The 57,671-nt window shown below is 39.2% G+C and carries 37 protein-coding genes (1 of these 37 running past the window's edge); 14 read left to right on the top strand and 23 right to left on the bottom strand.

Translation table 11 applies throughout. The features are described 5' to 3' along the window. On the top strand, window positions 1–2,030 hold the 3' portion of the coding sequence (locus SOM16_RS19095) for a glycosyl hydrolase 115 family protein (protein WP_320465596.1). Its footprint begins 343 nt before the window's first position; the window shows 2,030 of its 2,373 coding nt (coding positions 344–2,373); its start codon lies beyond the left edge, outside the window; it ends in the stop codon at window positions 2,028–2,030. Window positions 2,031–4,572: 2,542 nt separating this feature from the next. On the opposite strand, the gene SOM16_RS19090 is transcribed toward SOM16_RS19095, so the two are convergent. The 9 genes from SOM16_RS19090 to SOM16_RS19050 form a co-directional block, all read right to left on the bottom strand. After that, window positions 4,573–5,826: a glycoside hydrolase family 28 protein gene (locus SOM16_RS19090; RefSeq protein WP_320465595.1), complete on the bottom strand. Its 1,254-nt coding sequence runs from the start codon at window positions 5,824–5,826 to the stop codon at window positions 4,573–4,575. 200 nt (window positions 5,827–6,026) lie between these two features. Continuing rightward, a complete protein-coding gene (locus SOM16_RS19085) occupies window positions 6,027–6,485 on the bottom strand; it encodes a hypothetical protein (RefSeq protein ID WP_320465594.1) in 459 nt (152 codons plus the stop codon). Between the two features lie 101 nt (window positions 6,486–6,586). Then, the gene (locus SOM16_RS19080) at window positions 6,587–8,332 is read right to left on the bottom strand and encodes a RagB/SusD family nutrient uptake outer membrane protein (RefSeq protein WP_320465593.1); all 1,746 of its coding nucleotides are present in this window, start codon (window positions 8,330–8,332) and stop codon (window positions 6,587–6,589) included. A 24-nt stretch (window positions 8,333–8,356) separates the two neighbouring features. After that, window positions 8,357–11,617, bottom strand: coding sequence for a SusC/RagA family TonB-linked outer membrane protein (locus SOM16_RS19075; RefSeq protein WP_320465592.1), 3,261 nt, complete (start codon window positions 11,615–11,617; stop codon window positions 8,357–8,359). A gap of 27 nt (window positions 11,618–11,644) precedes the next feature. After that, window positions 11,645–13,087, bottom strand: a complete 1,443-nt coding sequence (locus tag SOM16_RS19070) for a fasciclin domain-containing protein (RefSeq protein ID WP_320465591.1) — start codon at window positions 13,085–13,087, stop codon at window positions 11,645–11,647. 58 nt (window positions 13,088–13,145) lie between these two features. Then, window positions 13,146–14,954, bottom strand: a complete 1,809-nt coding sequence (locus SOM16_RS19065; RefSeq protein WP_320465590.1) for a fasciclin domain-containing protein — start codon at window positions 14,952–14,954, stop codon at window positions 13,146–13,148. Window positions 14,955–14,959: 5 nt separating this feature from the next. Further along, window positions 14,960–16,435: a RagB/SusD family nutrient uptake outer membrane protein gene (locus SOM16_RS19060; protein WP_320465589.1), complete on the bottom strand. Its 1,476-nt coding sequence runs from the start codon at window positions 16,433–16,435 to the stop codon at window positions 14,960–14,962. Window positions 16,436–16,444: 9 nt separating this feature from the next. Next, the gene (locus tag SOM16_RS19055) at window positions 16,445–19,738 is read right to left on the bottom strand and encodes a SusC/RagA family TonB-linked outer membrane protein (RefSeq protein ID WP_320465588.1); all 3,294 of its coding nucleotides are present in this window, start codon (window positions 19,736–19,738) and stop codon (window positions 16,445–16,447) included. Window positions 19,739–19,744: 6 nt separating this feature from the next. Further along, window positions 19,745–21,967, bottom strand: coding sequence for a fasciclin domain-containing protein (locus SOM16_RS19050; RefSeq protein ID WP_320465587.1), 2,223 nt, complete (start codon window positions 21,965–21,967; stop codon window positions 19,745–19,747). A gap of 858 nt (window positions 21,968–22,825) precedes the next feature. Here SOM16_RS19050 and purL point away from each other — a divergent pair. Further along, window positions 22,826–26,488, top strand: coding sequence for a phosphoribosylformylglycinamidine synthase (purL, locus tag SOM16_RS19045; protein WP_414692275.1), 3,663 nt, complete (start codon window positions 22,826–22,828; stop codon window positions 26,486–26,488). 215 nt (window positions 26,489–26,703) lie between these two features. Continuing rightward, entirely contained in the window at window positions 26,704–28,176 is a 1,473-nt protein-coding gene (locus SOM16_RS19040; protein ID WP_320465586.1) for a TlpA family protein disulfide reductase, read from the top strand. A 325-nt stretch (window positions 28,177–28,501) separates the two neighbouring features. On the opposite strand, the gene SOM16_RS19035 is transcribed toward SOM16_RS19040, so the two are convergent. Further along, window positions 28,502–29,338, bottom strand: coding sequence for an energy transducer TonB (locus SOM16_RS19035; protein WP_320465585.1), 837 nt, complete (start codon window positions 29,336–29,338; stop codon window positions 28,502–28,504). 202 nt (window positions 29,339–29,540) lie between these two features. Here SOM16_RS19035 and SOM16_RS19030 point away from each other — a divergent pair, with 202 nt between their 5' ends. Then, window positions 29,541–31,715, top strand: coding sequence for a glutamine synthetase III (locus tag SOM16_RS19030; protein ID WP_320465584.1), 2,175 nt, complete (start codon window positions 29,541–29,543; stop codon window positions 31,713–31,715). 356 nt (window positions 31,716–32,071) lie between these two features. Then, window positions 32,072–33,253, top strand: a complete 1,182-nt coding sequence (locus SOM16_RS19025) for an AIR synthase related protein (RefSeq protein ID WP_320465583.1) — start codon at window positions 32,072–32,074, stop codon at window positions 33,251–33,253. A gap of 5 nt (window positions 33,254–33,258) precedes the next feature. Here SOM16_RS19025 and SOM16_RS19020 read toward each other — a convergent pair whose 3' ends face one another. Both SOM16_RS19020 and SOM16_RS19015 read right to left on the bottom strand, forming a co-directional pair. Next, on the bottom strand, window positions 33,259–33,522 hold the full coding sequence (locus tag SOM16_RS19020) for a Txe/YoeB family addiction module toxin (protein ID WP_320465582.1): 264 nt from the start codon (window positions 33,520–33,522) through the stop codon (window positions 33,259–33,261). Further along, entirely contained in the window at window positions 33,513–33,716 is a 204-nt protein-coding gene (locus SOM16_RS19015; RefSeq protein WP_320465581.1) for a DUF2683 family protein, read from the bottom strand. Before SOM16_RS19015 ends, SOM16_RS19020 begins: the two co-directional genes overlap by 10 nt. A gap of 383 nt (window positions 33,717–34,099) precedes the next feature. Between SOM16_RS19015 and SOM16_RS19010 the strand changes: the two genes are divergently transcribed. After that, window positions 34,100–34,894 (top strand): S1/P1 nuclease, encoded by a 795-nt coding sequence (locus SOM16_RS19010; RefSeq protein ID WP_320465580.1) that lies wholly within the window; start codon window positions 34,100–34,102, stop codon window positions 34,892–34,894. A gap of 51 nt (window positions 34,895–34,945) precedes the next feature. Here the strand turns inward: SOM16_RS19010 and SOM16_RS19005 are convergent, their stop codons facing one another. Next, the gene (locus tag SOM16_RS19005) at window positions 34,946–35,227 is read right to left on the bottom strand and encodes a hypothetical protein (protein WP_320465579.1); all 282 of its coding nucleotides are present in this window, start codon (window positions 35,225–35,227) and stop codon (window positions 34,946–34,948) included. A 131-nt stretch (window positions 35,228–35,358) separates the two neighbouring features. Next, a complete protein-coding gene (locus SOM16_RS19000) occupies window positions 35,359–38,724 on the bottom strand; it encodes a TonB-dependent receptor (RefSeq protein ID WP_320465578.1) in 3,366 nt (1,121 codons plus the stop codon). A gap of 808 nt (window positions 38,725–39,532) precedes the next feature. Between SOM16_RS19000 and lpdA the strand changes: the two genes are divergently transcribed. The 3 genes from lpdA to SOM16_RS18985 all read left to right on the top strand — a co-directional run bounded on the left by lpdA (window position 39,533) and on the right by SOM16_RS18985 (window position 42,554). Beyond that, window positions 39,533–40,921 carry a dihydrolipoyl dehydrogenase gene (lpdA, locus tag SOM16_RS18995; protein WP_320465577.1) on the top strand — a complete coding sequence of 463 codons (1,389 nt, stop codon included), beginning with the start codon at window positions 39,533–39,535 and terminating at the stop codon, window positions 40,919–40,921. A 232-nt stretch (window positions 40,922–41,153) separates the two neighbouring features. After that, complete coding sequence (locus tag SOM16_RS18990; protein WP_320465576.1) at window positions 41,154–41,993, top strand: MBL fold metallo-hydrolase; 840 nt, start codon at window positions 41,154–41,156, stop codon at window positions 41,991–41,993. After that, window positions 41,994–42,554 (top strand): GNAT family N-acetyltransferase, encoded by a 561-nt coding sequence (locus SOM16_RS18985; protein WP_320465575.1) that lies wholly within the window; start codon window positions 41,994–41,996, stop codon window positions 42,552–42,554. A 98-nt stretch (window positions 42,555–42,652) separates the two neighbouring features. On the opposite strand, the gene SOM16_RS18980 is transcribed toward SOM16_RS18985, so the two are convergent. The 8 genes from SOM16_RS18980 to SOM16_RS18945 form a co-directional block, all read right to left on the bottom strand. Then, on the bottom strand, window positions 42,653–43,225 hold the full coding sequence (locus tag SOM16_RS18980) for a biliverdin-producing heme oxygenase (protein ID WP_320465574.1): 573 nt from the start codon (window positions 43,223–43,225) through the stop codon (window positions 42,653–42,655). 36 nt (window positions 43,226–43,261) lie between these two features. Beyond that, window positions 43,262–45,625 (bottom strand): TonB-dependent receptor, encoded by a 2,364-nt coding sequence (locus SOM16_RS18975; protein WP_320465573.1) that lies wholly within the window; start codon window positions 45,623–45,625, stop codon window positions 43,262–43,264. 54 nt (window positions 45,626–45,679) lie between these two features. Further along, window positions 45,680–46,966 carry a S41 family peptidase gene (locus SOM16_RS18970; RefSeq protein ID WP_320465572.1) on the bottom strand — a complete coding sequence of 429 codons (1,287 nt, stop codon included), beginning with the start codon at window positions 46,964–46,966 and terminating at the stop codon, window positions 45,680–45,682. A gap of 4 nt (window positions 46,967–46,970) precedes the next feature. Then, window positions 46,971–47,966, bottom strand: coding sequence for a hypothetical protein (locus SOM16_RS18965; RefSeq protein ID WP_320465571.1), 996 nt, complete (start codon window positions 47,964–47,966; stop codon window positions 46,971–46,973). Window positions 47,967–48,148: 182 nt separating this feature from the next. Further along, a complete protein-coding gene (locus SOM16_RS18960; RefSeq protein ID WP_320465570.1) occupies window positions 48,149–48,760 on the bottom strand; it encodes a hypothetical protein in 612 nt (203 codons plus the stop codon). 264 nt (window positions 48,761–49,024) lie between these two features. Further along, window positions 49,025–49,978 (bottom strand): hypothetical protein, encoded by a 954-nt coding sequence (locus tag SOM16_RS18955; protein ID WP_320465569.1) that lies wholly within the window; start codon window positions 49,976–49,978, stop codon window positions 49,025–49,027. A gap of 9 nt (window positions 49,979–49,987) precedes the next feature. Further along, on the bottom strand, window positions 49,988–50,779 hold the full coding sequence (locus tag SOM16_RS18950; protein ID WP_320465568.1) for a hypothetical protein: 792 nt from the start codon (window positions 50,777–50,779) through the stop codon (window positions 49,988–49,990). A 7-nt stretch (window positions 50,780–50,786) separates the two neighbouring features. Beyond that, on the bottom strand, window positions 50,787–51,506 hold the full coding sequence (locus SOM16_RS18945; protein ID WP_320465567.1) for an HmuY family protein: 720 nt from the start codon (window positions 51,504–51,506) through the stop codon (window positions 50,787–50,789). Window positions 51,507–51,909: 403 nt separating this feature from the next. Here SOM16_RS18945 and SOM16_RS18940 point away from each other — a divergent pair, with 403 nt between their 5' ends. The 3 genes from SOM16_RS18940 to SOM16_RS18930 are packed head-to-tail and all read left to right on the top strand — an operon-like array spanning window position 51,910 to window position 54,691. Next, the gene (locus tag SOM16_RS18940) at window positions 51,910–52,719 is read left to right on the top strand and encodes a heme/hemin ABC transporter substrate-binding protein (RefSeq protein ID WP_320465566.1); all 810 of its coding nucleotides are present in this window, start codon (window positions 51,910–51,912) and stop codon (window positions 52,717–52,719) included. Window position 52,720: 1 nt separating this feature from the next. Beyond that, window positions 52,721–53,761 carry a FecCD family ABC transporter permease gene (locus SOM16_RS18935; protein ID WP_320465565.1) on the top strand — a complete coding sequence of 347 codons (1,041 nt, stop codon included), beginning with the start codon at window positions 52,721–52,723 and terminating at the stop codon, window positions 53,759–53,761. A 3-nt stretch (window positions 53,762–53,764) separates the two neighbouring features. Further along, window positions 53,765–54,691, top strand: a complete 927-nt coding sequence (locus SOM16_RS18930) for a heme ABC transporter ATP-binding protein (protein ID WP_320465564.1) — start codon at window positions 53,765–53,767, stop codon at window positions 54,689–54,691. Window positions 54,692–54,761: 70 nt separating this feature from the next. On the opposite strand, the gene SOM16_RS18925 is transcribed toward SOM16_RS18930, so the two are convergent. Beyond that, window positions 54,762–55,736, bottom strand: coding sequence for a helix-turn-helix transcriptional regulator (locus SOM16_RS18925; protein WP_320465563.1), 975 nt, complete (start codon window positions 55,734–55,736; stop codon window positions 54,762–54,764). A gap of 214 nt (window positions 55,737–55,950) precedes the next feature. Between SOM16_RS18925 and SOM16_RS18920 the strand changes: the two genes are divergently transcribed. Beyond that, window positions 55,951–56,310 (top strand): hypothetical protein, encoded by a 360-nt coding sequence (locus tag SOM16_RS18920; protein ID WP_320465562.1) that lies wholly within the window; start codon window positions 55,951–55,953, stop codon window positions 56,308–56,310. 348 nt (window positions 56,311–56,658) lie between these two features. After that, window positions 56,659–57,186, top strand: a complete 528-nt coding sequence (locus tag SOM16_RS18915; protein ID WP_320465561.1) for a ferritin — start codon at window positions 56,659–56,661, stop codon at window positions 57,184–57,186. Window positions 57,187–57,671: the final 485 nt, after the last annotated feature.

Below are 57,671 nucleotides of genomic sequence, written 5' to 3'. Positions count from 1 at the left end.
GAAGCGACAAACGTGGCACGGCATACGGAATTCTGGAATTATCAAGACGTATAGGTGTTTCGCCCTGGGAGTGGTGGGCAGATGCTAAAATTGAACAACGAAACGCCGTAGTGCTTAAAAATGGCTTCAACTTGTTTGAACATCCTTCGGTTGCGCTCCGCGGAATTTTCATTAATGATGAAGATTGGGGTTTAACACCATGGAGTTACCTTACTCATGAGCCTTCGAAAATTAACGGGCAAGTTGGTCCGAAAACCAATGCCCGGATCTTCGAACTGCTTTTACGTTTAAGAGCAAACACTTTTTGGCCACCTATGCACGAAGTTTCTGTTGCATTTTACCAAACGCCGGGCAATAAAGAAATGGCTGATCAATATGGAATAATCATGGGCGCATCTCATTGCGAACCCATGATGCGAAATGCCAATACAGAATGGAAAATTGATGGAAAAGGAAATTACGATTTTGTAAATAATCGTGAAAACGTGCTTAATTTCTGGCAGGATCGGGTAACGCAACTTAAAAACTCAGATAACCTGTATACCTTGGGTATCCGTGGCGTACATGATGGTAAAATGCAGGGCGCTAATACTTTGCAAGAGCAGAAAGATGCTTTAGTAAACGTATTGAAAGATCAGCGGGAAATGATCACTAACACCCTAAACAGTAACCCGGAAAAAGTGCCTCAGGTTTTTATTCCATACAAAGAGGTATTAGACGTGTACAATATGGGCTTAAAAATACCAGATGATGTAACCCTGCTTTGGTGTGATGACAATTATGGTTATATCCGTCATTTCCCTAATGAAACGGAGCGCAAACGCAGGGGTGGCAATGGCGTTTACTATCATATTTCTTACTGGGGTCGTCCGCACGATTACCTTTGGCTAGCCACCAACCATCCGGCTCAGGTTTATACCCAAATGAAAATGGCTTATGATAAAGGTGCGAAAGACATCTGGATGCTGAATGTTGGCGACATCAAACCTGCAGAATATCTAACAGAGTTATTTATGGATATGGCCTGGAATATTGATCAGATAAAAGATAGTAAGGAAGGGTTGGATCAGCATTTACAGAACTGGCTCAGTCGTGAGTTTGGTGCGAAGAATGCCCCTGAACTTCTTTCCGTGATGAATGAATACTATCGCCTGGCCTATATTCGTAAACCTGAATTTATGGCCAACACCCGTACCGAAGAAAAAGATCCTCAGTTTAAAGTGGTGGCAGATTTACCCTGGAGCGAGCAGGAAATTAAAACCCGCATTGCCCAATATAATGTGCTATCTGATAAGGTAATAACAATTTCGAAACTTATTGCACCCGAAAAACAGGATGCCTGGTTTGAGTTAGTAGAATATCCGGTAAGAAGCGCTGCAGAGATGAATAAGAAACATTTGTATGGTCAGCTGGCGCGACATGGATTGGCCGAATGGACAAAAAGCGATGATGCCTTTGATACCATTCAAGGGCTTACCGCACGTTATAACTCACTGGCTAATGGAAAATGGAAAAATATAATGAATGCTCAACCCAGGGATTTAGCAGTTTTTCAGAAAGTTCCTCATCATACCATTAATAAGCCATTAACTGAAGATAAAAAGCCACTCGCATCTACTAACGGTTCTGACTATTCTTCTTTTAAAGGTATAAAACCTGTTGGCCACGGCTTAGGCTATAACAGAAACGCAATTAGCTTAAAAAAGGGAAGCACTGTATCTTATACGTTTAAAGATTTAAATGTTGACTTACTTAATATTGAAGTTTCTTTAGCACCCAATCATCCTGTTGATGACAAACTGATCCGTTATGAGATTTCTCTTGATGGCAAGTCTTTGCAAGTGGTGGATTACCATACCGTAGACCGGAACGAAGAATGGAAAGTGAATGTGTTGAGGAATCAAGCCATCAGGGTTACGAAAGCGGCTTTGTTGAAAAAAGGTGGTTCTCATGTTATTTCCATAAAGGCTTTGGACGAGGGGGTTGTTTTGGATCAGGTTAAGGTTTGGAAAAGAGAGGTGAGGGAATAAGGATGAAGGAGTAAAGAACAAAGATCAACGAGTAAAGAACAAGGAGTAAGGAACAAGGATTAAAGCTAAAAGACTAAAGCTAAAAGCGGAAAGACCAAAGTAGAAAAACCTTGCAGAACCGTCTTCCTGAACTTGATTCAGGATCTTTCTCAGTAAATTTCATAATGGAATCTTCCTTGCGAAGAGGCTTTTTCAGCTGACGATGCAATCTCCATTGGAGAATCTACAAAGAAGATTGCTTTGTCGTGCCTACTGTAATGACGAAAGTACCGAGATATTAGCCCTCGCTGTCATTCAGCGCTACGCGCTGAATGACAGCGTTTCTTCCACCGCCTTCATTTACCACTAATGCTTTCTAACCCGCTAGGTGCGAGAAATAACAAGAAAGATTGTTCCCCGCTGCGCTGGCTTGCGTCGGCTAGCCGCCGAAGGGCTATTTTCTTTTCCTTGATGAAAAGAAACAAAACCGAGCTTTTCTGCGAGCTCATGAATGCCAATAAAAACATAAACAAAATATGAATAAATCAAGGCTTGGATCTGATGTCGGATTAGCGCGTCGAAATTTAAATGGCGGTAGCGCAAGGGCTCGATTTGCTTTTACATAAAGATTTATTTTAGGAGCCGTTCGCGCTACCTTGGGTTTGAGGTATTTGAAACGTTAGTGCAAAAATTTCAACGGCTTCTCCTTCCATCATCTCCTAGGCCGGATAGCGAGGTGCAAATAGCATGATGAGAATTAGGATGCAGACTTAGATTTATTACAACAAGAACGACGATCGCTATCACTACCCGGCAAGGCCAAACCACCGTTTCTTCGTTCTGCTCTTAGACCGGCATGGTCAATTTTTTGGGATGGCACTGACCTAGCCTACCTCATGACTTGGATAAAAAAATTGCGAGCCGGCAGTTTTGTTTCTTTTGCTGTCAAAAGAAAAAAGGCCCGTCCGGCCAGGACAAAATAGAATCCTTTTAACCAGAAGTGTAAAAGACATTTTTTGTACCATTCATCTATCGGCTGGAGTCATCACCTGCTGAAAACTTTTCCCCGCTGCGCTGCCTTGCCTCGGCTGGCCGCCGAAGGGCTATTTTCTTTTCCTTGATGAAAAGAAACAAAAATCAAGGCTTGGATCTGATGTCGGATTAGCGCGTCGAAATTTAAATGGCGGTAGCGCAAGGGCTCGATTTGCTTTGTAATAAAGATTTATTTTAGGAGCCGTTCGCGCTACCTTGGGTTTGAGGTATTTGAAACGTTAATACAAAAATTTCAACGGCTTCTCCTTCCATCATCTCCTAGGCCGGATAGCAGGGTGGCAATAGCATGAGGAGAATTAGGATGCGACTTAGATTTATAAAAAGAATAGCGATCGCTATCACTACCCAGCAAGGCCAAACCACAGTTTCTTCTTTCTGCTCTTAGACCGGCATGGTCAATTTTTTGGGATGGCACTGACCTAGCCCTATCTACTGACTTGAATAAAAAAATTGCGAGCCGGCAGTTTTGTTTCTTTTGCTGTCAAAAGAAAAAAGGCCAGTCCGGCCAGGACAAAATAGAATCCTTTTAACCAGAAGTGTAAAAGACATTTTTTTGTACCATTCATCTATCGGCTGGTGTCATCACCTGCTGAAAACTTTTCCCGCTGCGCTGGCTTGCCTCGGCTAGCCGCCGAAGGGCTTGTTCTTTATTCTTGATAATAAAGAACCAAACAATCAAGGCTTGGATCTGATGTCGGATAAATTCGTTAAAGCTTTGAGGACGGCAGCACAAGCACCCGATGAAGGATCGGGAGAGGACGCGCTGCCTTAGGACCGTGGGGGTATGAAAGATTGTGATTTAAGCTTTAAACGTTTTCTCCTTCCATCATTTCCTAGGCCGGATAGCAGGGTGGAAATAGCATGATGAGAATTAGGATGCAGACTTAAATTTATAACAACAAGAATGACGATCGCTATCACTATCCAACAAGGCCAAACCACCGTTTCTTCGTTCTGCTCTTAGACCGGCATGGTCAATTTTTTGGGATGGCACTACCCAAGCCCAGCTACTGACTTGGATAAAAAAATTGCGAGCCGGCAGTTTTGTTTCTTTTGCTGTCAAAAGAAAAAAGGCCCGTCCGGCCAGGACACGATAAAATCCTTTAACCCGAAGCGTAAAAGACATTTTTTTGTAGCATTCCTTTATCGGCTTGTTTCATTACTTACCATAAACTTTTTCCAATACTCTGGCTTGCCTCGGCTAGCCGCCGAAGGGCTTTTACTTTTTTGCTTGATCAAAAAAGCAACAAAAAAATCAAGGCTTGGACCTGATGTTGGATAAATTCGTTAAAGCTTTGAGGGCGGCAGCACAAGCACCCGATGAAGAATCGGGAGAGGACGCGCTGCCTTGGGTTGTGTTGGGTTGAAAGATTGTGGTTGAAGCTTTAACGTTTTCTCCTTCCATCATTTCCTAGGCCGGATAGCGAGGTGGAAATAGCATGATGTTGACCAGCAGTATGCATTATGCCAACAATAACGATAAACGAACACTAAATAACGATAAACGTCTCTACCTTACCACCTCCAGGGCCTTCCCATTAACCATCACGTTTTCAAAATTTACCTCATCATATTTATTGATCAGCGCGGGCTTTTCGGTAGTTACCTCTACGTTTTTAAATGTGAAATTCGATAACTGATCTAGTGGGTTACCCTGCATTTCGCCAAACTTAGTGCTGGTTATTTTAATGTTGGACATGGTGATGTTTTTGATGATGCCAAATGGTTTTTCTTTGCTCCCGGCAAGGTTAAAAAACTGACTCCAGGGGTTTAAATCGATCACAGCACCGCTGCTTCCGGTGATATTATCTACAGTGATGTTCTCAAACAACTGAAACGTATCGCCACGCATTTTAAATTTCAAAATCGGACAGGTATTATTTACCACGCAATTTCTCATCGTAATGTTTTTCGCATGGATACTTTCGCTTCCTAACGTAAGCGTAGCATGAGCAGGTCCGAAAGTACAGTTTTCAATCAGCACGTCTTCTACAATGCCATTCTGTGGTAATTTGTGTGCCGTTGGTCCTTTCCCACCCTTAATTACAATGGCATCATCATTTACAGAAATGTAACAGTTGGTGATGGTTACCCTTTTACAAACATCAATATCAACGCCATCTGTACTTGGTGCTTTTACTGGCTTAAACGGCGAACGGATATCTGCATGATCAATTAGCACATCATTGCATTGATACAAATGGGTGGTCCAGAAACCAGCGTTGCAAAGCTTTATGTTTTGAATTTTAACATTATTACATTTCCAGATAAAGATTAACCGTGGTCTGCTGACTTCCAGATTCGTAGAGCTTTTGCCAATCTTTTTCATGTCTTCGCGATGGGTCCAGAATGTTTTCCAGAATTTTAAACCATTTCCATTAATGGTTCCGGGGCCGCTGATGCTAAAACCATCTACGCTATAAGCATTTACCAAGGCGGCATAATAATCAAGACTCTGGCCTTCCATGCGGGATGGAATAAGTGGATAGTTCTTAATCTCATCAGATCCTTTCAGTACTGCACCATCCTGAAGCAATAAGTTTGTTTTCTTCTTAAAAAACAGTGCACCGCTTAAATAAGTACCCTTTGGAATTACGATGGTTCCTCCGCCTTTAGCAAAAGCCTGATCAATTACTTTTTGAATGGCTTTGGTTTGCAGAATTGTACTGTCGTTTTTTACCCCAAATTTGGTGATGTCATATTCCTGAGCATGAGCCGCATATAAAGAAACAAGGGTGAACAAAAATGAAAAAAGTTTTTTCATAAGGTGGAAATGAAGGTTTTACTTCAGCTAGAATTAAGTTAGAAAACTGTTGATTAAGCTATCCGCAACATTGATATTGATTAATTAATATTTGGTTATCGAATGGATTCTGTTCCCATCGTTTTCAAATATCATCAATGTAGGTTTTAAGTGCATCCTGTGGTATCCTGTAAGTCTGCATCGATCATCCATTATCGCTACTACATTTCATGAACTAAATAAATAGTCTTCACTCCTCTTACAGCGGTCCGAAAAGCTGTAGAATTAAGAAGGGCGGGATCAGTAATTGCCGTACTTATTTTGATCAACTGATCGGTTTGTGCTTCTATTTTCCATTCGGTGTGACCGGCAATATTGGAATTATCAATCAGCAAATGCTTTTCAGTTGCCTTATTCAGTACTTTATATCCAGAGGTGATCACATCGGGTTTCAGCACATAACTTAATGTCAGCTGTGATTTTTCAAATGTCCAGTAAGTTTTTATTGCATCGGCTACGCTGTGAGACACTACCATTCCAGAAGCATCATACAGTTCAAAATCATAACCACCGGTAGCCCATTTCCCATTAAACGAACTTATTGAATCAGCGCTTTTATCCTTTTTGCAGGAAAAAAGTAAAAGCAATACCAGTAGAAAGGGCAAAAACTTTTTCATCATGATTTTGACATTAAATTTAAAGATAACGATCTGTAACCACAAGTCAGCTTTGTAACAAAAAAGCTTCCATCCTTTTAATTGGATGAAAGCTTTTAATAATTTTATTTCCATTCAAATGGCAAATACCAGTTATCCGGATTCATAAGCTTTGCCCTGGCCGCTGCCGCATTTGGATCACCATCTTTTAATAATTTCTGGTATACCCTTTCGGCAAGAAAAGCCGGATTATTTTGTCTGCGGGCAATGCGCAGTAAATCTGGCCAGCGGTTTCCTTCAAAAGCAAGCTCCAAAGCGGCTTCATCAATTAGTTTACCTTCTAAGCCAATCACATCTGTCTGGAAGCTCACATTCAAAGCTGTCACCCCAGCACGGTTTCTGATCCCTGTGTTCCGGTACCATGCACTTCTGTAATCGCCATTAAACCGGGCGTCGAAATTGAAAGGAAAAGCATAAGGTGAAGCCATGGTATTAATTTCTTCGAAAGATACAGGCGCAGCAGCTCCGGCGGCCGTTCTGGTACCTACATAAAAAGTATTGGCAATTCCAATATTTAAAAAGGCCCAACCCAGTTTCCCTTTACCATCCCGGTTAGCAGCTTCAGACATTCTAAGGTGCAATAAAGCAGCCCGATAAATACCCCATTTGCCGCCTTTATTTAAGTTTGAAACTGGTGTAAGGTTATCCGTTAATTTAGTAATTGCAGGTCCGGCTGTTGTGGTTTCGTAAGATAATTTTCCACGTGCATCGTAAGGAATGCCATTATATTGCCTTTGTGCATTCCAGTTATCGATGGCTGCATTAGATGGTTTAATTAAGTATTTACCAAATGTTGGTGAACAAAACTCAATCATCGGGTTTCCCGGTTTGAAACTGGAACTGTAAGGAATTCCCCATAGAAACTCCATGTTCCAAACGTTCCCAGTGTTTGGAGAACTGAACATGGTTTTCCATCCCTGATCATAAAGAAGGGTACTTTCATCCTGAGATCTTCCGTATCTAACCGATTGATCATTGTATGAAGAATTAAGGTAATAACCAACTTTGTAAGCATCATAAGCGAGGTTGATATTCGTATTATCATTCTCCACGTTCATAATCTTATGGTAGTTTTCTGCGGCCTTCACATAATTGTTGTTCCACAAATACAAATCGCCCAATACAAAAGGTTTGCAGATAAATATTTTCTGCGTGTTATTTCCATCAATGGTGATGACCAAAGGATTACCCGATGGATAGGCATAAACTTCCTTGTATGGTAGCTTTTCGGTAAAATCTATCAATCGCGTGAGCAACTGATCGAAGGGAATGCGGGGATAAGTGCTGAGGTTTTTAATATCATCTACATTTTCGATTGGCGCTGTAATATAGGGAACACTTCCATATTGAATGCCCAGTTGCAGGTAAATCCAGCTGCGCAAAGCACCCACATCTGCATAATGTTTGTTATAATCATCCACACTCATGCGGAAATTATCAGCCATTATCTTAAAGTTTTTCAGAATATCATTACAGTTTAAAATCACCTTGTAATAGGGTCTGGGATCGATATACGGATTATCTTTAGTGGTGGTATGGTTAGCCAGCTGCTTTAAATAAGGATCGGCATTTGCGGTTACATCCACCAAATCTGCACGCAGTTCATTCTGTAAAATATACGTTTTTTCCAGGCTCAGAAACTGACCATACAAGCCAATCACGGCTGCATCGGCATCTGCCACATTGCGGTAAGCATTGGTAATATCAAGCTTATCTTCCGGCACCTCATCTATAATTTTCTTGCAAGACCATGAACTTGTTGCAAGTATGGCTACTGTAAATATGGTGGCAACTTTTTTATTAAAATCCATCTTCATCGTTTTATCAATTATCAATTATAAACCAATTCTTACCCCTAACTGCACTGATCTGAATTGTGGTTCCAGTGTAGTATCAACACCTTGCGTAAAAATACTTCCAGTCGCACTAAACTCCGGATCGTAGCCCAAATAGTTGGTAAAGGTGAGCAGGTTATTTCCGGTCGCATAAATTCTTGCGTACTTAATGGCCTTGGTTTTTAACGGTACATTATAAGTGAGGTTCACGGAGCGCAAACGCAGGTAAGAACCATCTTCAATCCATCGATCAGAGAATTGCGAATTGCCCATCGGGTCGCCAAAACTGGCTTTGGGTACATTGGTTACCTGCCCGTCTCCTTTCCAGCGGTTTCTGATGATGTTGGATTGGTTGTAGTAGGCGTCGCCAGATTCGAGTACCGAACGGGTGTAGTTGTAAACATCATTGCCCAACACAAAGGATACTAACAGATCCAGCGACCAATTTTTGTAGGCAAAAGTATTATTGAAACTCCCGAAAAGATCAGGATTTGGATTTCCAATCACCACGCGATCTGCACCGTTAATAATTTTATCACCGTTAGTATCTAAAAAGCGCATGTCGCCGCCTTTAAAGGGAAGCGTAACACCTGCACTGTTTACAATTGATAACCCTGCGGCCGCCGCTTCGGCATCTGTAGCATATACGCCATTGGTTCTTTGTCCGTAAAATAAGTTCGCGGCCTGGCCTACACGCGTAAGGTATGTTCCGTCTGCATAGGCGGTAAGGATTTCATTCCCACCGGACAAACTTTGAATCTTATTTTTGTAAGTACCCAGGTTAATGCCTAAATCCCATTTAAAGGTTTTATTAAGGATCCGGCCATTTAAAGCAAAATCAAGCCCTGATGTTTTCATTCCGCCCTGGTTATCAATATAAGAATCGATGCCACCGATAGAAGTTACCGGAGTATAGGTTAGCATTTTGCTGGTTGTATGCACATAATAATCGAGACTTAAATTTAAGCGTTCATTAAAGAACGAAGCATCTACACCGGTATTAAACTTGGCTACCTGTTCCCATTGGATGTTTGGATTAGCAATGTTGCCACGAACTAAGCCTTGCAGACCCAACAAATTTTGCGAAACGTAATACTGTCTGTTGTTGTAATTACCAATATCATCGTTTCCAACTAAACCGTAACTCATGCGCAGCTTTAGCAAACCGACTTCCTTATAGCCCTTCATAAAATCTTCTGAAGAAACTAACCAGGCACCACTAATGGCTGGCAGCACAGCCGTTCTGCCACCAACAATACTTAAATCTCCTTTAGAGTAGGTGATGGTAGAAGCACCATCTCTTCTGCCGAAACGGGAGGAAGCGTCTACAGCCAGTGCAAAATTCAGGTAGTACTTATCTTTGTAATTGTAATCGGTTGTGAAATATGTATTTAATGAATTCCAGTTGCCGATATCACCACCAAACGAACGCAATGAGGCATTACTGTTTCCGATGCTAATCAATACATCAGTAGCTGAGTTATAACCAATGGCGAAATCCTGCTCGCTTGAACTCTGTGAGTAACGCGAGCCCAATTTGATATTTAAATGGTGGTCTTTAGCAAACGTTTGATTATATGCAAAACGCAAATCATTGAAAACATTTGAATACCTGATTACCTGAGAACCCAATTTACTATCACCAATGGTATTATCCAGCACTTCATTTGTAACGCCTTTTCTAGGGATGAATAGTGTTTCCTGTGTTTTATCGTAAGCTAGTCCCGTTAAATTGGAAAGCGTAATGCTTTTCGATAATTGATAATTGAAGTTGATATTTCCAAAAATACGATAGGCTTTTTTCTGGTTCAATCCTTTCTCAATTAAAGCCCGTGGATTACTCACGCCGAGCGTATCTGCATCTGCAAGATTCGGCGAAACCGCTCCGGTGCCGCTAATTTCGTTTCTTGCCAGAAAAGGCGCTTTAACCAGAGACAGGAAGATTGGATTAGTACGTGGAGCAATCCCCTGATCTTTAAGTGCCTGTTCGGTATAGCTGAAAGATAGATTGGTATTGGCCTGCAGTTTTTTTGTGAGGTTTAAATCACTGTTGAAACGCATGTGATAGTTCACATTATTGGTAGAATCGATAATCCCTTTGTCTTTGGAGTAACCTGCCGATAAGGCATACTTTGCGATGTTATCTCCCCCACTTACCTTTAAGAAATAATTCTGATCAAAACTGCGTTTGAAAACTTCTTTTTGCCAGTCGGTATTTTGATGATAAACGGGATACAATGGATTAGTAGCCGGATTTTGGTCATCATTCATATATGGTAGTGCGGCAATTGCACCGCTGCTTAAGCCCTGGCTTTGTAATACATCAGACAGGTAAGTTCTGAAATCGCCACTACTCATTACAGAAAGCTGACGCGGAACCAGATTTATACTGCTGTAAGCCGAAAAATCAATTTGGGTAGCCAGATCCTGCGCATGGTTAGTGGTGATCACCATTACGCCATTTGCAGCTTTGGTTCCATAAACGGTTGCAGCCGCAGCATCTTTAATTAAAGTAATGCTTTCGATATCCCGTACATCAATAAATTGCAATGGATTGTTGCGATGTCCTGCCGTAAGCGATGATCCATAAGAATTTGCATCATAGATCATCCCATCTACCACATAGAGGGGTTGGTTGGTTCCATAAAGTGAAGTAAAACCCCGAACAAAAAGATCTGCACCAATGCCTGGCGTACCAGACCTTCTAATGGAATTTACCCCAGCCATTCTGCCCTGTAAATAGCTATCCATGGTTTCACCATTATTGCTCCAGCCACCTTTTGGGTTGGCTGTTGAAATAGCTGAAGAGGTACGGGCCAGATTCTGTGTACCTGATGGCAACACTACCTCTGTAAATAGGGAGGTATATTCTGTAGGATATATTTTAATTACAGCCATTTTACCAGCGTGAACCGCCAGCATCTTGGTATGATAACCGGAATTACTAATTAAGATCGCTGAATTTAAGTTGGGTACAACGATAGAGAATCTACCCTTATCATCAGTTAAAGCGCCAGAAAAATCGGTCACGGTAAGTTTTGCCCCAACAATGGCCTTATTGGTATAGCCATCTACAACGGTTCCCGTAATTTTTTGACCAACCAGTTTTTTCTGCCGTATTTTTACCGTTGTGGTATCGGTGCTGTATTTGCTGGAGTCTGTAGCGATGGTATCGGTTTGCTGTGCAATTGCTGCAGCAGCATACATTAAACCGAATAAGGCCAATGATAATCCTTTTTTTATAATGGTAAAATGATACATAGTCAATTTTATTTCAGAATTATTTGCTTATGGAAGAATAGGTTCAAATCTTAAATAATCCAGTATGAGCGTATTTACGTTAACTGATGTGCTGGTAGCCGAAGTAAGTCTCAGATCCAAAAGGCCGTATTGTTTAGGGGAATAGTCGCCTAAATAAACTTCACTGTAGTTTAAGGGACTTACCAGTTGCGTGGCAAAAAGATCATAAACTGGCGCCTCAACAGTAGAGGTAAGCGGATTAAAAATGAAATACCGCTGGGTGAAAGCCGCCACTTGCGAATCTCCGGCAGCACCGGAAACTGCACGGGCATAAACCTTGTACTTTACTAAAGGTACGCTACTTCTTTGATAGCGGATGTAGTAATCGGCTACACCATGATTGTAAACCTCAATATCCCGGTAAGGAATATTATTATTATCTAATTTAAGCCTGTAAAATGTGTTTCCGGTTCTGTCTACCCTAAAACTTGTTGGATTTTCGCCTTCAATCTTAAATGTTGGCACTTTATCTTTCAGCCTGAATGGTAGCGCACTCATCACATATACAATTCCATTACTGGCACGGTAAGACTTCACTATTGCAGATTTTGAAATCGGAATTTTAACTCCCCGCAGAGACAATAAGGTATCTGGCAATTTATCTGGTGTAAATAAACCCTTTACCGTAAAATCTCGCACCAATGCAAATTTATCCACTACAGAGAAGTATGGCGTAAGTTTGGCCGTTTCGCTGTTAAAAGCAGGATCCTGAAGCATAAAAAAGGTGTACTGCTGATTTTCTACTCTCAAATCAGCAACGCTATTCCAGTATGCATTTCGGGAAACCAGCGGTGGGTTAGACGCAAAAATAGGTCCTCCGGTAGTGTTGTAGCCAATAATGGTGGCATTTGCAGTATCAATTACAAAAGAAGTAACCGTACTGATGTAAGCCGTTTGTGCAGGAGCATCCGTGCTATTCAGCATGTATTCCCAAATATTTAACCGGCTTGGCACCGCCTGGTTTATCGCATAAACAACACCATTTTTAACAAACTGGCCTTTGCCAGAAACAGTAGCATCCTCGTATTTATCGCCAATAATAGTGGCAAATTTTTTATTCAATAAGGCCACTTTAACCGTATCGGTGAGTGTTTTTGGTGCAGTAATGGTGGTTAAAGCAATGTGATTTGCCACGAAATCTTTAAGCCGCACCGGATCGGCAACAATGGCCGCGTCTAAACCTGCAAGCGCTTCATTTGTAGGAGCCCAAACAGAATAATTTTGTGACGAACTTAGTAACTGGTCATAGCCTGTACTTCTCAGGAAATCACTAAACTTACTGAGGTTGGGTTGCGCTGATAATTTTTGGAACACGTCAACCGTGTTGTCTACATTAACAATTTCGATATGCTCATCCATTTTATCTTTACAGCCGTTTAGCGCAACTAAAGCACCAAGCAACAGTAAGATATTTCGTATATTTTTTTTCATTTAGGATTTTCTTTATGGTTAGATTAAGTGATGCCGGAGACGAGCTCCGGCAACGATGTTATGGTCGCTTAAATGCAGTTCCTGATGTTGAAAACCGAGGATAATTCTGATCATCGTCTATCGGGATGAAATGAATCATATCCAGCCAGGTTGCACTACTGGAATTACCACCGCCAACAATGCTTAGTCTGATCCAATGCCTGTCTGTTGTTTGTATATCAGCTGTTCCAGCCAAACGGCCAACCATTTGATCCCATCCTGTACCGGTAATTTGCTGCTCACCGCGAAGGGTACCCTGAACGTCTGCAGTGGTAGCCATATATCGCTTAAAACCATTGGTTAACATCAGCGGATCTGCTGATGCCGATGATGATGTGGCCGACGTTACGCCTGAAACACTCAATAGTTGTCTAAAATCGACCAGGTTTGGTAAGATTTGTTCGCCCGATCTACCTACATCTACCCCAACCTGAAAAACAGGTGCATTTCCGTTCTGTGCATAACATATCCATATTCTGTACCTTCCTTTTACCAACATTGGTGTTCGCAATTCAATCCATTGCGCACGTAGCACGTTTGCCCCCATCGACAGGTTTAAATAATCGTTGGCATTATATTTTCGGGTAGCATTTGGAACGGTAACATAATCATAATTTTCAGGTGTGTTCAATTTAGAAGGATCATTAAAGATCAGTCCACTTAAATTACTTAATCCGTTAGCGAATAATGGAATACTTACTGCAGATGAGCCTCTCCACCTTGGGTTTGCCCTTAATTCAGGTTGATCTGCTACATCAAAAAACACTGCCGATTGTACTCTCACTTTAATTGCAAAAGGCTTTTTCACTTCATGCAACACGCCGTTTGATGCCGTTACATCGCTAAAAGACCTGTTAATTTCTACACCAGGTTCTACTACTCCATTAAATTCATCCTCGTTAAGCAAAACCTTTTGCCCGGAGAATTTCGTTGTAATTACTTCTCTTGGTGCAAGAGAGTAAATGGCGGGTGTGGTAATGATATCAGGAACGTAAGATGGACCTGGAGATATATGATAAGCCATATACAACCATAAACTATCTGCCTTACTTTGTGGGTTTCCTGTTCTTGAATACCGACTTCTGAAACTTGAATACGTGCTGAAACCTGCAGCTTTAAGTGCAGAGTCTGATTCCATAATTACAGTTTGAAATCTGCGGGTAGTATCTTTAGCAGCAGCGCCTTCCACATTTAGAGAGTCGTAAAAGCCTGTTTCTTTCAGCGCTTGCGTAAAGTAAGTGTAGCGTTGATTGGCTTCAATACTCTTGGCCAAGGTAAGTGTGGCAGGATTCAATACATGATCGAGCACATGGATAATGCCGTTTCCAACCCTTATATTCGACTTGGTAATTTTAGCGAGTTTATTTACAATATAGCTACTCACACCAGCCTGATTTACTGCCCCTGTTTGAAGGTACTGACCGTATAAAGTTATTTGTGGCAATTTACCGTCTGTAAATTTATTGGTTGCCAGCGTGTCTGCCAGTAAATGAAACCTAATCATATTTTTGGCTTCTTCTACAGTTAAATCTGAAACAGCTGCTTTTCCCTTTGATTTTAGCCAGGCAGTTACCGCCACATTATCTGGAGCGAAAAATGTGTATTTGCCATATGCACCGAGAAATCCGGTAGATGCAGATTTTGTTATTACCTCTTTTAACAAAGAGAATTGCTCCGGGTAACGATCCAGATAGCCGGTGATATTTACGTCATCAGTTGTGGCCAATGTAAACGATTCCCTTTTACAAGCATTTATAAATACAAATATAAAGGCCAGCATTACCACCATAATGGCCAGCCCGCGAACATTAAAATTATTTTTCATCATGCTAATTATTTGGTATAAAATGGATTCTGAATCAATTGAGGATCAGCAAAAAGTTCTGAATCGCTTATTGGAAAGTAATGGCTGTTAATATCCTGAAATTTGGTGATGGCAGACTGCTGTGAAGCAGGCGACACTGTTTCTGAAATGATACTGGTGAGTAATGATAATCTCCTGTAGTTATTGCGTTTAGCCACCCGGAGGATATCAAACCAACGTTTTCCTTCGAAAGCAAACTCACGGGCACGTTCTGCCAGGATGTAATCTGTAATGGCATCTTTATCTCCCGGATCTACTGTTTGTGCGGTTGCTGCTACTGCATTCCTTCTCAGCCTGATGTTTTCGATAATGGCTAATGCCTCTGCTCCGGCATTGGTTTCGGCAAGGGCTTCTGCCTTTAGCAGCAGTACATCTGTAATTCGGTAGGCCTGCCAGTTTATAAAAGAAGGGTTTTGTGCGCCCCATTTTATAATCGTCAGATCATTCGCTCTGTAAAATTCATCAGCACGAATATCAAAGTTCCGGTCAGGGTCTACATCATCTGCAATAAATACTTCTTGCGGAACATAAGCAGATGCGGTGAACCTCTTGCGTGGCAAAACCAGTAGATTAAAAAATACATTACTCACGGATGTTCCATTAGCAAATTCGAAAATGGTTTCTGTGGAGCTTCCATTAAAAAATACATTCGAATACCATGTTGAACTTGCAGGCTGAATGGCAAACAGTTGTGAATTAATTACCTTATTGCATTCCGCAATACAGCCCTCATAATTGTCCATCCAGAGGTAAACATCAGCTAAAAGCGCATTTACGGTAAATTTTGTCACCCGTCCTTTATTACTTTTCGTATTTCCATAACTGACTACTGCATTGGTTTCTGCTTGTTTTAGATCGCTAACTATTTGTGCCAATATTGCCGTAGCAGGTGTTTTAGGCAGACTTTGTAAATCTGTATCCCTGCTTGTGGCTGTCAATTTTAGCGGCACGTCTCTAAAGGTTTTAACCAAATAGAAGTACATCATACTCCTCAGGGTTAATGCTTCCGCCATACTGGCGTTAAGCTGCTCAACGGTTAATGTTGGGTCTACTTCCCTAACTGCAGGTGCATTATCCAGCACTGTATTACAATAATTGATGGTGCGGTAAAAAGCAATCCATCTGCTTAAACTGTTACTTGATGTGATATTGACGTTAAAAATATCAAGCTCGTCGTTAACAGCACCTGGTCCCGGATCAATCATATCTGCACGAATCTCTCCAAACGTAAAGATGTATTCGGTCAAAGCCCTGTCGTTCACACCCGGGGGGGGCGCCAATAAAGAAGCATAACAACCTGAAACCGCTGCCTGAACATCCTCTTTAGTTTTCCAAAATCGTTGTCGCGTAATTCCGTCGCGGGGCTGGGTATCCAACCATTTTTTGCAGGAGCTAGACATGATCAATACCATGACTACCGCAACACTATATATCATTTTTTTCATGTTGGCAGGTTAAAAATTAGCAGTTAAACCGAGTGTAATTGTTTTGATTGGGGGCGTGGTCGAGTTATCCACTACGGTAGAAAACGTAGATAACCTTACCGGAACTTCAGGATCCTGACCGGTATATTTGGTGAAAGTAAGAATGTTTTCCATGGTTACATTGGCACTCAAGCCTTTTAAACCAATGCGTTTCAGGAAATCTTTATTCACATCATATTTTAGGGTAACACTTCTCAAACGAAGGTATGAGCCATCTTCCACATAGCGGTCAGAGCCCAGAAAGTTATAACCAGTTGCGTAAGTTGCCCGCGGCATATCGGTTACATCACCCTCAGCTTTCCAACGGCGTAACACCGCTGTACTTTGATTACTAAAACCATACATATTGGTGGTGCTTATCTTGGTACCGTTGATAATCTGGTAACCTGTTCTATAGGTGAAGTTGACCCCTAAACGAAGATTTCCATTGAAAGTAATTGCGGTTCCAAAGCCACCGGTTAAGTTAGGATTACCGTTACCCAGATACACAACATCTTTGTAATCGATATTTCCATCGTGATTAATATCTTCATACATGGAATCTCCAGGTTGAAAAACATAATCTATTGATGGATAGCCGAAACGCATGAAGATTTGCTGTCCGTTGGGACCAATAATCTGATTGCCATTTTCATCAAGCGCAATGGTTGAATTTCTGTCTTTGTAAACACCTTTAAATTTGAAGCCGTAGAATGAACCGAATGGATTATTCTCCTGCAGGTAAACTTTAAAAACATTGTTTTGTAGAACAGCTGAATTACTTTCCCTTCGCACCAATGGCGATACCTCCCGAATTAAGTTCTGGTTATGGGAAATGTTAAAATTGAAATCTAACCGAAGCTTTTTACTTTTTACAGCTGTATAAAACAAACTGAACTCCCATCCCTGATTATCCATTGTACCGCCATTAATATCCAGCGTTGAGAATCCATTGTAGGTTGGAATGGCTAGATCTTGGTAAAAAAGATCAGTAGTTCGCTTGCGATAAACATCAACATCCATGTTTAGCCTGTTCTTCAGTAGCACAAGCGTTAAACCAACGTTTGATTGTGCAACTTTTTCCCAACGCAAATCTGATAATTCGATATTGGATGGGAATACGCCCGAAGAACCGAGGTAACTAAACCCATAATTCTGGTAGGTGTTGAAATAGGAATAATCATTTTTAGGCGCATTACCAACTACACCATAACTTGCTCTAAAACTTAAGTCATCGATATAGTTAGTCGTATTTTTCATAAACGGTTCTCCGGAAACCCTCCATCTTACTGACGCAGACGGGAATAGACCGTAACGGTTATTCGGACCAAATTTAGAATTCCCATCACCCCTTACACCAGCATTAAAAATGTATCGATCTAAAAATTTATACTGGGCATTTAGCAATAGACCAACTGTACGGGTTTGTGCATAAGAAGAATAGGCAGAACCCGTTTGGTTAGTCCTACCTTCAATAGATGGATCGGAAAGGAAAGAAGACGCCGTATTGCTGGCAAACATTCCCTGCCCGGTTCTACGGCTGTCGTAACTATCAAACCTGGCAAATGCCAGTAAGTTATGTTTATCACCCAATTTAGGCGTATAAGAAAGCGTCATATTGGTTGCCATGGTAAAAGAATCGCCGTCTGAATCGCCTGCGTAATTTACAATGGCTTCAGAAAATGGTCTTCCGGTAGCTACTTGTGGTAAGAATTTCTTCACCTTAGTATTATTAATATCTGCCTGAAAATTGGCATTTAACCTCAGTCTTTCCGGAATGATGACATATTGTAAGCTGAATTTTGGAATTATCCGTTCTCCCAGCTGTTTATTGCTGGCAGCAATAGCCATAGCCAATGGATTATAAGTGCCACTTACCCTTGAATTGGAAAAATCGTAAAGAAAGCTTCCTTGCGCGGTGCTTGCCGGACTAAAATAATTAGAAGTTAAATTTCCATATTCATCGTACTCATAAACCGCCTGGTTTGGCATTTTGGTATAGGCTACATCCCTTACATTGGCATCTCTTGAGCCACTTGGATATAAACTTTGATTATCAATATGGGTATAAGCAATATCAGCGCTAAAGCGAATTTTTGTAGAAACGGTATAATCCAGGTTTACCCTGGCACTTAAACGAGCTAAGCTTGTACCTATAGTTGTTCCGTTCTGGTTAAAATAATTTACCGAGGCACGGTATACCGCCTTCTCTCCACCACCCGAAATGGATAAATTGTGATCTTGAAGATACCCCACTCTTGTAATGGCTTCTAACCAGTTGGTGTTATTGCTATAGTTGTAATAATTATAGGGATCATTTTGGTCGTACTGAAATTGTTTCGCAAAATCAGAAGTAGAAAATTGTCGCCCTGCATTATAAAACTCTTCCAGAATTAAGGAAGAATATTGATTACCATTTAACATGGGGATGGCACTCGGCTGCTTGGAATACGAACCCTTAAAATTGTAAGATATATTTGGAGGACCCATTGTCCCTCTTTTGGTGGTGATCACTAATACGCCGTTGGCCGCACGAGAACCCCAGACCGCGGTAGCCGCAGCATCTTTTAATACACTAATCTCCTTAATATCTGAAGGTGCAATGTTTAAAAGCTGTCCGTAGTTATTCTCATCAGAGGTCGCGAAGTTAAAATCCGAAGGAATGGTAATGTCGTAAGCCATCCCATCTACTACAATAAGCGGATCAACTGCACCGTTGATAGAAGATGTACCACGAATCCTGATTTGCATCGGTGCACCCGGATCGCCACTGCTTGCCGCAATGTCTAAACCCGCCAATCTCCCTTGTAAAGCCTGATCAATTGAAGCCGCCTGCATGTCTTCTAGTTCCTTTGCGTTAATCGTGGAAACTGCAGAGGTTTGATCTCTTTTATCAATCGCCATTCCACTTCCATTATCTGTTTTCGCTCTGGATACAATCTGCACTTCATCCATCTGGTTATCGGCAGCTTCTAACTGAAAGTTAATTACTGCCTTATCTATTGAAAGCGGGGCACTCGATTTATATCCGATATAAGAAACCGAAATCCGGTAGGTTTTATCGGCAACGGGAAGGGAATAATTACCATCAATATCTGTAGAAACGCCCTTAATTACGCGTCTGTCTTTATCAATAATTACCACCGAGGCCCCAATAATAGGTTGCTTATCCTTCTTATCAATTACCCTTCCTTTTACATAATTAATTTGTTGTGCGCTTGTTATAGACGACACCAACAGACAGCACAATGCAATAAATGCACTGTATGCAATTTTTCTAGTCATATTTGGTTAGAATTGATATTTTAAGTAAGTGTTAATTTGGTGTATTACGGTTCTGTTAGATAGCACGTTACTTCTATCATTAGCCCCTAATAACACATTTACAGTTGCACCGGTTACATCTCTTAGTTGCAGGGTATTTACCGTATTTATAGATACATTAATTTTAGCTGCATCACCGTTATCATCTTTCAATAAAGATTCGAACTGACCAGTTTTTTCTCCATCACTTACAACGGTGGCTTTGTTAATGATGTGATACTGAATAAATTTATTCACCAGGGTTACCGAGATTCCATCTGTAGCGGTAAAATTCGGAACGCCTGTAGCCGTATTTCCCGGTAATAATCCCGCACGAACCGCAGCAACAATTGCTGCATTTGTCGGTACAAAAACGGTATAATTCACACCATCTGTTAAGCCAGTAATAGCTCCTGTGGTTTTATTATACAATAAGCTGTTAAACAAATACTGAAAAAAGTTATAATATGGCGCTGCTGGTACGTTTCCATACTTTTCAATATGCTTACCAACCGGAAGTACAGTATAGGTTAATGCTTCTTTGCCATAAACTACCGCTCCATTTACAGGGGTAGTACTCACCGAATCAACCGGAATAGTTTGTTTTGCTACCGCCACACTATCCTGTGTACCCGCTGATAGTAACCTGCCTCTTTCGTATTTGATATATTCACCGTTAGAAGCTTCTAAAATTCCAGCACCTGAAGTAAAATTTGGAATTGGTCTGTTTCCAAGTGGAATGATATGCGTTTGAAGAATTCTTCTAAAAGCAGCAAGATCGCCCCGAATAGGCTGTGCAACAAAGAAGGGATCGTAAGTGAAGCCCATCCTTCTTAAGGTAGCATCCGGAATCGGGACAATAAGATACCGGATAGAAGGTGTTTTAAGTTGAAGATGAAGGTTGAAGTACAAAAGCGCTTGTTTCATGATACTGAAATCAGGATCGAGGTTTATATTTCCATAAACAGTAGAGAATACACTTGCTTCCTGACTTTTATTTGTACCGTAAAGAAAACCATTGCTGAGTACCTGTCTGTCGATAATATCAGCTGTAGTTTGTTTGGTTACATCACCAAGGGAATTTTGAGTAATTGCGAATTTGCTCGGCCATACTGTACTGGTATATAAGTGAGAATTGACGTAATCTCTAATCACATCAGGCGCAACAACATATAGCTCGTTTAAGGTATTTACCCCCCTTTTACGCCAGTATTTAAGCAGTACACTTTTGGCATAAGCATCTACTGCTGCATTTGTTGGCGCAATAATACTATATGAACTTTGCTGAGCATCGTTTGCATCAGCTTTAAGATAGTTTTCATTATTGGGCGAAAATCCAAGCAGACTACTATAGCTTTTTACGTAAACATTGGCGGCTTTGCCACTTAATACCTGATATCGATTGGAAATTTCTGCATTTAAACTAAAAGTAACAAATTTATCAAGCAGATTTTTGAATGCACTATAATCCGGTTTACTATTTACATATTGATCGATGTTGAGTGGCGGTGTAAGGACCCTATCGATGATGTGAATTACGCCGTTTTCTGCAATGATGTTCTGCTGATCTGCTATTAAATGCGCTGAAGCTACATTACTACCACTATACGAAACATTTGGATAAAAGAAATTATAATCTATGGCAGATAAGCCTGCAAAGCCCATATATGGTGACAAGAAATAGGTTACGCTTTTATTATTAAAATCTCCGGGAAAGTAAACACCATTCCGGTTCGTAGCTATAGCCTTTATTAGATTGCCGTTCAGGTCTTTATCATCGTAAACAAAATCATAATAAACGGTCCTTCTCCTGAAGGCGGTATTTTTAACGAAACCTTTAACAGAGAAAAAATCACTGAGTCTGTCCGTTTTTTCACCATCGTAAACCATCGAAAAGCGAACAATTTTAGTAGCAAGGTCTGTGGTTATTTCAGTTAGGCCATTCTCTTGCATATAAGTTTTGAAAGCTTCATCGGTAGGTGCAAAAACAGTCCAGGAGCCCGCTGTGCTTAACGTTTCTTTATAACTGGCTTTATCTACACAGCTTAGAAACTGAGTAAAATTACCCTTGGCCTGAAGTTGCTGATAAATCGGTTCTGCCAGCGTTTCCGGGCGACCGTAGAATTCATCAAATTCTTTCTTCCTGCAACTACTCAGAAAAAGTACAAATGTCAGAATGACGATTAAAAATTTTGGTAAAATTTTACTCATAGTAATTTTATTGGATGCGAACGGCCAAAAAACTAGTATGCAAAAAAATGTATTCTACGAGCGGATCAGGAAAGAAAAGTAAAGAGTCGGAAAGAAATGTAGATTTCTATTGCATAGATTCAGTTAAGCGAACGTTATTAAATATTTGGTTAAAAGTTATTTGGTTAGTGTTATGGTTGACTAAATATAGAAACATAACGATTTACGCCCATCCTGTACCATCCTGTCTATTTATTACAAGATCTTATCATCAAAAATGAAAACTGATCAGAAATGCTTTTAAATCGATTTACCCTGTTTATGTAACATTGATAATGTAATTTTAGTCCTACATGATTATTTGATAAAAATTTGAATTTTCTTGTGCCCCACTGATCTGTAGGCATCTTTCGCCTGAAGGGCTAAGGGCGTGTAATACTAACTTTTCGCAGCTAGCTACATATATATAGATCAAGCCAAGAACGATCACTTTAACACACTGATTATAAAAAGGCAAAAAAGTTAGGCACTATAGGAAAGCTGTAGGCATAATCAGGAATCCGTCACTGCGCTATCATATAGATTGTCTATCAGTCGTGTATCCCACCGACTAAAATGATAATGACGTGTTTCGGTTGGTTAGAATTAAATATAAAAAACCTGAATTAAGTTCAGGACGATCACGATAGCCCGCAGTTCATACGATCGAAAATATAAATAGATAAAAACTGTAATTCCAACTTATACACCAAAATTATATACCATTTCACTATCCATTACGAATTTGACATAGAATCAGTCAACAATCAACAATTCTATCTTCCATTCATTCTATCCTTAAATTTAAAAAAGCTAAATTTGCACTTTCAAAAAAAAAGCATGATTCATTTCTTCCTTAGTCAATCGCAGGCGGTTTTTGTATTACAAACAGACAAAACGCTCACTACCAATGATATTACTAAACTTGAATGGTTATTTGGCGATGCCAAAATCACTACAGAAACAGCTTTAAGCGGTTTCTTTGTAGGGCCAAGAGCAGCAATGATTACGCCCTGGAGTACCAATGCGGTAGAGATTACCCAGAATATGGACATACAGGGGATTATCAGGATTGAAGAATTTGCCAAGGTGGTTCAGGATTTTTCTGATTACGACCCGATGCTTGCTCAAAAATATGAAATACTTGATCAGGATGTTTATACCATCAACATTAAACCTGAACCCATATTAGAAATCACTGATATTGCGGCTTACAACAAGCAGGAAGGCTTATCTTTAAGTGATGAAGAGGTTGATTATTTAAATACACTCGCCAATAACCTAGGAAGACCTTTAACGGATTCAGAAGTTTTCGGTTTCTCTCAGGTGAATTCGGAACACTGTCGCCATAAAATTTTCAATGGTACTTTTGTAATTGATGGTGTGGAGCAACCAACCTCTCTTTTTAAACTCATCCGTAAAACATCAGAAGCACATCCAAACGATATCGTTTCTGCCTATAAAGATAATGTGGCTTTTATTAAAGGCCCAACAGTTCAGCAATTCGCACCTAAACGTGCCGATATTCCTGATTATTATACTACAAGTGATTTCGATTCTGTAATCTCACTGAAAGCAGAAACCCATAATTTTCCTACCACTGTAGAACCTTTTAATGGTGCTGCAACCGGTTCGGGTGGAGAAATCAGAGACAGATTAGCCGGCGGACAAGGGTCTTTACCCTTAGCTGGAACGGCTGTTTACATGACAGCGCTTTCTCGTTTAGAAGAAAATCGCCCTTGGGAAAAAGGTGTTGAAGAAAGAGCATGGCTCTACCAAACCCCAATGGATATCCTGATCAAAGCATCAAACGGTGCCACTGATTTTGGAAATAAGTTCGGTCAGCCATTAATTACCGGATCCGTTTTAACTTTTGAACATGAGGAGAAATCCAGGAAGTTAGGTTTCGATAAAGTAATTATGCTTGCCGGTGGTATCGGTTACGGAAAAGCAAGTCAGGCACAAAAACTTAAACCGCAGGAAGGCGATAACATCGTAATTCTGGGTGGTGAAAATTATAGAATAGGAATGGGTGGTGCTGCAGTTTCATCTGCAGACACAGGTCAACATGGATCTGGTATTGAATTAAATGCCATCCAAAGATCTAACCCGGAAATGCAGAAGCGTGCTGCAAATGCCGTTCGTGGAATGGTAGAAAGCGAACACAACTCCATTATATCTATCCACGATCATGGTGCTGGTGGTCACTTAAACTGTTTGTCAGAATTGGTGGAAGAAACTGGTGGTTTAATCAATCTCGATAAATTGCCTGTTGGCGATCCTACCCTATCTGCAAAAGAAATTATTGGTAACGAATCTCAGGAGCGAATGGGCTTAGTGATTGGCAATGAACACATCGAAACCTTACAAAAAATTGCCGACCGTGAACGTTCACCAATGTACACCGTTGGAAAAGTAACCGGCGATCATCGTTTTACTTTCAAATCTGAAACATCTGGCATTAAACCAATGGATCTGGAGTTGAAAGACATGTTTGGCAGTTCTCCAAAAATTGTGATGGATGATCAGACTATTGATCGTAAATATGATGCCATCACCTATGATCAATCCGAATTGAATACCTATTTAGAGCAGGTTTTACAATTAGAAGCAGTAGCGTCTAAAGATTGGTTAACCAATAAGGTTGACCGTTGTGTAGGTGGCCGCGTGGCTAAACAACAAACCGCCGGACCATTACAATTGCCTTTAAATAACTGTGGGGTAATGGCTTTAGATTTCCAGGGTAAAGAAGGTGTAGCTACCTCTGTTGGGCACGCACCCCTATCTGCATTGATCGATCCTGCGGCTGGTAGCAGAAATGCAATTGCAGAATCTTTATCAAACATTGTATGGGCACCTTTGAAAGATGGTTTAAAAAGCGTTTCGCTTTCTGCCAACTGGATGTGGGCCTGTAAAAATGAAGGTGAAGATGCCCGCCTTTATGCTGCAGTTAAAGCTTGTTCTGAGTTTGCAATTGATTTAGGAATCAATATCCCAACGGGAAAAGATTCGTTATCCATGAAGCAAAAATATAAGGATGGCGATGTAATTGCTCCGGGAACCGTGATTATTTCCGCTGGCGGTAACTGCGATGATATTACGAAAGTTGTAGAACCAGTGCTTCAAAAAGATGGTGGAGCGATCTATTATATCAACCTTTCTAATGATGATTATAAGTTAGGTGGTTCATCTTTCGCCCAGATATTAAATAAAATCGGTACAGAAACACCCGATATTAAAAATGCGGAACAATTTAAAAAAGCATTTAATATCATTCAACAGCTAATTAAAGAAGGTAAAATCCAAGCCGGACATGATATAGGTAGCGGTGGTTTGATTACGACCTTACTGGAAATGTGTTTCGCAGATCGCGATTTAGGTGCATCTATAGATTTATCCGCTTTAGCTGAACAAGATATTATTAAATTATTATTCGCCGAAAACATTGCTTTGGTTTTCCAGGCAGATGCTTCAGTTGAAGATACATTAACCTCAAACGGGGTAGCTTTCTATAAAATTGGCACTGTCAACTCATCAGCTTCGCTGGATATTAAAAATGCCGGAACTGATTTCAGTTTTGACATTGATCATTTACGTGATGTTTGGTTTAAAACTTCTTACTTGTTGGATAGTAAACAAACTGGTAATGGTTTGGCAAAAGAACGCTATGACAATTATAAAAACCACGTTCTGAAATATAGCTTTCCATTGCAATTTGACGGAAAGAAACCCATAATTGATGCATCTAAACCACGTCCGAAGGCGGCAATTATCCGCGAAAAAGGCAGTAACTCCGAACGCGAATTGGCAAATGCGATGTATTTGGCTGGTTTTGATGTGAAAGATGTACACATGACGGATTTAATCACCGGAAGGGAGACATTAGAAGACATTCAGTTTATTGGTGCCGTTGGTGGATTTTCCAATTCTGACGTTTTAGGATCCGCAAAAGGCTGGGCCGGTGCATTTTTATACAATGAAAAAGCAAGAGTTGCTTTAGAGAAGTTTTTTGCCCGTCCGGATACGCTATCGGTAGGGATCTGTAATGGTTGCCAGTTGTTTGTGGAATTGGGATTAATTAACAAAAACCACGAAGACAAACCAAAAATGCTGCACAATAAGAGCGGTAAACACGAAAGTATTTTCACTTCATTAACACTACAGGAAAACAATTCAGTCATGTTGTCTACACTAGCAGGAAGCACCTTAGGGGTTTGGGTATCGCATGGCGAAGGAAGGTTCTCCTTGCCTTATGCAGAAGATCAATATCAAATTGTAGCCAAATACGCTTACGAAACATATCCGGCTAGTCCGAATGGTTCAGATTATAACACCGCAATGATGTGTGATGAAAGTGGTCGCCATTTGGTAATGATGCCACATATTGAACGCTCGTTATTCCAATGGCATTGGGCAAATTATCCCGCAGGTAGAAAAGATGAAGTTTCACCATGGATTGAGGCATTTGTAAATGCGAGAAAGTGGATAGAGGGAAAAGGTTAGCAGGTTAGTCACTCCGTTATTGAATGAGAAGAGCCAATTGGCTAGCTACTCATCTGATGTGATGACTAAGGGTAAATTTTATACAATGAAAGGCTTGAGCAAAAACTCAAGCCTTTTGTCTTTTGCTAAACGCTGGCTCCTATTCTCAAAGAAAAATTAATTAAAAAATAAAACTAATTATTTAGTTAGTATATTTAACTAAATAATTAGTTAATATGATTAAGATATCAATTCTATGTATTGCCATATTCTTATTGATGGGCAATGCGAAGGCGCAGCTGATCGGAAATATTCCAGGTATTGCAGATTCAAGTTGGACCCTTCAGGGTAACGATCTGTCCCCTATTGTTATTAGTGCCGACAAATCTGGAAATTTCAAGCTTAGTTTAAAAGATTTAGTTCCTGGAATCTATGAATTCGGCAAAGTTGGGCTAATTTATCTGGAACCTGACTATAAACTCAATATCAGCGAACAGGAAAAGAACTATCAGTTTTCCGGAGATGGAAAAATTGAAAACGATGCGTTGCGGAATATGAATAGCAGACTTAACCAGTTTTTAGGCAATCCGGGCTACGGCCTCTGGCATCGATACCTTTTAACTGAACCAACAGTTTTCATCCCCATGCTAAATAGCTATGTCGAAAAGTCAATCGAAGCAGCGAATAAATCAAATAATGAATCTTTTAAAGCATTTATTAAACACGAAAGTGAATTAGACAAACGCTACTGCTTATATATTTATAATCGATTTTATGGCTTAGATTCTACTAAAATGGCGGCTTTGAGAGAGATATTAGCGATTCCTAAGGCAGATAGAAAAAAGAATTACAGTGAAAGACTCACAACTGCCTATCAGGGGCAGTTTTCAAAAAAGCTAAGCGCTGCAGAAAAAGATGCGATCGAAAAAAGCATTTATCAGGATTTAGATATGAACAATGATATGCTTTACCGAAATAGTAAATACTACAAAGATCTCCTCGCTTCGAAAATAGATTACCTTACTTACGGCAAAAAATATGATAAAGTCAGGGATTCAATTCAAAATGATGACAAACTTAAACTGATCATTTTAGACTCATTGATTAATAACACCTATATAAGAACACGGCTTGCCTATCGCTTTACCCTTAATGCAATAAAAAAAGCAAAAAATCCAGAAGATGTAAGCAAGGTCTATCAATCCTTTCTAAATATGGCCGCGGATGAGCCACAGAAGGCTGCAATTACAAAAGCTTATCAAAATTTATCTGCAACGTTATCCAATAAATCAGCTCCAGATTTTAAGTACGAAAACTCAAAAGGCCAGTTGGTTAGCCTGAAAGATTTCAAAGGAAACTATGTCTACATTGATATTTGGGCTACCTGGTGTGGACCGTGTATTGCAGAAATTCCCTCACTAAAAAATTTAGAAAAAAGTTTTGAGGGTAAAAAAATCAAGTTCGTAAGTATTTCAGTTGATGTCTCTGTTCACAAACAAAAATGGGCTAACTTCGTAAAAAAAAATAATTTGGGTGGGGTTCAATTAATGGCTGATAAGGATTTTAATTCTGAATTTATCAAAACGTTTGGCGTAACCACAATTCCCAGGTTCATCTTAATTGATCCGGATGGAAAAATAATTGACAATAATGCTAAACGACCTTCAGACGAAAAGTTAGCAACGCAACTGAATACATTTAAAATGTGATGTAAAACGGTTGCGAGAAAGGCTATCTGTTAGCTATAAAAACAAAGGCTTGAGCAAAAACTCAAGCCTTTTGTTTACATCCAACCTCACTATTCCTATTCTATTCTGAGCATTAATAAATACGGGTTTGCTTTATTTTCAACATTCGTAATCAAGTTTAGAAAAACGGTCAACCAATTAGCGCGGTACGTTCCTTTACTCTTTCCGCTTTAGCCTTTCTACTTCAGCCTTTTCGCTTTGGTCTTTTAGCTTTCCGCTTTAGTCTTTCTGCTTTGGTCTTTAACCTTTCCGCTTTAGTCTTTCCACTTTAGTCTTTCCGCTTTAACTACATCAAATTAAAATTAATCGGCATATTATACCTTACCCGAACAGCCTTGCCCTTATTTCTACCCGGCTTCCAGAGCGGAGATTTTTTAATCACCTTCATGGCTTCCTCATCACAACCGAAGCCAATTCCCCTTAGTACCTTAACATCGGTAATGGAGCCATCTACTTCAACTACAAAACTTACAAATACCTTTCCCTTAACGCCTTCTTCCTGTGCTTGCGATGGATAACGTAAATTACGTTCCATATATTTGGTAAAGGCCTTCATTCCCCCAGCAAATTCCGGATATTCATCTACGCCCATGCCCTCAATAATCGCATTCGGATCGCCGCCTTCACTCTCTTTCGTTAAACCATCCCCATTGCCGGTTGTCAATGGACTATTAATAACCAGGTTTGGTTTTATTTCACCTTCCTGAGTTTTGTCACTGATAACTGCATCCTGCATATCCTTAATGCTTGGCGGTTCCGGAAGCTCTTTTTTATCCACCACTACGATGTTGGAAGCAACAGCTATTGTTTTCACTTTCACAGGATCTGATTTTACGGGCTCACTTTTTTTCTCCGGTTCAACCTTTTTCATCTCATGAATCACGTTATCCAGCTCAATAACCTTAGGAGGGACAGCAATTTCCACTATACCCGGAAACATTTTGCTATAGGCGAGTGGTGCGAAGCCAGCGAACAAAAATAAGCCTGCAGATATGAGCAGGGATTTAGTCATAATTTTAGAAGATTTTGACCTCAGCTCGTAAGCGCCATAAGTTTTGTTGCGGTCTGCAAATACAAGATCGAGCCACTCGGTTTTGTACACGTTGATTGATGAATTAAACATAGTTTTAGAGTTTTAAGCATGATGTAGCAAAATCATCAATTCCATAAAACATTCAAAAAATCTGCTTTCCTTATCAAAAATGAAATTTTCTATCTCAAAAACATTTTTTTATTTCATTTTCAATAAAATTGATATATTTCTTACGATTGTTTTATAAAAATTAATAAAATATCCTATTTTTGACAAAAAACATAACAAATTAATGAAAAGCTTAAGAACCATCGCATTAAAAGAGGCTCAAAACAGAATTTCACCAGAAGTTAAATCACCATCAGCAAAAATTTCTGACTTTTTTGGCGCTAATGTATTTGATAAGAAAAAAATGAGAGATTTCTTATCTAAAGACGTGTATGAAAAATTAATCTCCTCTATCAACCAGGGTGAGCTAATTAATTCTGACGACGCTAACCAGATTGCTACAGCAATGAAAGCATGGGCTATGAGCGCTGGTGCAACGCACTACACGCATTGGTTCCAGCCTCTAACAGGTACAACAGCAGAAAAACACGATTCATTTTTTGAGCCAAGCGGCGACGGTGCGATCGAGAAATTTGCTGGTAGCGCATTAGTTCAACAAGAGCCAGATGCATCGAGTTTCCCTAACGGCGGTATTCGTAATACTTTCGAAGCTCGTGGTTACACGGCATGGGATCCATCTTCTCCTGCTTTCATTATGGAAAGCAAAGCTGGAAAAACACTTTGTATTCCAACAGTTTTTGTATCCTACACGGGTGAGGCACTAGATTATAAAGCACCATTATTAAAAGCGTTAGCTGCACTTGATAAAGCTGCTGTTGACGTTTGTCAATACTTCGATAAGAGCATCACGAAAGTAAATGCATCTTTAGGTATTGAACAAGAATATTTCTTAGTAGATGAGTCGTTATTTAACGCCCGTCCTGATTTATTATTAACTGGCCGCGCTTTATTCGGACACATGTCTGCAAAAGGCCAGCAGTTAGAAGATCATTATTTCGGATCAATTCCAGAACGTGTTTTCACTTACATGGTTGATTTCGAAAATGAAGCTTTAAAATTAGGTATTCCATTAAAAACCCGCCACAACGAGGTTGCTCCATCTCAATTTGAATGTGCGCCTATTTACGAAGAAATCAACTTAGCCATCGATCACAATCAATTGTTGATGGATTTGATGGAAAAAGTTGCTCGTCGTCACCATTTCCGCGTATTATTGCACGAGAAACCATATGCCGGCATTAATGGTTCTGGTAAACACAATAACTGGTCATTAATTACCGATACAGGCAAAAATTTATTAGCACCGGGTAAAACGCCTAAAAACAACTTAATGTTCCTTGCTTTCTTTGTAAACACCATCAAAGCCGTTAGCGAACATGCAGATTTATTACGTGCAAGTATTGCATCAGTAAGTAATGATCACCGTTTAGGTGCTAATGAAGCGCCACCTGCAATCATTTCTATCTTCCTTGGTTCTCAATTGAACGATGTGTTAGATGAAATCGAGCACTCACGCATTAGCAAGAAAATTAAAGAAGACAACGCGCTTTGGTTAGGTATTCCTAAAATTCCACAAATTTTATTGGATAATACAGACCGTAACCGTACCTCTCCTTTCGCCTTTACAGGGAACAAATTTGAGTTAAGAGCAGTTGGTTCTTCAGCTAACTCTTCAGCACCAATGACGATCTTAAATGCGATTATGGCAGAGCAATTGGTGAAATTTAAAGCTGAAGTTGATAAATTAATCAAAAAAGGTGATAAAAAAGATATCGCATTATTGACCGTTATCAAAAAATACATCAAAGAATCTAAATCAATTCGTTTTGAAGGTAACGGCTATAGCCAAGAGTGGGAAGATGAAGCTGCAGCACGTGGTTTATCAAACATCAAAACTACCCCTAAAGCTTTAGATGCTTACTTAACTGAAAAATCAGCAGATTTATTTGCTTCAACTAACATCTATAGCAAACGCGAAATTCATGCCCGTCATGAAATCATGTTAGAGAATTTCTACAAGAAATTACAGATTGAGGCACGTGTAATGGGCGAAGTTGCGAATACGGCAATTATTCCTGCTGCTATTGCTTATCAAAACTCATTAATCGAAAATGTAAAAGGATTAAAAGAGCTTGGTATCGAAAGCAAATCTTCTCTTGAGATTGTGAAGAAATTATCTGAGCATTTAGACATCGTTAAATCTAATATCGATGCGATGTTGGAAGAACGTAAAGTAACCAACAAAATTGAAGATACTCGTGAGAAAGCAATTGCTTACGATGAGAAAGTTAAATCTTACTTCGACATCATCCGTTATCATGCAGATAAACTGGAGCAAATTGTTGATGACAGCGTTTGGCCTTTACCAAAATTCAGAGAATTGTTATTCATGAAATAGATTTTAAGCCGTAAGGTTTAGGGTATAGGGCGTAAGGTTTACTTTACGCCCTTTTTTTGTAGCTGGTATTTTAAAGATATGAGGATGATCAGATCAAGATGGCTGATTATAGATTGCATTAGCGCAGTGTTAAAGACTCTTTTATTATTGTAATGTTATCAAGCGCCTAGTTCATTTTCGTGCTCATTTAAACGCCAAAATGTTCATATCATTTCCTACTCCCTATTTCCAATTTTCCTATTTCAAATCCCCTCCTTTCTTTTTCCAATTCTCCATTTCCCACTTATTTATTTCCCTTCAAAACTTCTAACTTCGGTCTTCTCACTCCCGACTTTTTCTACTATCTTTGCGCCAACATGAGTGATAACAGGTACAATCAACGCGGCGTTTCCGCTTCTAAAGAAGATGTGCATAATGCCATCAAAAATATCGACAAAGGAATTTTCCCTAAAGCATTTTGCAAAATCATTCCTGATATTTTAAGCGGTGATGAAGATTACTGTAACATTATGCATGCAGATGGAGCAGGTACAAAATCTTCCCTGGCTTATGTTTATTGGAAAGAAACCGGTGATATCTCCATCTGGAAAGGTATTGCTCAAGATGCCATCATCATGAATATTGATGATTTGATTTGCGTTGGTGCTACCGACAATATCCTGCTCTCCTCAACAATAGGACGTAACAAAAATTTAATCCCTGGTGAAGTAATTGCTGCAGTAATAAACGGAACAGAAGAAATTCTGGCCGATCTCCGCGAGCAGGGAATTTCTATCTATTCAACGGGTGGTGAAACTGCTGATGTTGGTGATTTGGTAAGAACTATTATTGTAGATTCTACGGTAACCTGCCGCATGAAACGTGATGAGGTGATCAGCAATGACAATATTAAACCTGGTGATGTAATTGTGGCTTTGGCTTCTTACGGACAAGCCACATACGAAACAGAATACAATGGTGGAATGGGTTCTAACGGACTTACTTCTGCTCGTCATGATGTTTTCGAGAAATCAGTGGCAAACCAGTATCCTGAAAGTTTTGATCCGGCTGTACCTTTTGATTTGGTTTTTTCTGGTCAGAAGCAACTAACAGACGAAGTTGAAGTAGAGGGCTTTGGTAAAATCACTGCTGGAAAACTGGTGTTATCACCTACCCGAACTTATGCGCCAGTAATCAAGAAAATATTAGCAAGCTACCGTGATCAAATTAACGGGATTGTTCATTGCAGTGGAGGTGCACAAACTAAAGTATTGCACTTCATCAATGACGATATCCATGTCATTAAAGATAATTTGTTTCCTGTCCCGCCCCTATTTAAATTAATTCAGGAAGAATCAGGAACAGATTGGAAAGAGATGTATAAGGTTTTCAATATGGGCCATAGAATGGAGCTTTATGTGCCGCATGAGATTGCAGAAAGTATTATTGAAATTTCAAAAAGCTTTAACATAGATGCACAAATTATTGGCCGTGTAGAAAAAGGGAACCAGAAGCAGGTTACTATTGAAAGCGAAAAAGGGATCTTTATCTATAATTAAATGGCTTAGAATAAATAATGGCCTTTTAAAGATTGAATAAAAATTGTCGAATCAGTAACAACATAAATAATTCGATGTTCAGCCGTTATTCGTCTTGACCATTTACCTGTTAGTTCATATTTTAAAGTTTCAGGTTTGCCAATACCTTCATGTGGATTTTCTAATATAGCGTCCAAGAGTTTAACAATTCTATTTTGAACAGATTTATTACCTGATTTTTGCCAAAATTTTAAATCGTCTTGCGCTTGTTGGGTATATTCTATTTCCATAAATCTTTTACAGGTATCTTTTTGGTCTGCCCCTGCTTAATTTCTTCATCAGCCTTTTTAATCTTGGCTACAAATTCGGGATTGTAGGGGCTTTTTTCAATTTTTTCATCCATAATCTTAACTCCCAATTCTTTAAGTAATTGTTTAACTAAAGTTGCTTTCTTATCCGGTATCTGTATCGTTGCAATTGTCATGATGTTGAGTTTTATACAAATATATCCATATATATGGATATATGGATTAAAATTATGTTTGGTTCTGATTAGCAACTAATTTACGATCATAGAGATTTGCGTTACTTTTAAAATAGCCTTAGTGATTCCAGAAAATATTATTGAAATTTCAAAAAGCTTTAATATAGATGCACAAATTATTGGCCGTGTAGAAAAAGGGAACCAGAAGCAGTTACTATTGAAAGCGAAAAGGGAACTTTCGTATATAACTAAGTATTATGATTTTTTGAAATAAGGGGCTTTGAATTCGATTGTAAAGCCCTTTTGTTTTGTAATGTTTACTACCAATTGTAATATTTACAAAGCATGAAATACAATTGGAGGCAGATTAATATCTTCGCAGCATGAAAAGAATAACTATTGCGTTCATGTTGATTGGCAGCGCTTTCCTCTTTGGCTCCTGGGGATTTTTCGGACATAAAACGGTGGCTACCATTGCAGAAAATCATCTGACTCCAGAGGCTAAAACAGCAATCAAAGTGCTTTTAGGTACCGAAAGCTTAGTTGATGTGGCATCATGGGCGGATGAAGTTCGGAACCAACCAGAATATAAAAGCACTGCTGGCTGGCACTTTGTAAATCTACCTGTAGGTTTAAGCAGGGGTCAGTTTAAGGATTCTATCCAGGCGATAAAAAACGAAAATCTCTTAACGGCATTGGCATTAAATGAATCCATTATCAAAGATTCCGCCGCAACGAAAGCTCAGAAAATTGTCGCGCTTAAGTTTATCGTTCACCTTGTTGGAGATGCACATCAACCGATGCATGTCAGCAGGGCTGAAGACAAAGGCGGGAATACCATCCAGGTGCAGTTTGATGGAAAGGGAACCAACCTGCACTCACTTTGGGATAGTCGCTTGTTAGACCACCAGGGGCTGAGTATTTTGCAACTTTCAGAAAAAAATGATGTTGGAAAATCAAAAACCAGGAAATGGCAAAGGGCCACTCCTATAGATTGGTTGTTTGAAAGCTACAAAATCAGTTCAAAACTTTATGAAGAAGTGGCACAAAATAATAAGTTAGATGAAGCCTATTATCAATCGCACATTGGCATTGTGAATAAGAGAATAGAAATGGGTGGGATTCGCTTAGCAGGGCTATTGAATGAATTGTTTAAGAATGGGGTAACTTATCAATAATCACTGACGCTATTTTAACCCTAAAAAGCTTCCAAGTGGAAGCTTTTAGGGTTATTCCCGTTCCACAAACTTATGGAAGGTGCTTTCATCGCCATTTGCTTTTTTTTCCTGATAAAGAAAATCTAGTTTATGCTTATCAAAAGCTTTGAAGAAGGTGTCCCAATCAGTTTCCTTTAATTCAGAACTGCTATCACTATTTTTTGGAAAGTGTATTCTTAAGATTCCTCCACCCTTACCGTCTGCGGTATCTTCCACTACTGATGGTACCCCATCATGTTTTTCTACCCATGCTTTTATAGTGGCATGGTCGTGCGTTTGTTTCGAAGTGCTCATTGTAATTTAATTATTGGTTCTAAATAGGTTAACTATAATTAAATCAATTTTTGGGAGAAATAGTTTTGAGTGTTAACTAAAAAAGCCTCCGATTTTCATCGGAGGCTTTGATATTTGTTGTGAATTAAGTATTAGTTAAAGTTATAACGAACACCAAATTGCATGTAATAGGTTGAAGCAGTAGTTCTGGTCACACCAAAGGTCTCTCTAACAACCGCATTGCTGATTGGGTTAAGTCTGAACGTTGGCGTTGTATTTCCACCAATCGTTGGTGTATTTTGAGGTGCTAAAAGAGAAGTACTGTTATTAAAGTTCACATTACCCCATTTACGATTTAGTAAATTACCAAAGTTGAAAATATCAGCTATGAACTGGAATGAATTTTTACTTCCACCTACATTTCTAAACACTTCTTGTACTAATCTTAAATCGAACTGATTTCTCCATGGCAATACTGCACCATTACGCTCAGCAAATTTTCCTTTGTTTTCTCGAAGATATTTGTCTTGTTCTATGTAAGAAAAGAAAATATCACTTTGCTGCTGTGGAGTATAAGTTACACCTCCAGTAACCAAATTACCAGAGAAGGTAATTTCAGATGGGTTAGCTGGAATGTACATTAGATCATTTCCTGATATTCCATCTCTGTTAAAATCACCATTGTAAGTATATGAGAATCTTCCTTGATTTGCACCTTCATAAAAAACGGACAGCGTAGTCGCTAAGTTTTTTAAGTATTCTTTTCTATATGAAAACGAAGCTACAATACGATCAGGATTCAGGTTACTTGAATAGCTTAAGCTCGGTACATTTGGATTACCTGAAGTAGCAGGAATAGAGAATAAATTTAACAATTGATCACCACCCTGGTCTCCATAGTTTTTTTGTTCACTTTTTGTATAGGCAATCATAGCAGATATACCATTACTAAATTGTTTTGTCAACTGTGCTGTTGCCATCCAATTATAGCCACCTTTAGCATTTGTCATCACAATAGTATTGAATGCATTTGCATTATTAGTACCATTCTGAACAGGCAAGCCAGCACTATTAATAGGGTTTATATATTTGCTTGTATTTGCTGACGGGTAAAAAGGTCTTGTATCAGGATAATTGTTGATTCTGATTGTCGGATCTACAAGATTGACATTCTTAGCAACAGCAACATTTAAATCTTTTCCATAAATTCCTTCAACGGTAGCAACTATACCGCCAGGAAGCTTGAAATCGAAGGCCAAACTAGATTTCCATGTTTGAGGAAATTTCAAATCTGGAGACATAGCACTTACACCTGAAGATGGAAGAGAACTTCCAGCTGGCGGAGCTGTTGTTGATAATTGAGGAGCAATAGAAGGGCTAAATAAAGGAGCGTCGTTACCAACATAGCTTTGTGTATATTGGATTAATCCAGCATCACCCGATTGAGAAACGATCCATACGAATGGAATACGACCAGTAAAAATACCCGTACCACCTCGAACCTGGAATGAGCGATCTCCTACTACATCCCAGTTAAATCCAAATCTTGGTGAATAAGAAATTCTGTTTTCAGGCAAAACACCTGTATCCACTCTTCTACCTTCAGCAAAAGTTAAACCAGCAACCAATGGATGGGTTCTTACTTCATCTGCATCAGGGTATCTTTGTTGTTCAACACGTAGCCCTGCTGTTAATTTTAAACGGTCTGAAACTGTAAATTCGTCTTGAATATAAGCTGAATACTGAGCAAATTTAAAACTAGGAAAAGCTTGTGAACCATCTGCAGTTAAAGGATAGGTTACTGTATATTGAGCTGGACGTTGATTATTTATAAAGTCATTCCAAGTTCTAAATGTATAAAATCCAGTTCCAAAACGTTGAAATCCGTTTTTAGTAGTACTATTTTCTAACTGAGCGCCTAAAGTGATGTTATGTTTACCTAAAGATGCGGTAAGTTCATCGCTAATAGTGTAACTTTTTACATCTCGAAGGTTACCGTATGTAAATGGTTCGTAACCAAAGGTTGTCAAAACTCTTCCCAAATTATTTGTTCCTGTAGGTGATCCATCAAGAATATCTACTAAAGGAAATGGGGAACTATCACTTGTACGTGGATCATTTTGATGAGAATAAGTTCCACGTAATGTGTTCGTAAATTTGCTTCCAAAAGACGAATTCAATTCAGCAACAGCAGAATATAAGTTAGCTGCCTGATAATAATTTGAATTAGCGAAAGGCAAACCAGCATCACGGGCTGTACCACTAGCCCTAACATTTGCATAGGCGTAATTTGTTACGCTACCAATAGGAGAACCACTAGTCGATGTACTTGCTGATGCAGGAGACTTACTTTCTACCTGATTATACCTAATACTGAAATTATGATTTTTTGTAATATTCCAATCCAACCGGGCAAACATTTTTTCATTCTCACTTTTTTGAGAATAACCCTGATATGGCCCTGTTGCATAACCATATCTATTCAAAAGATAAGAACTTACATCATTCAAAAATGTTTCAGATGCTGGCACTACATTTGGAAAATCTACGCTGTAAGGTGTAGACGCATTTGCGGCAATACGCTGGGTTCCTGGAGAAGTAGTAATTTTTTTTTCATAATTAACGAAAAAGAATAATTTATCCTTTACAATGGGTCCACCTAAACTGAAACCGTAATTTTTTTCATCAAGTGGCTGTACAGTTGGAAGCCTGTATGTATCTCCGATTCTTCTGCCTTGCTGATCATCTCCTCTCATCGTGTAAAATGCATTTCCGGAAAACTTATTAGTTCCCGAACGCGTAACAGCCGATATAGAACCACCTGTAAATCCAGTCTGACGAACATCAAACGGCGTTACATTTACGGAAATCTGTTCAAGAGCGTCGATTGAAATCGGAGAACCACCTGCAGGAATGTTTTGACCAATACCAAACTGGTTATTGAAGTTAGCACCATCAACTGTAAAATTGTTAGATCTATAGTTACCACCACCGATAGCGCCATTTGGTCCACCACCTTGTGGCGTTAAACGAGTCAAATCATTTACACTTCGCGTAATAGTTGGCAGAGTTTGGATTTGTTGTTTTCCAATAACTGTTGAAGATCCATTTTTATTTGAATTCAAGATTGAATTAGCGCTTTGACCTACGACTTTCACTTCAGCTAATGTAGAACTGTTATCAGCTAAAATTATATTCAGGGCATAGGGTTCACCTAATTTCAAATAAATTTCAGATTGCTTCTGTGGATTATAACCTACAAAACTGATTTCAATTGTATAAGGCCCGCCTACACGCATACCTCCTATTGTAAATCTTCCATCACCATTTGTTGATACTGAATAAACTGTTCCTGTAGGTGTGTGTGTTGCTTTAACACTAGCTCCAGGCAAGGCGCCTTTTGCATCTTTGATTGTTCCTGTCATTGAGGAAGTAGTTACCTGTGCAATTGCACTGAAAGATAAACCTACGATGGCAACAATAACGAATACTAATCTTAAAAGTAAAGATTTCTTCATACTTTGTTTTCTAAATGTTGTTTGTTGTTGAATAATAATTAGGGGAATTATATTGCTGCAAATGTATGGATTAAAATTTAACACATTTTAACATCCAATGTTAATTTTACGTTAACAATCCCAAAACTTTTCAACAATTTGGATCTATTTTTAATATGATAACTTTCAGTTTATCAAAGGATTGGTCAAACAACTAAATATTTACCAAAAAAATGAATTAAAATTTCAAAATAATGTAGTAAATCCTAAATAAAACTGCTAGTTCACTAATTAACGCTTGTTAACGAGTGCAATTTTAAAGGATTTCAATGTACGATTACTGCATCAATAATAATTTTATGTATTTTATCATAAAAAGTGGAAAATGTAAGACGTTCTGACATGATTGATATTAATTTATCAGCGTAAGCAAATTTTCTATGATGATTTTGGCGAGTAACCAAATAATATAATTCCTGGCATTTGCCCCCTAAACAACCACCAGCATAAATTTTGTCGTTTTTACATCAGTATCGAAATAATCACCGTATCAATTAACATTTTTTTTTTAGTTTTGGCTTTGCTGAAAAGTTATAAGCACTCAGCAGATGTAATGTCGAAACAATAAATGCAGAGACGAGATTAATCTGCTCCTGGCAGAGACTCCTTCACCAGAAGATTACAGGAATAAGGAAAAAACATTTAAAAGCAAATCTCTTTATAATAGATATGAACCATCCATAATTAAATCGTAATCAGTCTAAAAAAAAACGATGTTTTAATTATGGTAAGCTCCATCTGACAGATATAAAAAAACAAAAAGAAACAGATGAATTACGATGTTATTGTTTTAGGCAGCGGCCCGGGTGGCTATGTAGCTGCGATCAGAGCTTCTCAATTAGGACTCAAAGTTGCTATTGTGGAGCGCGAATCTCTTGGTGGTATTTGTTTAAACTGGGGTTGTATCCCTACAAAGGCCCTTTTAAAAAGTGCTCAGGTATTTGAATATATCAATCATGCGGCAGAATACGGCATCACTACCGCCGAAGCTACAGCAGATTTTGCAGCAGTTGTAAAACGCAGTCGCGGTGTTGCTGATGGCATGAGTAAAGGTGTTCAGTTTCTGATGAAGAAAAACAAGATCGATGTGATCATGGGCATTGGTAAATTGAAACCAGGCAACAAATTAGAAGTAAAAGGTGCTGATGGTTCTCAAAAAGAATTGACCGCTAAAGATATCATCATTGCTACAGGTGCACGCTCAAGAGAGCTTCCGAACTTGAAGCAAGATGGCAAAAAAATCATCGGCTATCGCCAGGCAATGGTTCTTCCAGAGCAACCAAAAAGTATGGTAGTAGTAGGTTCTGGTGCAATTGGCGTTGAATTCGCTTATTTCTACGCCACAATGGGAACGAAAGTAACCATCGTTGAGTTTATGGATAACGTTGTTCCGGTAGAGGATGAGGATGTTTCTAAACAATTGCTGCGCAGCTTGAAAAAAGTGGGTATCGACGTCATGACTTCAGCAAGTGTTGAGGCTGTTGATACTGCAGGTGCTGGCTGTAAAGTCTCAGTAAAAACGGCTTCGGGCATGCAAACCATCGAAGCTGATATCGTTTTATCCGCAGCCGGTATTGTAGCGAATATCGAAAACATCGGTCTGGAAGAAACAGGCATTAAAACCGAAAAAGGCAAAATTGTTACAGATGAGTTCTATAACACTTCAGTAAAAGGTTATTATGCCATTGGTGATGTAGTAAGCGGACAAGCGCTTGCTCACGTAGCTTCTGCAGAAGGTATTATTTGTGTAGAAAAAATCGCAGGTCAACATGCTGAACCTTTAGACTATAACAATATTCCGGGATGTACGTATTGCACACCTGAAATTGCTTCAGTTGGTTATACAGAAAAAGCAGCAAAAGCAGCTGGTTACGAACTAAAAATTGGTAAGTTCCCGTTCTCTGCTTCGGGTAAGGCGAGTGCTGCCGGTGCAAAAGATGGTTTCGTGAAATTAATCTTCGATGCTAAATACGGCGAATTATTAGGTGCTCACATGATCGGTGCAAATGTTACGGAAATGATTGCCGAAATAGTGGTTGCACGTAAATTGGAAACCACCGGACATGAAATGATTAAATCGGTACATCCTCACCCAACCATGAGCGAAGCCATTATGGAAGCTGCCGCTGACGCCTACGGAGAAGTAATCCACTTGTAGTTTTTAGTCATTAGTCATTAGTCATTAGTCATTAGTCATTAGTGAAAACACGAAAACCCTTTAGTTAGTTCTAAAGGGTTTTTGTATTTTTAAAACTTGATAGTCAGCTTGCATCTCGATACTTGCTACTTTATACTTGCTACTTTATACTTGCTACTTTATACTTGCTACTTAATACTTAATACCCGATACCATAACTTAATACTTGCTACTCATTACTTAACACTACCACATGAAACTCCACACCATAAACACCGGACTTTTTAAATTAGATGGCGGCGCAATGTTTGGCGTTGTTCCGAAGGCGATCTGGCAAAAAACCAATCCTGCTGATGCAAACAATTTATGTACCTGGGCCATGCGGTGCCTGCTGATTGAAGATGGAAACAAACTTATTTTAGTAGATACGGGAATTGGAAACAAGCAGGATGAAAAATTTTTCAGTCATTATTACCTTCATGGTGATGATTCTATGGAGAAATCTTTAGGCAGCCTGGGCTTTAGTTTAGCAGATATTACTGATGTTTTCCTCACCCATTTACACTTTGATCATGTTGGTGGTGCGGTAGTAAGAAACGAAGATAAATTATCGCCAGCCTTTAAAAATGCCACCTATTGGAGCAATAAAAAGCATTGGCAATGGGCAGTTGAGCCAAACGCAAGAGAAAAAGCTTCATTCTTGAAAGAAAATATATTACCTATTCACGAAAGCGGACAGCTTAAATTTATAGAAGAAACAGAGAATATAGAATGGCAAAAGGACATCAATATTAGTTTTGCATATGGCCATACAGATGCCATGATGTTGCCAAAAATCAGGTATAAAGGCAAAACACTAGTCTATATGGCCGATCTTCTACCCTCTGTGGGTCATTTACCTATCCCTTATGTAATGGCTTACGATATGTTTCCACTCAAAACCTTAACAGAAAAACAGGCATTTTTAGAAGAGGCAGTTGACCAGGGATATATCCTCTATCTGGAACACGATCCGGTTAACGAATGCTGCACGCTGCAAAGAACTGAGAAAGGGATTCGCGTTGGGGAAACTTTTAATCTGATTGATTTATAAATGATTCGTAGCGCAAAGCCCTCTGATTCGCAATTTGCCGTTCCACTGATCATCCAGGCAATGGGTGAATTGGCTGCAAAATTTGCAAATTCAAATGATCCTACTATCATCTTTAACTTATTTGAACACTTTTTCAAGCAAAAAGAGAATCAGTACAGTTATCAGAATACACTGGTGTTTACTGCTGATAAAGAGATTTTAGGTACTATAAATGCTTATGATGGTGGCATGCTGCTTTCACTAAGAAATAATTTCATTGATTATTTAAGTGATCATCATCCTCTTAAAAATTTCTATCCTGAACCAGAAACTCAACAAGGGGAATTTTACCTGGATACCATCAGCGTTCATCCGAAAGCACAGGGAAAAGGAATAGGCAAGGCATTAATCAAAGCTGGAATTAACTGGGGAGAACAACTTGGGCACCGTAACATTGGGTTATTGGTAGATCAAAATAATAAAAGGGCTTTGAAACTCTACGAAAAGTCGGGCTTTATTATCAAAAATGAAAAAACCTTTACGGGTGGTGAATATTACCACATGGTTTATACCATCATATAACCTGATTTTGTTTTTAAGTTTGATCAAGGTACTAATCTTAACCATCAATGATCTTGTGGTTGAGTAAAGCTTACTCAACCACGAGACCAGTAAATATTTTAAGATAAGTGTTGAACCACTTTTACTTCCGTAAATACATCCGAAAAGTGAGTAAAGGTAGCATTAGCCGTTTTGATGGCTAGATCCTCATCAGCTGGAGTTTTCGCTTCAGCATTTAATACTGCTATAAATTTTCCCCACATCTGCCCAGTTTCGGCACCATACCCGGAAAAGAATGATACCCCTTTAGTTATGCCACCCTTGGCAAGCATTTGTACAATAATACTCCCACCCATAATTGATCCTTCCATTACATATAGTGCAGCCAATGCCTCCATGGTGTTTGAAAGCTGAGGAACAGTAGTTGAGGGTAAATGGTCTATCGTAAATCCCAATTCCTCAATATCACTTTTTAGATAAGCAGCATTTCGGCGCTCCGCATAATCTGGTAATACCTGGGTATTGATATAAGGCTTTATTTCTTGCTCCAAATGACTAAAATAAGCATAGAAATGTAGCAGTAAATCTGCATAATCAGCATCACTCCTAACGGCCTTTAGTTTTTTAACCACCTTAACCTCTAATTGTTGATGGGCAACTTTTGTTGCCTCTTTAATATTTGTACTTAGCATAATTTATATTGATTATAATTTTGATTTGAGTTTGTATTAATCTTTGTACAATCTGTACGTAAGTCCGGCAAGAATTACCCTACCTGGCTGCCCGGGCATTAACCGATCGGTATAATCCAGCATATTGTCTGCTGTGAGCCTAATACTGAGATGCTGTTTTAAAATTCTCTTCTCGAAGGCAGCATTCAGTGTAAAAAAACCATTTACGAAAGTATCATAACGATCAATAAACTGATTGCCATTTCGATCCCCAAATGGGTATTTCCCCCTATAATTCACCCTGAAATTGATGCTGGCATCCCAGGGTCGATAGGTATAAAAGGCCTTGATGTTCAGCATATGCCTGGATCGGTTTTCTATCCCCCAATAATCTGCCGTGCCGGGCTGAAAAGACTGGCCCGTTGCCGGATTATGGATGTTCTGATTATATGGCCAGTTTCCAGTTTTAATGCTATCAATCACGCTGAGGTCTTTTGCAATCAAGTATTGATAACCTGCCCCGATTTCGAGATCTTTAAACAGACTAATAGATAAGGATACATCAATTCCTTTATTTACGGCTTTAGGCAGATTTTGATAAGTAAAAATATTTCTGTTGCCGCTGCCTGTGGCCACTTGTATGCTGTTAATCTGATTCCGCAGCTGATGATGAAAAACCCCGGCCTCCACTTTTATATTGGGTTTAGGTTTCCATTCCAAACTTAAATTAACGGAAGTACTCCGCTCAGCCTTTAAATTACGATCCAGCTGATTGAGCAGATATTGCCTGATCTCGCTGATTTCGCCCTCTTGCTGCAACTGATTTAGGGTTTGCCGTAACACCTCATTACCGATAACCAGATAATTGGCAGCTGGATTATAAAAAACCAGGTACCTCGATTTAAAATCTGGCGCTTTAAAACCCGTACCTGCACCTGCTTTAAAAATAAGCGTAGGGATCACCCGATATTGCAATCCTAAACTTGGGTTAATTTTATTTCCATAAGCATTGGTATAATCATAACGCAGTCCGCCGACTAAACCAATTTTAGGATTGATTTGCCAATCGCCCTGGAAAAAAGCAAAGGCGGTATAAACGGTTCCCGGGTTGGTTAATGCAGCATCATTCATGCGTTCCAAACTTCCACCCAGGCCACTTGTGAATTTTAAGTTCTCATTTAAATTGTAGGCAAACTGCTGTTCGAAACGGTGTAGATTTTGAGTGAAAACATCTTCGGTTATCCTCGCATTGCTTTGTTGCCAGTTCACACTTTGATCTGACCGGAAATTGGTAAAGTAATAGCGACTCATGCTCCTTAAACCCGAACTAAAACGATAATCGAAGGTGCTGGCCATATTGAGGTCTTGTTCGTCCTGACTATCGCCTGAAACAATACCCAATCCAAAATCCTTACTCATGAAAGATTTTCGCAAACCATAACGTCCACTAATTCCGATGGTGCACCGAGGTGTTAAACGATAGCGCACCCGCCCCTGCAGGGCATAATTATCGTAAGGTGGCGCAGTTGTACCCAGCTGGATATATTTTGGATTAGTATTATAACCATCAGTACGGTAATAATTGGCTGATATATTTGCTGATCCTCTTTGCGAGGCAAATGGTGTTTCTCCTTCTAAAGTGACATCGGCGATATTTAAACTTCCATATTGCAGTGATGCCGAAGCCTGAGGTTGTAATGCCCCATAACGGGTAATGATATTGATTGCACCACCTAAAGCTTCGCTGCCATACCAACATGATGATGCCCCTTTTATAATTTCAATCCGTTCAATATTGGAAACACTAATTCTGGAGAGATCAAAATTTCCACTATTCCGCCCTACCATAGGTTGTCCGTCAATCAGAATCATGATGTATTCACTGCTAAATCCCTGCAGCTGTACCCCTACTGATCTGGCTCCGCCACCAATATTATTTACAATGGCAATGCCTGTTTGTTCTTTTAGTACTTCATCCAAACGGCGGCTCCCCATCAACTCAATGGTTTTTCGCGTAATCACCGTTACGGGCATCGCACTCCGTTCTGCCTGCAGCAGATTATCAGGAGGCAGGTTGCTACCTGTAACGGCTACCTCATTCAGGTTTTCGGTTTTAGCGGTTAACTTAACCTGAAAGTTTGTAGTTTCTTTATTTTTTATTGCTATAGTTTGCGTGTAATTCCCATAGCCGATCATCGTAACCGTTACTCGGTATTCGCCAGCATAAATCTGATTAAAATTAAATTTGCCCTTGCCATCTGTTTCCGTGGCATGTCCATCTGGTTCCAGGCGAATAGTTGCGCCCGGCAATGTTTTACCATTTATATCTTTTACTTCTCCCGTAATGCTGCCACGATCCTGTGCAGAGATGTAGCTCGTTAACATCACTAATAGAAAAAATATAATTGATTTTTTTAACATGTATTGTTTATTATTAAATCCAAATCTCACAGTAGAAAGAATAAGCGCTAAGGCCTACTTATTTTTTAACCTTAGTCGATTTTCCTGCATCCCAAATCCTGTTGCGGTTTCTAGAGTGGTTGTTCCCGATAGCGGATTAACCTGCATCAGTGTGGTATGGCTCAGACCTGCCTTCGCTGTTGTTTTTAAGCCGTTGAGATCATTAATTGCAGCTTTCAGACATGATTCTTCAGGGTTTCCCAAATCCGGACTGGCTAGGCTACTCACAGCAATATCTACTGGCATGCCTGTAAAATAATCAGACCAACCGGCCCCGTTGCGGATCAAAAAACTACTTAGGTAAACACTGTACTGATCAATGTTAATTGCAAAGAAGCCCACGGGTTTGCCGTAAGTTTTTTCACCAATGAGTTTTACATTAAAATAGGGTTTCAAACAGCTGATGAGTAATTCGCTTGCGGATGCTGTTTTGCCAGATACAATAAAATAAACGCCCTGTATAGTAGTTAGATTTCCTTTTTTATTAAAGTGATAAGTATTACCTTTTTCGGTGTAGTCTACATCAGCCATGGTAGCATTTCGACCATTATAAACCACTGTTTTTCCTGCAGCGTCTATATAAGGTTGATACTTTAGAATTCTGGCCTGCCCTGCCTGCATTTTAGCATTGAACATTTCCGTATACATCACCTTTCCATTCAGCGAAGTGGGCACTATTAGATTAGCTATATATTCAGCCGTTTCTACATAACCACCTGTATTACTGCGAAGATCTACCACTATATATTTAGGGTTTGTAGCTGCCAGTTCTGTAAATGTCTGATCTAAAATAGCTTGACATCTGCTCAATTTTGGAAAAGCACCTAAAGCGAGATAAGCAATATTCTTATCGCCTGAGGTTAGCCCAGTACTGGTCAATAATGCCGGGGAAGAACTGATTACTCCAGCTGTAGCGCCGCCATTAATTCTGCCAGCTTCGAGGTAAGAATATTTTGCACTCCCGGTATAAATTGGAAATTCGTAGGCACTGCCTGTTGCCTTATCAATTTTAAACTGTGAAATATCAAAAAGTTCTTTCCTAAACGCAGTTAGATCTGGGCTAACGTTTGCATATTTCTGCCTTGGATTGAAATCTCCGTAATTAGGTAGTGCATCACTCCACAGATAAACCTGTTGAGCATATAAAAAGATAGAATCTAACGTAAACTGGGTACGTGTACCTGTGGTAGGCGAAATAATCTCGTCAGTTTCTGCCGATGAAGACTTCTCCTTTTTACAAGCAATCAAGCACATAAAAATCAATAAGACCAGACAGCTTACACCAAATTTTCTCTTTTTCATTGCGTTAAGGTGTGATAATAGTTGCTGTTGCCGCGGTGGTACTCCAGGTATACATAGAATATCCAAATGATGCTAGTTTATCTGCGGCTGAATATAATTCGATGCTTCGGATTGCGCCTGTGCTTATGGTAGCGGGCAGGGTAAACTTTAGTGAAGTATTACTTTGAGAAGCGATTGGTGCAATATGGGTTTTGCCACCTGTATCTCCGGCAACAGTAATAATAGCGTGCGTATAATTCCCATAATAATACCTGGCAGCAGGAGCTTGCAGTGCATAAGTAAAGGAAATCTGATCACCTTTTTTAACGCTTTTACCGGCCTGGTCGAATTGATAAACACCTTTAGTTGATGCCGGAAATGGCTTGCCAAGTGTAAATGGACCTTTAACAAGCGTATTCGTACCACTAATCAACTTTACCTGATAATTTCCAGTATCAATCTTTGCGTCTAAAGGGACTGTAAACTGGATTTTGCTCGACCATAAATTGTCAGTTGGTGAAAAATGAATCTGATATTCTTTATTTTGCTTATCAACCAAAAATAATTTGGTTTGATTGGAATCAGGAATAAAATATTCTCCAATGATCAGACCAACTTGTCCCAATCTGGTAAGTGAAATTCTACTGACTATTGGAACAGGTTGGTTAATGGCTACTTTAAGTACATATTTTTTAATACTCCCATCTTGTGCGGTAACGGAATAGGAAATACCTGTTTTCAGATTAATCTCTTGTCCTGAAGACGGGCTTATGGAAGCACCAGAAGATACCATAATCTCTGGTGTTACCTTATATTTTACATTTTGAAATGGCGGCCAATAGACAATAATACTATCACCCTTGAGCGAGGCTTTCAATTCATTGTTCAGCGCATCTTTAATAACGAAGCTTTCGATATCATTATATGGTGTATTAAGATATTCCTTTTTACAGGATGAAAACAGCAGTAGCGCAAATATGCCGGATAGGAAGAATAATTTAAATAAGTAACGATAACACATATTTTTATATTTTATGGGTAAAAAAGAAGATTAAATTAGATCTATAATCATTAAGCTTGCAACCTCCATAATCAAAAAAATCATAAAGTGAACATGCAGATCATTGAACTTAAGATTAAATGAGTCAACCTTCTGAACAGTTGGCAGGCTGATTTTGATCAGCCTGCCAGATAATGATTAGACTATAATACCGTTCCGCGATCAAAGTAATATACACCCCTATTGTTGGTAGAAGTTCCTTGACCAACTGCACTACTGAATTTAAGTGCACGTGTAGTTACGCCATCACTTACAAAAATCACGAGGTTTTGAACTGCTGCTACACCTCCTCCGGTAGCGTAAACCAACCAACCATTAGCATCTCCAGAAGTATTTGCTGCATTTGAGGTAGTAGAAATACCTAAAGAAGGAACAGTTGTTGCACTTGCAGCATCTGATGCATCAATGGCAGACAATGCTTTTGGGGTATTTAAATAACTAAGCGTATACCCACTTGCTGGTGTAATAGTGGAATTATTAAAACCAGAAAACAATAATTGGTATGCAATACTACCTACTGTATCCTGTGCACCGGTAATAATATTGGCATATACCGTACCGAATACTGCCCCTCCAAACCTTGGATTACCCCAACGGCCAACGATGGTGTCGGCAACTGATGATACGGAAGCTTTAGCACCATTCAGGTTTAAAGGAATGGCAGTATCATTCTCTTTTTTACAAGAGGTAAATGCTAAGGTAAATAAGGCAAGGGCAAAAACTGCTTTTGAGATATTTTTTATTGAATTTTTCATGTTATAATATTTATAAATTGATAATTATTGCTTTTTTTTAGTGAGAGCAGCTTAACCTGTTATTTCTTATCCTGGTAGATTGAAAATACATTTTAGCCCCGGGAACCAGATTTGTTTTTGAATCCGCTCAGAAAGAATAAAAGATTAAACTTGTTTCCATTATCAGGATTTTTTTGATGCTTGTTTTTTCATAGATTATATTTAGAGGTTAAACATGATGTTGGTTTACTGGCTGCTTCTGTACACAAAGCAGTCAATTTCTTTCTATTTAGGGCTTATTGTGATTCTAGGATAAGCAATAATTGGGCTCCAGGTACCAAAATTAAGCGCTGCACGACAGTCCAGATCTTTAATAACAGGGAAATTATCTGGTATTTTAATCGTTGCGCTAGTTCTATTAAAGCTTTGAACAATTAAGGGAATAATCCGCCCGTCAGGCAGTTCGAGGCTTACCGATTTAAGATCAATAAAGACGGTTTCCTGTATCGGATTGAGGGTAAAAGTATCTCCTTGCTTTAAAGTTTTGCTTGCAAATAATGTTATCGGTCTTCTATAGACCACATGCAATGGCTTATCAACCCTCACTATATTGCCGAGAAAACTTACATCTACCTGATAATAGCCACTATCCAATTCAGAAGGCAAACGCCCTATATTGAGAAGGTAGCCATCTAAAAACACAGGCAAAGTAGATGCTGCTCCAATCAGATCTGGTTTGAAAGTTTTATTCGTGCCCTGCTGTGTAAGGGTTACATCAAGCGTAGCCACACTGGTACTTCTTAGGTTTCCATAAAAAATTTGCGTGGCATTGGGCGATCCTTCGTTGTTTCCCATGGGCCAGGATAAGCTTAGGCTGGGTGGATTTTGCTGTATAATTTTAAGGCTATACGTGCGCACTTCACCCGCTGATGATTTTACAGAAAAAGTCTGTTTATCGTCGGCTATGTTTACCGGCTGAATCTGAGTAGTAAGCGTAGCACCCTGATCTACAGAAATTTTGGGTTCTATAACGGATAGTGAATAATAATAGGGCACGTAAACAGTAATGCTGTTTTTAATATTGTCAATCGCGCCATGAATCACAGTATCTTTCACGTTCACCACAGTGAATGCAGTAATTCTGTTCTGCTCAAGATGTTCATAGTCAACGGTTTTTTTACAGGCAAAAAAAGTGATGGCTGTGAATGCCATTAATAAATATGGATATAGTCTTTTCATAAAAATTTATTATTTAATCTCAAATTTGGTGCTGCCTGCCGGAACGATTACATATTCGAAGGTGAAGAACATGTGGGGTGTATTTCGCATCATTTTATCTGCTGTTAATACATCTTTGTAGCAACTGATCATTTTGATTTTAGCAAAATCTCCTTTAGCGGTACGCACAATAATCGTTCTTGCAGGTGTTTTTTGGCCATTAGCCATAGTGAAGGTATTGCCCAGTGCATAAGCAACATGCTGTTTATCATAACTCCCATCGCCTACCACAATGCCGCCAAAATCATATAAATACCAACCAAGTCCTTCACCGAAAGCGCCGAGATCATCGGTACCAATTAATCCCTTTGCTGTCTTAAAATCAGCAGCAGAAGGGATGGCACTTACCTCCTCAAATGATTTCGCCACAATGGTTACCCCACCAATACCGGGCCCACCCAAACCGGCATTATTCGTATTCACACCATTGTTTCCACCAATAAAACTGTTGTATAATCCACTAAAAGATATATCCCAAAAAGATGTTTTACCGAATGTTGCAGGCTGAGCTTTTTTAAAATCCAGACTAAAAAGCACTTCAGGCTTAGGTGCCGTCGGGTTGGTATCATCCGTTTCAACCTGAAAGTTTTCTACACGCTGTACCTTGTAGTAGGGTACCATATCTATAGATCTGTTGGTTGTAACGGGCTTTTCTTCAGCAATTACCGGATCATCCTTTTTGCATGCGGTAAAAAAAACAATCGTTATCAGACAGAACGAAAGCCGTTTAAATAGCCTGGTGCTTGTAATCATTGTATTCATCTTTGATTTATTTTGTTTGTAAATTCTTAGTTCCATCTTGCTGTACATAATATTTAAAGGTGTAGTATGGCGCAGGCCAGTTCAGATCGGTAACACTGGGCGGATTGCCCTTGTAGGCGTTGATTAATTGTAATTTGGCATACTTCCCATCTGGCAGCCGAATGGCATAGGTGCGGTTGGGTATTGCTTGCATGATATGTGTGTTCAGGCTATAGAAAAACCATCCGTTAGCACCGGCTGATGATGCCCAGCCAATTTTAGTGATTGTACTGGCATTAAATAGCTGATCTGTGGGTGCCTGATTAACCGTATCGTAATTTTGATCCAGCATCACAACGGCACTTTCTGCAATCCCTCCATAACCAGGATTAAACTGGTAATCTTTGTCATTCACATAAACCTCACTATTATAAGGCCCAGTAAAAGCTAAATCCCAATCTTTGGTTTTTAACCATTGAGCAGAATCAGCCCGGGTTCTGATCCATATTTGCTTCTGGTCTTTAAACCGGAAAAGAAAAGTATAAAATGCCCTTACCTCTTTTCCGGGGGTTGCACTCCCCATCGAAGCTTGCGTATCGCCGGCAAGATCTGAAATTACAGTACTGTTCCCATCTTGTAAAACCTCATTGGGTGCTAATTCATCTTTCGTACAAGAAGATATCAACAAGATAAAAACGCTAAAGAAAACTTGCAGTGCCTTACAGTTTAAGATTTGATATTTATTCATTGGTTTAAGATTTTGATCAGTTTTATGGTAATGATATGATTGTCAATAAGATTGCTATTTTTAATCATTCTAAATAACAACTCTGCAAACATCTGCATTAGTGCGCATATACCCTTTGTTCAATCCGTATTTTCTTTTGTTCCATCCGTATTTTGTTTTGTTCTATCCGTATTATTTCATCGCATTTAATCATAAAGGATTTACTTTACGCCCGGATCAAAAAACCTAAAAAACTATAATCCAGCTACTTAAAAAAAATAAGGCACTTATATCCAGACTAGCGCTGAACGGAATCGGTAACATCACGCACTTGTATTTGGCAGAATTAAAGCCTTGTTTTGTGCCACACAGAAAATAAACAGGAATGCGTTTTAAGGATAGAAGAAAAATTATAATATTGACGATGGCCTTATGGTTATCTGTTATCACTGTTACAATTGCACAGCCTAAAAGAATAGTTACCCTGAGTGGAGCAATCAGTGAAACGGTTTCTGCCCTTGGCCTCGGCAAAAATATCGTAGCGGTTGATGTAACGAGTGTTTACCCTGAAACAATAAACAAGCTACCAAAGGTGAGCAGGAACAGGGCGCTATCTGTAGAATCAATTTTATCTTTTCATCCCGATCTTATTGTGGCTCCTGATGGCGACCTTTCTAAAGCACAATTATCACAGTTTAAATCTATGGGGGTGCGGGTGGTACAGATCAGGCAGGAATATTCTGTTGCAGGTGCATTAAAATTTATCAGGCAGATTGCCGCCGCAATTGCAATGAGTTATCAGGGAGAAATGGTGGCCAGAAATGCCGAACAAGCAATTCAAAAGGCATTAAATGAATTAAAAAAAAATCAAAAGTTGCAGAAAGTACTTTTCATATATGCCCGCGGAACACGCACTATGAATGTAGCGGGCAAGGGCAGTAGCATAGATGCAATCATCCACCTTGCAGGAGGCAGAAATGCAATACAGGAATTTAATGAATTTAAGCCTTACACGACCGAAGCCTTAATTAAAAGCAATCCGGATGTGATTTTGATGTTTGATTTTGGAGTAAGCAGCCTGGGCGGCAAGGATGCTATTTTAAAGATGCCGGGCGTAAATTTCACCAATGCTGGCAAGAACAAAAAAATTATAGAAATGGATGGTCCTTTGCTCATTAACTTCAGTACCCGGTTAGCAGAAGCCATCAGGACATTAAATGCCAAAATTTATTAATATGAAAAGGCTTCTGATTTATCTTATCCTCAGTTTTGCCCTCTTGTTTTCCATTGGCTTATCTCTTTCTTTAGGTTCGATGAGTATTCCCCTCAAAGAAACCTATTTGGTGTTGCTTAAATTCATTGGTATTTCCAGCAACCCTTCTATAAATCCATTAAATGAAGGGATTATCATGATGATCAGAATGCCCAGAGTTTTAATGGGAATTCTGGTTGGAGGAGCCCTGGGCATTTCGGGAGCAGCTATACAAGGTATTTTCAGAAATCCGTTAGCCGAACCTGGTTTAATAGGCATTTCATCAGGTGCCTCATTGTTGGCCGTATTAATTATCGCTTTCGAAACACTCCTGTTTTCCGGGCTTAGTGAAATTCTGGGCCATTACCTGTTGGCCTTCGGGGCATTTGCAGGCGCAGGTATTGCCGCCCTGCTGGTGTATCATCTATCGAAAACAGATGGACAAGCCAATGTAATAACGATGTTATTGGTGGGGATTGCTATAAACGCCATGGCGGGTGCGCTTACTGGTTTAATCAGCTACCTGGCGAACGAACAACAACTCCGAAGCATTACTTTTTGGATGCTGGGCAGTCTTGGTGGGGCAACCTGGCAGAATGTTAGCTGCCTGCTCGCATTTGTAATGATCCCCATGATTTTACTTCCTTTTTTTTCAAAGGGGCTAAATGCTTTTGCCATCGGAGAAAAACAGGCAGAGATGATTGGCTTAAACCCGGGATTAACCAAATCTATGGTTGTTTTATTATGTACCATGGCTGTTGGTGCCTCCGTATCTTTTTCTGGAATTATTGGTTTTGTTGGCTTGCTGGTGCCACATTTGGTGAGACTCATTGGCGGTGTAGACCATAAATTTGTGCTTCCGGCATCTGCCCTTCTTGGTGCATTGGTGCTTACTTTTTCTGATCTGGTTGCCAGGTTAGTTATCCAGCCGATAGAACTTCCAATTGGTGTGGTTACCGCATTAATTGGTACACCAGTATTCCTTTATATTCTCATCCGTGATAAAAACAAATTAACCCATTAAGATATGATGTTAAGAATAGAGTCTGTTAGTTATCAGAAAAACCAGCGGTACCTGATTAAAGATGTTTCCTTTAGTGCCAAATCCGGGGAAATCATTACCATTCTTGGCGCAAACGGTGCTGGTAAATCTACCTTAATGAGCATGCTCTCTGGCGAACGTAAACCATCATCAGGCAGGGTTATGATTGATGGTAAAGAGATTTCAGGCTACAGTAGAAAGGAACTGGCTACAAAAAGAGCGATGCTTCTGCAACAAAACCCGATCAGTATAGGTTTTTCCGCTTATGAAGTAACGATGATGGGCAGATATGGAAAATACCGCAATCAGCCCGGACCAGCAGATAAAAGAGCAGTAGCAGAAAGCATGGAAATTTGTGGGCTAAATAATTTTGCAGAAAGGTCTATGCTAACTTTATCTGGTGGGGAACAGCAAAGGGTGCATTTGGCCCGCACATTAGCCCAGGTTTGGGATAGTCACCAAGCTTTAATCATTCTTGATGAACCCATTAACAATATGGATATGCAATATCAGCACCAGTCGCTGGCAATTGCCAAAGCCCTTGCAAAAAAGGGTTTTATTGTGATTATGGTATTGCATGATGTTAATCTTGCGGCTCAATACGCCAACAGAATCATCATGATGAAGGATGGCAGAAAATGGTGGGATGGCGCTCCGGCAGAAGTACTTACCCCACAGCATATGTTTACTGCTTTTTCGGTACATGCATTAACACATACCGATTTAAGAAGTTTAAAAACTATTGTAGTGCCTGAAGAAATTATTCTGGATGCCAGCACATTTAATACAAACTTCGCAAAAACAGCAGAAACTGAAGCCGATCCGGAAAAACTAGCAGCGCTGCGTGTAAAGGAAAACATCCATTTTAATGAACAGCTAAATAACTTAACTTATCAAATTTCAAATGGGTAAGTAGAATAGCATTCCGTCAATTTCCATTAGCTATCCGTGCAGACTGGTGCAATTTTAAATCGGTTTATCATCAAACCCTAATTTCACTAGGGAGAATTCCGTAGTATTTTTTGAAAGCGTTAGTAAAACTGGCCTGATGCTTAAAGCCAACATGTATACCAACCTCATACATATTTTTTCTTTCTTCTATAATCATTCGCTTGGCACTTTCCATTCTAAGCCTGGTGATATAATCATAGATAGTACTTCCAAAATACTTTTTAAATCCATTTCTCAGCTTAAACTCATTGAGCAATACCATTTTAGAAAGTTGCTTATGTGTTGGCGGTGCCATGTATTGCTGTTCGAGAATTTCTCTGGCTTCTTCTAACTTTGGAATATCCCGTTCAATCAGATCTTCCTTTCCGGTTTCTGCAAACTGGCTAAATTGCTCTAGCTGGTATAGAATCAACTCAGTAATCCTCGCATCGGTGAAAAGCCTTTTTAGTTCACCCTCTTGTCTGGAAGAACGGATGGCCGCTATGGTATGACGCATTTCATGCGTGGCAAACAGGTCCTCTTCTCCAAAGGAAGTGGTTTTACCCTTCTGCATTTCCTGAACAAAATGCTCGTGCAGTGGAGAATATAAATCAACCAGGTTGAGGTAATAATCTTTGGAGAGTACGATCAGGAAATAAATAAAATCAATATCAGGTTTCACCTCATAAGCCTGCTTTGATGAGGGGATATATCGAATATTGTGCCTGCTGGAACCATATCTCTTTTGCTTTTTATCCGGAACATTAACTTCTTTGGTTAATATAAACTGACTGGTAATGGCCTCTCCATTTATCTCTGTAAGTATACGGGTGGGTTTTTCAAATCGCATTTCAGAATAAATAAGAAAAAGCCCGTTTGTGGATAACTGATAATTTTGAATATCTGCAGGAGTTTCTTTAATGGATAATCCTTTTTCAGACAGTCGATGCGCGGCTATATATTTATCGGGTATCTCTTCCTTAAAGAGAAAATCCTGATGGTGTTCTATTCTGGCACTAACAATCATGGCGATAAAGCTTAGCGGTAATTGAAATTAATATCTTCAAAGATACACATAATTTATAATCATTCTAAATAATATTCTAAGGAATAATAAATCTTTAATTGTTGCGTAAAATCAAAGTTTTTAACGGTTACTCATTTTATTCATCCTGGCATCCACCCAAATATTTTGCTTATTTATTTGTATTTAATCTAAATAATCATCAATTTCGCATGAGATGGAAAAAGCCTGTATCGATATTAATGAATTAATTAACGTGTTCTCTAACAATGAAGGTGCTGTTTATCAATCTGATAAATTAAATTGCTTTTATGTAGATTTCGGCGGTAAGTTTGCCCGCTACAATTGCTTATCACTTCAAAAGTTAAAGAAAGTTGTTGAAGAGATTGACATCGAAGCTTTATTGCTAAATACGCAAAGAGCCGATTTCGAATTGGTTACTTTCAATGGTTGCGAACATATCTACTTATTAAGTGCATTAGAAATTATCTCACTTAAAGATCTGTTACAAGGAACTTTTACCATGTTTACATTAAACCACATGGTTAACGATTGCCTGCACAGGCTGGTTGTTTAGCGTTTCGGGTTGATTCTTTTTTTGGTTATTGCGACCATAACCTATAGTACCATTTCTTTATTTTATTGATTTTGCTATTTCTAAGCTAAGTAACTATAACCAAAATTTAGTATTATAGAAATCGCCTATTTCAAACTTTTCATATCCATTTTTAATCCCTAACCCCTCCCCCTATCTCTTTCCCGTTACCTATTCTTCTCTTATCAATTCTCTCCTCTAACCTTCCTTTATTTAAACTCATTATAAATACTTATCCATCAGCAATTTAGACTAATTTCATATAGTAAATAATTTACAATACTGAACAATTCTGTGTTACATTTGTATTGTTATTAAAGCACAAAAATTATGAAAGATTTAATGCGTATTAAATGTTTAATATCTCAGGATATTGAAACACTTTTAAATCAGCAGATTAAAAAAGAGGCACACTCCTCATCACTATATTTATCAATGGCATCTTGGTGTAACCAAAACGGTTACGACTTTTCAGCAGATTATTTTACTAAACAATCTGAGGAAGAAAGAGCTCACCAATTAAAATTGTTCAAGTACGTATTGGATATGGGCGGAAATGCTATTTCTCCAGAAGTAACTGGTATTAAATATGATTTCGCGGGTTTTAGAGAAGTATTTGAAGATGCTTTGGAGGCAGAAATTGCCATCACACAAAGTTTCAAAAACTTGGCGTCGAGATGTTTAAAAGAGCAAGATTTCGTTACGATGGAGTTTCTAAACTGGTTCTTGAAAGAACAACGTGAAGAAGAATATAAAGCTCGCCGTGCACTGGAATTATTCGAAGTAATTGGAGAAGAAGGAACTGGAAGATGGGAAATTGACAAGCATGTGAATGATATTACCTATTCTGAAGACTAGTTAACAACTAACAAAACATATATTTAAAGCTATCTTAATGAAAATTGAGATAGTTTTTTTTTGTTCAGAAAGACTTGTGAATTTTTCAGTTTATCCTTATTTACCGCAAACCAAGGGCACGATCTCTACGGTTTATTTAACCCAAATAAACTGTTAAGTAAAGAACTTAAAGTGTCACATCTATCTTTTGTCTACCTAACAGAAAACTAACGTCTATAATTCTCAAATTAATGGGCTAAAACTCTTCGGTCTAATACTTTTTAAAATCAGGGAATTCAATCTGCTCCATCTATCAGTTGGTATCTCACCAACAGAAAAACCATGCCTGTAATTTCACAGATAAAAAAAGTAAAATCTAAGTTGGCTGGTGGTACAATCCTAAAAGGTGACTAGTCCTGAAAATTTGATACAGGATTAATAATTAAATAAAATTACGATTTAAATAGCAGTTGGTTCATTCCGGCTGCTATTTTTTCGTTTATAAG

It is taken from the genome of Pedobacter sp. CFBP9032, from assembly GCF_034045265.1.
Lineage (GTDB): Bacteria > Bacteroidota > Bacteroidia > Sphingobacteriales > Sphingobacteriaceae > Pedobacter.
This window is presented reverse-complemented; position numbering and strand designations above follow the sequence as displayed.

Excerpts from the sequence above, each read along its gene's own strand:
- SOM16_RS19090 (WP_320465595.1), bottom strand. The coding sequence starts at position 5,826 with ATGAAAAAACTTTTTTCATTTTTGTTCACCCTTGTTTCTTTATATGCG.
- SOM16_RS18960 (WP_320465570.1), bottom strand. The coding sequence starts at position 48,760 with ATGAAAAATTCAATAAAAAATATCTCAAAAGCAGTTTTTGCCCTTGCC.
- SOM16_RS18970 (WP_320465572.1), bottom strand. The coding sequence starts at position 46,966 with ATGAAAAAGAGAAAATTTGGTGTAAGCTGTCTGGTCTTATTGATTTTT.
- SOM16_RS18975 (WP_320465573.1), bottom strand. The coding sequence starts at position 45,625 with ATGTTAAAAAAATCAATTATATTTTTTCTATTAGTGATGTTAACGAGC.
- SOM16_RS19080 (WP_320465593.1), bottom strand. The coding sequence starts at position 8,332 with ATGGATTTTAATAAAAAAGTTGCCACCATATTTACAGTAGCCATACTT.
- SOM16_RS19000 (WP_320465578.1), bottom strand. The coding sequence starts at position 38,724 with ATGAAGAAATCTTTACTTTTAAGATTAGTATTCGTTATTGTTGCCATC.
- SOM16_RS18990 (WP_320465576.1), top strand. The coding sequence starts at position 41,154 with ATGAAACTCCACACCATAAACACCGGACTTTTTAAATTAGATGGCGGC.
- SOM16_RS18955 (WP_320465569.1), bottom strand. The coding sequence starts at position 49,978 with ATGAAAAGACTATATCCATATTTATTAATGGCATTCACAGCCATCACT.
- SOM16_RS18930 (WP_320465564.1), top strand. The coding sequence starts at position 53,765 with ATGATGTTAAGAATAGAGTCTGTTAGTTATCAGAAAAACCAGCGGTAC.
- SOM16_RS19055 (WP_320465588.1), bottom strand. The coding sequence starts at position 19,738 with ATGACTAGAAAAATTGCATACAGTGCATTTATTGCATTGTGCTGTCTG.
- SOM16_RS19040 (WP_320465586.1), top strand. The coding sequence starts at position 26,704 with ATGATTAAGATATCAATTCTATGTATTGCCATATTCTTATTGATGGGC.
- SOM16_RS19030 (WP_320465584.1), top strand. The coding sequence starts at position 29,541 with ATGAAAAGCTTAAGAACCATCGCATTAAAAGAGGCTCAAAACAGAATT.
- SOM16_RS18925 (WP_320465563.1), bottom strand. The coding sequence starts at position 55,736 with ATGATTGTTAGTGCCAGAATAGAACACCATCAGGATTTTCTCTTTAAG.
- SOM16_RS18915 (WP_320465561.1), top strand. The coding sequence starts at position 56,659 with ATGAAAGATTTAATGCGTATTAAATGTTTAATATCTCAGGATATTGAA.
- SOM16_RS18950 (WP_320465568.1), bottom strand. The coding sequence starts at position 50,779 with ATGAATACAATGATTACAAGCACCAGGCTATTTAAACGGCTTTCGTTC.
- SOM16_RS18945 (WP_320465567.1), bottom strand. The coding sequence starts at position 51,506 with ATGAATAAATATCAAATCTTAAACTGTAAGGCACTGCAAGTTTTCTTT.
- SOM16_RS19060 (WP_320465589.1), bottom strand. The coding sequence starts at position 16,435 with ATGAAAAAAATGATATATAGTGTTGCGGTAGTCATGGTATTGATCATG.
- SOM16_RS18965 (WP_320465571.1), bottom strand. The coding sequence starts at position 47,966 with ATGTGTTATCGTTACTTATTTAAATTATTCTTCCTATCCGGCATATTT.
- purL (WP_414692275.1), top strand. The coding sequence starts at position 22,826 with ATGATTCATTTCTTCCTTAGTCAATCGCAGGCGGTTTTTGTATTACAA.
- SOM16_RS18980 (WP_320465574.1), bottom strand. The coding sequence starts at position 43,225 with ATGCTAAGTACAAATATTAAAGAGGCAACAAAAGTTGCCCATCAACAA.
- SOM16_RS19070 (WP_320465591.1), bottom strand. The coding sequence starts at position 13,087 with ATGAAAAAAAATATACGAAATATCTTACTGTTGCTTGGTGCTTTAGTT.
- SOM16_RS19010 (WP_320465580.1), top strand. The coding sequence starts at position 34,100 with ATGAAAAGAATAACTATTGCGTTCATGTTGATTGGCAGCGCTTTCCTC.
- SOM16_RS19015 (WP_320465581.1), bottom strand. The coding sequence starts at position 33,716 with ATGACAATTGCAACGATACAGATACCGGATAAGAAAGCAACTTTAGTT.
- SOM16_RS19025 (WP_320465583.1), top strand. The coding sequence starts at position 32,072 with ATGAGTGATAACAGGTACAATCAACGCGGCGTTTCCGCTTCTAAAGAA.
- SOM16_RS18935 (WP_320465565.1), top strand. The coding sequence starts at position 52,721 with ATGAAAAGGCTTCTGATTTATCTTATCCTCAGTTTTGCCCTCTTGTTT.
- SOM16_RS19005 (WP_320465579.1), bottom strand. The coding sequence starts at position 35,227 with ATGAGCACTTCGAAACAAACGCACGACCATGCCACTATAAAAGCATGG.
- SOM16_RS18985 (WP_320465575.1), top strand. The coding sequence starts at position 41,994 with ATGATTCGTAGCGCAAAGCCCTCTGATTCGCAATTTGCCGTTCCACTG.
- SOM16_RS19050 (WP_320465587.1), bottom strand. The coding sequence starts at position 21,967 with ATGAGTAAAATTTTACCAAAATTTTTAATCGTCATTCTGACATTTGTA.
- SOM16_RS19065 (WP_320465590.1), bottom strand. The coding sequence starts at position 14,954 with ATGATGAAAAATAATTTTAATGTTCGCGGGCTGGCCATTATGGTGGTA.
- SOM16_RS18920 (WP_320465562.1), top strand. The coding sequence starts at position 55,951 with ATGGAAAAAGCCTGTATCGATATTAATGAATTAATTAACGTGTTCTCT.
- SOM16_RS18940 (WP_320465566.1), top strand. The coding sequence starts at position 51,910 with ATGGCCTTATGGTTATCTGTTATCACTGTTACAATTGCACAGCCTAAA.
- lpdA (WP_320465577.1), top strand. The coding sequence starts at position 39,533 with ATGAATTACGATGTTATTGTTTTAGGCAGCGGCCCGGGTGGCTATGTA.
- SOM16_RS19075 (WP_320465592.1), bottom strand. The coding sequence starts at position 11,617 with ATGTATCATTTTACCATTATAAAAAAAGGATTATCATTGGCCTTATTC.
- SOM16_RS19085 (WP_320465594.1), bottom strand. The coding sequence starts at position 6,485 with ATGATGAAAAAGTTTTTGCCCTTTCTACTGGTATTGCTTTTACTTTTT.
- SOM16_RS19035 (WP_320465585.1), bottom strand. The coding sequence starts at position 29,338 with ATGTTTAATTCATCAATCAACGTGTACAAAACCGAGTGGCTCGATCTT.
- SOM16_RS19020 (WP_320465582.1), bottom strand. The coding sequence starts at position 33,522 with ATGGAAATAGAATATACCCAACAAGCGCAAGACGATTTAAAATTTTGG.